Annotated in this window: 50 protein-coding genes and 1 pseudogene (2 of these 51 running past the window's edge); 37 read left to right on the top strand and 14 right to left on the bottom strand. The window is 70.5% G+C overall.

The features are described from left to right. Both menE and H5965_RS03695 read right to left on the bottom strand, forming a co-directional pair. A protein-coding gene (gene menE / locus H5965_RS03700; protein ID WP_310968488.1) for an o-succinylbenzoate--CoA ligase crosses the window boundary here: on the bottom strand, positions 1–445 show its beginning. Its footprint begins 680 nt before the window's first position; the window shows 445 of its 1,125 coding nt (coding positions 1–445); the start codon lies at positions 443–445; its stop codon lies off the left edge, out of view. 1 nt (position 446) lies between these two features. Continuing rightward, the gene (locus H5965_RS03695; protein WP_310967885.1) at positions 447–1,370 is read right to left on the bottom strand and encodes a 1,4-dihydroxy-2-naphthoyl-CoA synthase; all 924 of its coding nucleotides are present in this window, start codon (positions 1,368–1,370) and stop codon (positions 447–449) included. A gap of 57 nt (positions 1,371–1,427) precedes the next feature. On the opposite strand from H5965_RS03695, the gene menD reads away from it, so the two are divergent. From menD to H5965_RS03680, 3 genes are all read left to right on the top strand, one after another. Further along, positions 1,428–3,104: a 2-succinyl-5-enolpyruvyl-6-hydroxy-3-cyclohexene-1-carboxylic-acid synthase gene (menD, locus tag H5965_RS03690; RefSeq protein ID WP_310967884.1), complete on the top strand. Its 1,677-nt coding sequence runs from the start codon at positions 1,428–1,430 to the stop codon at positions 3,102–3,104. 119 nt (positions 3,105–3,223) lie between these two features. Beyond that, a complete protein-coding gene (locus tag H5965_RS03685; RefSeq protein WP_310967883.1) occupies positions 3,224–4,735 on the top strand; it encodes a M1 family metallopeptidase in 1,512 nt (503 codons plus the stop codon). A 22-nt stretch (positions 4,736–4,757) separates the two neighbouring features. Continuing rightward, positions 4,758–5,195: a DUF3592 domain-containing protein gene (locus H5965_RS03680; RefSeq protein ID WP_310967882.1), complete on the top strand. Its 438-nt coding sequence runs from the start codon at positions 4,758–4,760 to the stop codon at positions 5,193–5,195. A gap of 343 nt (positions 5,196–5,538) precedes the next feature. Here the strand turns inward: H5965_RS03680 and H5965_RS03675 are convergent, their stop codons facing one another. After that, positions 5,539–6,096 carry a GNAT family N-acetyltransferase gene (locus H5965_RS03675; protein ID WP_310967881.1) on the bottom strand — a complete coding sequence of 186 codons (558 nt, stop codon included), beginning with the start codon at positions 6,094–6,096 and terminating at the stop codon, positions 5,539–5,541. Between the two features lie 29 nt (positions 6,097–6,125). After that, positions 6,126–6,956 (bottom strand): inositol monophosphatase, encoded by an 831-nt coding sequence (locus H5965_RS03670; RefSeq protein ID WP_206790910.1) that lies wholly within the window; start codon positions 6,954–6,956, stop codon positions 6,126–6,128. A gap of 177 nt (positions 6,957–7,133) precedes the next feature. Here H5965_RS03670 and H5965_RS03665 point away from each other — a divergent pair, with 177 nt between their 5' ends. The 18 genes from H5965_RS03665 (at position 7,134) to nuoN (ending at position 27,562) form a co-directional block, all read left to right on the top strand. Then, positions 7,134–8,204, top strand: a complete 1,071-nt coding sequence (locus H5965_RS03665) for a glycosyltransferase family 1 protein (RefSeq protein WP_310967880.1) — start codon at positions 7,134–7,136, stop codon at positions 8,202–8,204. Between the two features lies 1 nt (position 8,205). After that, complete coding sequence (locus H5965_RS03660) at positions 8,206–9,309, top strand: glycosyltransferase (protein ID WP_310967879.1); 1,104 nt, start codon at positions 8,206–8,208, stop codon at positions 9,307–9,309. Positions 9,310–9,332: 23 nt separating this feature from the next. Beyond that, positions 9,333–10,022 (top strand): class I SAM-dependent methyltransferase, encoded by a 690-nt coding sequence (locus tag H5965_RS03655; RefSeq protein WP_310967878.1) that lies wholly within the window; start codon positions 9,333–9,335, stop codon positions 10,020–10,022. A gap of 10 nt (positions 10,023–10,032) precedes the next feature. Beyond that, entirely contained in the window at positions 10,033–11,319 is a 1,287-nt protein-coding gene (locus H5965_RS03650; RefSeq protein ID WP_310967877.1) for a geranylgeranyl reductase family protein, read from the top strand. A 467-nt stretch (positions 11,320–11,786) separates the two neighbouring features. Next, positions 11,787–12,206: an NADH-quinone oxidoreductase subunit A gene (locus tag H5965_RS03645; protein WP_206790918.1), complete on the top strand. Its 420-nt coding sequence runs from the start codon at positions 11,787–11,789 to the stop codon at positions 12,204–12,206. 4 nt (positions 12,207–12,210) lie between these two features. Next, complete coding sequence (locus tag H5965_RS03640) at positions 12,211–12,759, top strand: NADH-quinone oxidoreductase subunit B family protein (protein WP_043783847.1); 549 nt, start codon at positions 12,211–12,213, stop codon at positions 12,757–12,759. A gap of 4 nt (positions 12,760–12,763) precedes the next feature. Then, on the top strand, positions 12,764–13,513 hold the full coding sequence (locus H5965_RS03635; RefSeq protein WP_310967876.1) for an NADH-quinone oxidoreductase subunit C: 750 nt from the start codon (positions 12,764–12,766) through the stop codon (positions 13,511–13,513). After that, positions 13,510–14,889 carry an NADH-quinone oxidoreductase subunit D gene (locus H5965_RS03630; RefSeq protein WP_310967875.1) on the top strand — a complete coding sequence of 460 codons (1,380 nt, stop codon included), beginning with the start codon at positions 13,510–13,512 and terminating at the stop codon, positions 14,887–14,889. Before H5965_RS03635 ends, H5965_RS03630 begins: the two co-directional genes overlap by 4 nt. Continuing rightward, positions 14,886–15,743, top strand: coding sequence for an NADH-quinone oxidoreductase subunit NuoE (gene nuoE, locus H5965_RS03625; protein WP_310967874.1), 858 nt, complete (start codon positions 14,886–14,888; stop codon positions 15,741–15,743). The genes H5965_RS03630 and nuoE overlap by 4 nt, the downstream gene beginning before the upstream one ends. Then, a complete protein-coding gene (gene nuoF / locus H5965_RS03620; protein WP_310967873.1) occupies positions 15,743–17,038 on the top strand; it encodes an NADH-quinone oxidoreductase subunit NuoF in 1,296 nt (431 codons plus the stop codon). The genes nuoE and nuoF overlap by 1 nt, the downstream gene beginning before the upstream one ends. Then, a complete protein-coding gene (locus tag H5965_RS03615; RefSeq protein ID WP_310967872.1) occupies positions 17,035–19,506 on the top strand; it encodes an NADH-quinone oxidoreductase subunit G in 2,472 nt (823 codons plus the stop codon). Before nuoF ends, H5965_RS03615 begins: the two co-directional genes overlap by 4 nt. Continuing rightward, entirely contained in the window at positions 19,503–20,852 is a 1,350-nt protein-coding gene (gene nuoH / locus H5965_RS03610) for an NADH-quinone oxidoreductase subunit NuoH (protein WP_310967871.1), read from the top strand. The genes H5965_RS03615 and nuoH overlap by 4 nt, the downstream gene beginning before the upstream one ends. Beyond that, a complete protein-coding gene (nuoI, locus tag H5965_RS03605; RefSeq protein ID WP_003081846.1) occupies positions 20,839–21,363 on the top strand; it encodes an NADH-quinone oxidoreductase subunit NuoI in 525 nt (174 codons plus the stop codon). Before nuoH ends, nuoI begins: the two co-directional genes overlap by 14 nt. Next, entirely contained in the window at positions 21,360–22,229 is an 870-nt protein-coding gene (locus tag H5965_RS03600; RefSeq protein WP_310967870.1) for an NADH-quinone oxidoreductase subunit J, read from the top strand. The genes nuoI and H5965_RS03600 overlap by 4 nt, the downstream gene beginning before the upstream one ends. After that, positions 22,226–22,525, top strand: a complete 300-nt coding sequence (gene nuoK / locus H5965_RS03595) for an NADH-quinone oxidoreductase subunit NuoK (RefSeq protein ID WP_003081840.1) — start codon at positions 22,226–22,228, stop codon at positions 22,523–22,525. The genes H5965_RS03600 and nuoK overlap by 4 nt, the downstream gene beginning before the upstream one ends. Before the next feature lie 11 nt (positions 22,526–22,536). Next, positions 22,537–24,441 carry an NADH-quinone oxidoreductase subunit L gene (gene nuoL / locus H5965_RS03590; protein WP_310967869.1) on the top strand — a complete coding sequence of 635 codons (1,905 nt, stop codon included), beginning with the start codon at positions 22,537–22,539 and terminating at the stop codon, positions 24,439–24,441. Beyond that, on the top strand, positions 24,441–25,991 hold the full coding sequence (locus tag H5965_RS03585) for an NADH-quinone oxidoreductase subunit M (protein WP_310967868.1): 1,551 nt from the start codon (positions 24,441–24,443) through the stop codon (positions 25,989–25,991). Before nuoL ends, H5965_RS03585 begins: the two co-directional genes overlap by 1 nt. Positions 25,992–25,993: 2 nt before the next feature. Then, on the top strand, positions 25,994–27,562 hold the full coding sequence (gene nuoN, locus H5965_RS03580) for an NADH-quinone oxidoreductase subunit NuoN (protein WP_310967867.1): 1,569 nt from the start codon (positions 25,994–25,996) through the stop codon (positions 27,560–27,562). A gap of 29 nt (positions 27,563–27,591) precedes the next feature. Here nuoN and H5965_RS03575 read toward each other — a convergent pair whose 3' ends face one another. The 5 genes from H5965_RS03575 to H5965_RS03555 form a co-directional block, all read right to left on the bottom strand. Next, a complete protein-coding gene (locus H5965_RS03575) occupies positions 27,592–28,263 on the bottom strand; it encodes an ESX secretion-associated protein EspG (protein WP_310967866.1) in 672 nt (223 codons plus the stop codon). Continuing rightward, complete coding sequence (locus tag H5965_RS03570; protein WP_310967865.1) at positions 28,260–29,534, bottom strand: PPE domain-containing protein; 1,275 nt, start codon at positions 29,532–29,534, stop codon at positions 28,260–28,262. Before H5965_RS03570 ends, H5965_RS03575 begins: the two co-directional genes overlap by 4 nt. Beyond that, complete coding sequence (locus H5965_RS03565; RefSeq protein ID WP_310967864.1) at positions 29,534–30,160, bottom strand: DUF3558 domain-containing protein; 627 nt, start codon at positions 30,158–30,160, stop codon at positions 29,534–29,536. Before H5965_RS03565 ends, H5965_RS03570 begins: the two co-directional genes overlap by 1 nt. Then, positions 30,160–30,573, bottom strand: coding sequence for a hypothetical protein (locus H5965_RS03560; protein WP_310967863.1), 414 nt, complete (start codon positions 30,571–30,573; stop codon positions 30,160–30,162). The genes H5965_RS03565 and H5965_RS03560 overlap by 1 nt, the downstream gene beginning before the upstream one ends. Before the next feature lie 169 nt (positions 30,574–30,742). Then, on the bottom strand, positions 30,743–31,357 hold the full coding sequence (locus tag H5965_RS03555; protein WP_310967862.1) for a hypothetical protein: 615 nt from the start codon (positions 31,355–31,357) through the stop codon (positions 30,743–30,745). A 245-nt stretch (positions 31,358–31,602) separates the two neighbouring features. On the opposite strand from H5965_RS03555, the gene H5965_RS03550 reads away from it, so the two are divergent. After that, complete coding sequence (locus H5965_RS03550) at positions 31,603–32,655, top strand: polyprenyl synthetase family protein (RefSeq protein ID WP_310968487.1); 1,053 nt, start codon at positions 31,603–31,605, stop codon at positions 32,653–32,655. Positions 32,656–32,678: 23 nt separating this feature from the next. Further along, the gene (locus tag H5965_RS03545) at positions 32,679–33,905 is read left to right on the top strand and encodes a hypothetical protein (RefSeq protein WP_310967861.1); all 1,227 of its coding nucleotides are present in this window, start codon (positions 32,679–32,681) and stop codon (positions 33,903–33,905) included. Here the strand turns inward: H5965_RS03545 and H5965_RS03540 are convergent. From H5965_RS03540 to H5965_RS03525, 4 genes and pseudogenes are all read right to left on the bottom strand, one after another. Next, positions 33,898–34,248: a VOC family protein gene (locus H5965_RS03540; RefSeq protein ID WP_310967860.1), complete on the bottom strand. Its 351-nt coding sequence runs from the start codon at positions 34,246–34,248 to the stop codon at positions 33,898–33,900. The two genes, H5965_RS03545 and H5965_RS03540, sit on opposite strands and share 8 nt — an antisense overlap. A 95-nt stretch (positions 34,249–34,343) precedes the next feature. After that, complete coding sequence (locus H5965_RS03535; protein WP_310967859.1) at positions 34,344–35,408, bottom strand: 2-oxoacid:ferredoxin oxidoreductase subunit beta; 1,065 nt, start codon at positions 35,406–35,408, stop codon at positions 34,344–34,346. Beyond that, positions 35,405–37,330, bottom strand: a pseudogene (locus H5965_RS03530) (2-oxoacid:acceptor oxidoreductase subunit alpha). The gene H5965_RS03535 and the pseudogene H5965_RS03530 overlap by 4 nt, the downstream one beginning before the upstream one ends. A gap of 238 nt (positions 37,331–37,568) precedes the next feature. Beyond that, positions 37,569–38,333 (bottom strand): enoyl-CoA hydratase, encoded by a 765-nt coding sequence (locus H5965_RS03525; protein WP_310967858.1) that lies wholly within the window; start codon positions 38,331–38,333, stop codon positions 37,569–37,571. 22 nt (positions 38,334–38,355) lie between these two features. Between H5965_RS03525 and H5965_RS03520 the strand changes: the two genes are divergently transcribed. Next, on the top strand, positions 38,356–38,724 hold the full coding sequence (locus H5965_RS03520) for a hypothetical protein (protein ID WP_310967857.1): 369 nt from the start codon (positions 38,356–38,358) through the stop codon (positions 38,722–38,724). Between the two features lie 71 nt (positions 38,725–38,795). On the opposite strand, the gene H5965_RS03515 is transcribed toward H5965_RS03520, so the two are convergent. Next, entirely contained in the window at positions 38,796–39,242 is a 447-nt protein-coding gene (locus H5965_RS03515) for an Lrp/AsnC family transcriptional regulator (RefSeq protein ID WP_033261465.1), read from the bottom strand. Positions 39,243–39,325: 83 nt separating this feature from the next. Here H5965_RS03515 and ddaH point away from each other — a divergent pair, with 83 nt between their 5' ends. From ddaH to H5965_RS03450, 13 genes are all read left to right on the top strand, one after another. After that, positions 39,326–40,153 (top strand): dimethylargininase, encoded by an 828-nt coding sequence (ddaH, locus tag H5965_RS03510; RefSeq protein ID WP_396136855.1) that lies wholly within the window; start codon positions 39,326–39,328, stop codon positions 40,151–40,153. 81 nt (positions 40,154–40,234) lie between these two features. Continuing rightward, a complete protein-coding gene (locus H5965_RS03505; RefSeq protein WP_310967855.1) occupies positions 40,235–40,894 on the top strand; it encodes a polysaccharide deacetylase family protein in 660 nt (219 codons plus the stop codon). A gap of 633 nt (positions 40,895–41,527) precedes the next feature. Then, positions 41,528–42,223: a glycoside hydrolase family 75 protein gene (locus tag H5965_RS03500; protein WP_310967854.1), complete on the top strand. Its 696-nt coding sequence runs from the start codon at positions 41,528–41,530 to the stop codon at positions 42,221–42,223. A 197-nt stretch (positions 42,224–42,420) separates the two neighbouring features. Next, positions 42,421–43,731, top strand: a complete 1,311-nt coding sequence (locus H5965_RS03495; protein ID WP_310967853.1) for a nucleotide sugar dehydrogenase — start codon at positions 42,421–42,423, stop codon at positions 43,729–43,731. Further along, positions 43,721–44,902, top strand: a complete 1,182-nt coding sequence (locus tag H5965_RS03490; RefSeq protein ID WP_310967852.1) for a glycosyltransferase family 4 protein — start codon at positions 43,721–43,723, stop codon at positions 44,900–44,902. The genes H5965_RS03495 and H5965_RS03490 overlap by 11 nt, the downstream gene beginning before the upstream one ends. A 110-nt stretch (positions 44,903–45,012) precedes the next feature. Further along, positions 45,013–46,371 (top strand): exopolysaccharide biosynthesis protein, encoded by a 1,359-nt coding sequence (locus H5965_RS03485; protein WP_310967851.1) that lies wholly within the window; start codon positions 45,013–45,015, stop codon positions 46,369–46,371. Next, the gene (locus H5965_RS03480; protein WP_310967850.1) at positions 46,368–48,191 is read left to right on the top strand and encodes a Wzz/FepE/Etk N-terminal domain-containing protein; all 1,824 of its coding nucleotides are present in this window, start codon (positions 46,368–46,370) and stop codon (positions 48,189–48,191) included. The genes H5965_RS03485 and H5965_RS03480 overlap by 4 nt, the downstream gene beginning before the upstream one ends. Before the next feature lie 40 nt (positions 48,192–48,231). Next, entirely contained in the window at positions 48,232–50,142 is a 1,911-nt protein-coding gene (gene asnB / locus H5965_RS03475) for an asparagine synthase (glutamine-hydrolyzing) (protein WP_310967849.1), read from the top strand. After that, the gene (locus H5965_RS03470) at positions 50,139–52,316 is read left to right on the top strand and encodes a bi-domain-containing oxidoreductase (RefSeq protein ID WP_310967848.1); all 2,178 of its coding nucleotides are present in this window, start codon (positions 50,139–50,141) and stop codon (positions 52,314–52,316) included. Before asnB ends, H5965_RS03470 begins: the two co-directional genes overlap by 4 nt. A gap of 28 nt (positions 52,317–52,344) precedes the next feature. Further along, on the top strand, positions 52,345–54,342 hold the full coding sequence (locus H5965_RS03465; RefSeq protein WP_310967847.1) for an alginate lyase family protein: 1,998 nt from the start codon (positions 52,345–52,347) through the stop codon (positions 54,340–54,342). A 9-nt stretch (positions 54,343–54,351) separates the two neighbouring features. Beyond that, the gene (locus tag H5965_RS03460; protein WP_310967846.1) at positions 54,352–55,878 is read left to right on the top strand and encodes a right-handed parallel beta-helix repeat-containing protein; all 1,527 of its coding nucleotides are present in this window, start codon (positions 54,352–54,354) and stop codon (positions 55,876–55,878) included. 1 nt (position 55,879) lies between these two features. Next, on the top strand, positions 55,880–57,148 hold the full coding sequence (locus H5965_RS03455; RefSeq protein ID WP_310967845.1) for an O-antigen ligase domain-containing protein: 1,269 nt from the start codon (positions 55,880–55,882) through the stop codon (positions 57,146–57,148). Beyond that, positions 57,145–57,671, top strand: the beginning of a protein-coding gene (locus tag H5965_RS03450) for a glycosyltransferase family 4 protein (RefSeq protein WP_310967844.1). 643 nt of this gene lie beyond the right edge of the window; only the first 527 of its 1,170 coding nucleotides appear in the window; its start codon is at positions 57,145–57,147; its stop codon lies beyond the right edge, outside the window. The genes H5965_RS03455 and H5965_RS03450 overlap by 4 nt, the downstream gene beginning before the upstream one ends.

Genomic DNA, 57,671 nt, shown 5'->3' with positions numbered 1-57,671 from the left:
TCGGCACCAAGGCCGTGTACCGCGGGCCGTCCCCGAGCCGGGCCGCCGCGGCGGCGAAGTCGTCCGGGCGGAAGCCGGCGCCGGTCAGCAGCGCCGGGGTCGTCCCGGCCAGCAGCGACCGGACCAGCACCTGGAGCCCGCCGATGTAGTGCGCCGGCGTCGCCAGCAGCCAGTGCCCCGGCCCGCCGAGCCGGGTGTGCGTGGCCCCGGCGGACGCGGTCAGCGCGCGGGCCGACAGCAGGACGCCCTTCGGCGCGCCGGTCGAGCCCGACGTGGCGATGACCACGGCCGTGCCCGGCTCGGCGGGCTCGTCCGGGGCCATCGCGTCGCGCAGCGCGGGGTCGGTGAACGGCAGCACCGCCGGGCCGCCGCCCAGCGCGTCCGCGACGGCCCGCTTCAGGGTTTCGAGGGCCTCGGGCGAGCCGTCGAGGTGGACCGGGAGCAGCTCAGTAGTAATAGGGGACGTCCTGGAAGTCGGGGTCGCGCTTCTGGAGGAAGGCGTCACGGCCTTCGACGGCCTCGTCCTGCATGTAGGCCAACCGGGTGGTCTCGCCGGCGAACAGCTGCTGGCCGACCAGGCCGTCGTCGGTCAGGTTGAACGCGTACTTCAGCATCCGCTGCGCCGTCGGCGACTTGCGCGTGATCTCCCACGCCCAGGCCAGCGCCTCTTTTTCCAGGTCGGCGTGCGGGACGACGGCGTTCACCGCGCCCATGTGGTGCATCTGCTCGGCGGAGTACTCGCGGCCGAGGAAGAAGATCTCGCGGGCGAACTTCTGCCCGACCATCTTCGCCAGGTACGCCGAGCCGTAGCCGCCGTCGAACGAGCCGACGTCGGCGTCGGTCTGCTTGAACTTCGCGTGCTCGGCCGAGGCGAGGGTGAGATCGCACACGACGTGCAGGGAGTGCCCGCCGCCCGCGGCCCAGCCCGGCACCACCGCGATCACCGGTTTCGGCATGAAGCGGATGAGCCGCTGGCACTCGAGGATGTGCAGCCGGCCGGCCCGCGCGGGGTCCACCGTGTCGGAGGTCTCCCCGCTCGCGTACTGATACCCGGACCGTCCGCGAATACGCTGGTCACCACCGGAGCAGAACGCCCACCCGCCGTCCTTGGGCGACGGGCCGTTCCCGGTGAGCAGGACACAACCGACATCGGCGCTCATCCGGGCGTGGTCGAGGGCCCGGTAGAGCTCGTCGACGGTGTGCGGCCGGAAGGCGTTGCGGACCTCCGGGCGGTCGAACGCGATGCGCACCACGCGTTTGCCGCCGCGGTCCTCAGCGGAGCGGTGGTAGGTGATGTCGGTGAAGGCGAAACCTTCGACCTCGGTCCACGCGGCGGGGTCGAACAGCTCGGAAACTCGGGCGTCATCCACGTTTGCGAGGATAGGACCTGTGGACCCAACCGATCTCGATGGATGCGAGGCCTGCCGGTGAACCCTTCCACCGCGCAGGCCAGGGTCATCGTCGACGAACTCGTCCGCAACACCGTTTCGCACGTCGTCCTCTGCCCGGGCTCCCGCAACGCGCCGCTGTCGATCGCGCTGTATGACGCCGCGGCGGCCGGGAAGCTCCGGCTCCACGTCCGCATCGACGAGCGCGGGGCCGCGTTCCTCGCCCTCGGCATCGCCGCGCGCACCGGCCGCCCGGTGGCCGTGCTCTGCACGTCCGGCACCGCGGCCGCCAACTTCCACCCGGCCGTCCTCGAAGCCGACCGGGCGGGTGTCCCGCTGATCGTGTTGACCGCGGACCGGCCGCCCGAGCTGCGGGCCGCGGGCGCGTCGCAGGTCATCGACCAGCACCAGCTCTACGGCGACGCCGTCCGCTACTTCGACGAGCTGGCCGTCGCCGAGCGGCGGGCCGGCCAGAACTCGTACTGGCGCAGCCAGATCTGCCGGGCCTGGAACGCCGCCTACGGCGAGTGGCGCTGCGGGCCGGTGCACCTGAACATCCCGTTCCGCGAGCCGCTCGTGCCCGATCTCGACGATGACGGCGAGTGGTACGAGTCGCTCGACGGTCGCGCCGACGGGTCCCGCTGGACCGAGCTGCCGGACTTCGGCGCGCTGCCGTCGTTCGTCGTGCCGTCGGCCCGCCACGGCCTGGTCATCGCCTGCGACACCGGCGTCCAGGCGGCCAGCGAGTGGGCCGAGCAGCACGGCTGGCCGGTGATCTCCGAAACCGGCGGGATCGGCCTGTCCGGCGGCACGGCGATCTCGTCCGGTGCGTGGCTGCTGGGCGTCGAGGAGTTCATCTCGCGGCACAAGCCGGAGCAGGTGCTCTGCCTCGGCCGGCCGACCGTGTTCCGGCAGATCCAGAAGGTGATTTCCGACCCTGACGTCGAGGTCCTGCTGGTCCGGCCGGACTCGGACTGGCCGGCGCCCGCGCACAACGTCCGGCAGGTCGGGCAGTGGTTCGACGAGCCGACCAAGCCCGCCGACCCGGAGTGGCTGGCCGGCTGGCGCCGGGCCGACGCCGCAGCCGCGTCCGCCGTGGCGTCGACACTGGCCGAGGAACCGTGGCCGTCCGGGCTGCGGGTGGCGACCGAGCTGGTGGACGCGCTGCCGCCGGACTCGCTGCTGGTCGTCGGCTCGTCCAACCCGACCCGGGACGTCGCGCTGGCCGGCCGGCTGCGCCCGGACGTCCTCGTGCACCGCAACCGCGGCGTCGCGGGCATCGACGGCACGGTGTCGACGGCCATCGGAGCCGCGTACGTGCACCGCGGTCCGTCATACGCGCTGCTGGGCGACCTGACGTTCCTGCACGACGCGTCGGGGTTGCTGACCGGGCCCGCCGAGCAGCGGCCCGACCTGACGATCGTGGTCCTCAACGACGACGGCGGCGGCATCTTCTCCCTGCTGGAGCAGGGGGCGCCGGAGCACTCGGCGAGCTTCGAGCGCGTGTTCGGCACCCCGCACGGCGCCGACCTGGGCGCGCTGTGCGCCGGCTACCGCGTCCCGCACGTCGTCGCGGAGACGCTGACGGAGTTCCGGGCCGCGCTGGCGCCGGCGCCGGGCCTGCGGGTCGTCGAGGTCCGGGTGGACCGGTCGCGGCACCGCGACCTGCACGCCCGCCTGCGGGCGGCGGTGTCGGCAGCCGTGTCCGCGGGCTGACGTCAACCGCTTTCCGGGTGGAATCCCAGTAGGCAAGAAACCTCCCTTCGGCTGTTCCTGCCTCCGGCTGCCCTGGCTACGTTCGAGCGCGCTGATCCTCACCTCTTGGAGGAATTCGAATGCGTGCAAGAACGCGCACCGGGCTCGGTGCGCTCGCGGCCGGCGTCGTTTCGGTGCTGCTCGCCGGCACCGCCGGCGCGGCACCCGCGCCCGGCGCCCCCGGTGCCGGCGACCCGTACTACCCGAACGCCGGCAACGGCGGCACGGACGTGCTGCACTACGACATCCGGCTCACCTACCAGCCCGCGACCGACCTCCTGTCGGGCACGACGACGCTGCTGCTCACCGCGACCCAGGACCTCTCGCGGTTCGACCTGGACTTCGCGCTGAAGGCGTCGAGCGTGCGGGTGAACAACCGCCCGGCGCAGTTCACGAACCAGACGGGCAACGGCGAGCTCGTCGTCACGCCGGCCCAGCCGCTGCTCAAGGGCCAGACCGCGACGGTCGTCGTCGCCTACGCGGACACGCCGTCGACCGAGAAGGTGGACGGCCTCAACGCGTGGAAGAAGGGCGCGTTCGGCGCGCTGGGCATCGACGAGCCGCAGAGCTCGGCGTGGTGGTTCCCGGCCAACGACCACCCGACCGACAAGGCGACCTACGACGTCTCGATCGAGGCGCCGGACGGCAACGTGGCCATCTCCAACGGCTCGCTGGTCCGGACGCAGAAGAGCCGCGCGGGCTGGACCCGCTGGCAGTGGCGCAGCACGAAGCCGCAGGCCACGTACCTGACGTCGTTCATCGTCGGCAACTACGAGCTGGTCCAGTCGACCACCCCGGACGGCAAGCCGTTCGTCACCGCCTACGGCGCCGACCTGGGCGACTCGCTGTACGCGGCGAAGGCCAGCGTGGAGCGGACGCCGGAGATCAACGAGTTCCTCGCGACCCAGTTCGGCCCGTACCCGTTCGAGGCGGAGGGCGGCGTCGTGACCAGCGGCATCACGTTCTCCCTGGAGAACCAGACGCGCCCGACGTACGGCGCGCGCAACTTCCGCGCGGGCTCGAACACGACGTTGATCGCGCACGAGAACGCCCACCAGTGGTTCGGCGACAACGTGTCGCTGGGCCGCTGGAGCGACATCTGGCTGAACGAGGGCTTCGCGTCGTACGCGGAGTGGCTGTGGTCGGAGCACGAGGGCGAGGGAACGGTCGCGGAGCTGGCCCAGTACACGTACGACTCGAACGCGGCCGACGCGGACCTGTGGAAGGTCGTCCCGGCCGACCCGGGAGCGGACAACCAGTTCGACAACGCGGTCTACGACCGGGGTGCGTTGACTCTCCAGGCGCTGCGGACGGCCGTCGGTGACCAGGCGTTCTTCAAGATCCTGCAGACCTGGCAGGCCACGAAGGGCGGCAAGGACGGGCGGATCCTCGAGTTCATCGCGCTGGCGGAGAAGATCTCCGGCAAGCCGCTGCACGACCTGTTCCAGACGTGGCTGTACACGGCGGGCAAGCCTTCGGTGGGCCCGAACGGGGCTGCCGCTTTCACCTCGCGCGTCGCGTCCGTGAAGCCGCGTTCGTACGACCAGATCCAGCAGAATCACCGGTTCCTCGCCGCCGAACACGCGGGCTGAGCGGGACCGCTACGCTCGCGGCGTGAGCACGAGAGGTGAGCGGGCGAGGCGCGTCGGGTGGTGGACCACCCTCGGCGTCGCCTCGCTCCTCACCGTGATGTGCGTGTGCCTGCTGTTCGCGGCTCTTCGGAACGACAGCGCGATCTCGGCCCAGCTCGGGACGGCCACGGCGACGGTGGATTCCGTGGCGTTCGACCGGACGATCATCCACTTCGAGACGCCTGATGGGATCGTGCACAGCCCGGCCAACGGGGTGCTGTACCCGGACGGGCTGGCGGCCGGTCAGCTGGTGCGGATCGAGTACGACGCGTCCGATCCGGAGCTGGCCCGGGTGGCGGGGCGGTCGGCTGCCTTGACGCTGCTGCCGCTGGGGAGCTTTGTGTTCTTCACGTGGCTGGTGGCCGGGCCGGCGCTTTGGTGGATCCGGCGGCAGAAGAAGCGGGCTCTGGCTGCGGTTTGAGTGGTTCCCCCGCTCCTCGTCCTTTGATTGTTCAACACCGGGGATCCGGCCTCAAGGGCGCCTTCGGCGTCGCTTCGCGATGGGCTTCGCCCACCCTTGACCCCGGCTCCCCGGTGCTGACTGCGGCTGGGACGAGGGGCGGGGGAGGTGTAGGGCGGGTGGTGCGGCTTCTCGGGCTCCGGCAAGTCGGGCGGCTCGCACGTACTGGCGGGGCCTGCGGTGTCGCGAATGACTCATTCGGGACGTCCGAGGTCCCCAATGAGTCATTCGCGACACTCGAAGAGCGCCGGCACCCGCACCGGGGGTGCGCCGGAGCGTCGGTGCGCCTTGGGTGACAGCCAGCTCAGCTCGCCGTCTTCAGCCAGGTGCTTCGGGTGATCTCGTACTCCACCTCGCCCTGCTCCGCCCCCTCTACCGGGTCCTCGTACTCCCCGGCCGAGATGAATGCCCGCTTGAACGTCATCCCCGCCGAGGCCATCGTCGCCCGGGATGGCTTGTTCACCGCCATCGTCTGGGCGAAGATCCGGTCCAGCCCCAGGTCCTCGAAGCCGTACCGGAGCACCTCCAGCGACCCCTCGCGGGCGTACCCCTTCCGCCACTGGCGGCGCAGCAAGCGGTACCCCAGCTCCGCCTCGCCTTCGGCGTAGGGCTGGTCCGGGCCGTTCGGCGGCCGCAGCAGCCACCAGCCGACGAAGTCCGAAGCCGCGAAGCCCATCCAAAACCCGAACCCGGGCGCCACCGCCATCCGGCGTGCGTGAGCCGCCGAAACCTCGTCCCGCGTCGCGGCGCGGCCGGTCAGGTACCTCATCACCTCCGGATCCGAGTCCAGCTCGTACTCCAGCTCCAGGTGCTCGTCGGCCAGCGGCACGAGCGAGAGACGCGGTGTGTGCAGGGTCGGCATGCCTCGATCTTCACCCCGCCCGCAACCGATTAGCCCGCCGTCTCCTGCCACCAGCCGAGGACCTCGTCCGCCACCCCGGGGGCCGCCACGAGCAGGCCGTCCGTGGGGAGGGCCGTGTCCTCGCCGTGCTTGTCCAGGACCACCGCGCCCGCCTCGATCGCCATCGCCACCGAGCCCGCCACGTCCCACTCGTGGTAGCTGTGCAGCACCGCCGCCGCCGCGTGGCCCAACGCCACCTGGGCGATCGACAACGCCGCCGAGCCCAGCACGCGCACCCCCGCATGGGCCGCCGCCGCTCGCTCGATGAAGCCGCCCATCCCCGGCCACGGGCCCGTCCGGGCCAGCTCGGTGCAGACCAGGGCTCCCGCCGTCACGCAGCGGTCCGCCAGCTGGATCGGCTTGCCGTTCGCGCGGGCTCCCCGGCCGCGCGCCGCGGCGTAGATCTGGGCCCGGTACGGGTCCGCCACCACGCCCACCACCGGGCCGGCCGCGTCCACCAGGGCCAGGCTGTACGCGCACCACGGCACGCCGGCCACGTAGTTCGCCGTTCCGTCCACCGAGTCGACCACCCAGCGGTACTCCGCGACGTCCGCGCCGTGGTCCGCGCCGAACTCGTGGCCGACCACCGGGATGCCCGGGAACTCCGCCGTCAGGACGCGCCGGGTGTGGCGCTCCAGGATCCGGTCGGTGTCGGTGACCCAGTCGAACGGCGAGTCCAGCGTGGAAGGGTGGGCGCCGCGGCCGGCGGTCGCGGTGATCACGTCGGTGGCGTCGTTGGCCAGCCGCCCGGCCACTTCGAGCGCCCTCGACAGCAGGCCGGGCTCGACGGGCCGCGGCGGCCGTGAGGACAAGAGGGTCATGCCTGCTTAGTCTGGGCCACCCTGGTTTCCGGCACGCGACCTTGAGATGACATGTCGTAGCCGATCTGTTCCGGCAGCGTTGGCCGCCGTGTCACGCGGTCGCCAGGATCGGGTGCGATCGTCCAAGACGTGCGAGTCGCCATAGTCACCGAAAGTTTCCTGCCCCAGGTGAACGGCGTGACCAACTCCGTCCTGCGGGTCGTCGAGCACCTGCGCGAACGCGCCCACGACGTGCTGATCATCGCCCCCGGCCCGGGCCCGGACTCCTACCGCGGCGCCCCGGTGATCCGGATCCCCGCGCTCGACGTCCCCGGCGTGAGCTCCCTGCCGATCGGCCTGCCGACGCGCACCGTGCTCAACGCGCTGGCCGCGTTCGGGCCGGACGTCGTGCACCTGGCGTCGCCGTTCGTCGTCGGCGCACGCGGGCTGGCCGCCGCGAGACGGCTGCGCGTCCCGTCGATCGCCGTCTACCAGACCGACATCGCCGGGTTCGCCGCCGCGTACGGCTTCGGCATCGCCGCCCGCGCCGCGTGGCGGTGGGTGCGGCGGCTGCACTCGCGGGCCGACCGGACCCTCGCGCCGTCCAGCGACTCCGTCGAGCAGCTGCGGCTCCACGGCGTCCCGCGCGTGCACCGCTGGGCGCGCGGCGTCGACATCGAGCGCTTCTCCCCGGACCACGCCGACGCCGCGCTGCGGGCCGAGCTGGCGCCGAACGGCGAGCTGCTCGTCGGGTTCGTCGGCCGGCTGGCGCCCGAGAAGGAGGTCGACCGGCTCGCCGCCCTGGCCGGGATGCCGGGGATCCGCGTGGTCGTCGTCGGCGACGGGCCCGAACTGCCCGCGCTGAAGGACCAGCTGCCGGGTGCGGCCTTCCTCGGCGCGAAGTACGGCGACGACCTCTCGAAGGCGTACGCGAGCCTCGACGTCTTCGTCCACACCGGACCGCACGAGACGTTCTGCCAGGCGGTGCAGGAGGCGATGGCCTCCGGGCTGCCCGTCCTCGCCCCGGACGCCGGCGGCCCGAAGGACCTCGTCCTGCCCGGCCGCACCGGCTACCTGCTGCCCGCGGACCGCGAGCAGTTCGGCCCGGCGCTCGTCGAGAAGGTCGACGCCCTCCGCGACGCCGCGTTGCGCGCGAGGCTCGGCGAGAAGGCGCGCAAGGTGGTGCTGGGCCGGACCTGGCCCGCGGTCTGCCACGAGCTGGTCGGGCACTACGAAGCCGTGCGCGGCCGGGCCGCCCGCGCGGCCTGACATGCACATCGTCCAGCTCGCGAACTTCTACGGGCCGCGCTCGGGCGGGCTGCGCACCGCGCTGCACCACCTCGGCGCCGGCTACGTCGCGAGCGGCCACGAGGTGACGCTCGTGGTGCCCGGGCGCCGGTACGCCGACGAGGTCCTGCCGACCGGCGTCCGCCGGTTTTCCCTGCCCGCGCCGCGGATCCCGGGCACCGGCGGTTACCGCGCCGTCGACCCGCACCGGGTCCGCGCGGTCCTGCGCAGACTCGAACCGGACCGCCTGGAGGTGTCCGACCGGCTGACGCTGCGGGGGATGGGCGGCTGGGCGAGCCGCCACGGCGTGCCCAGCACGGTCATCTCCCACGAACGCCTCGACCGCCTGCTGGAGCAGTTCCTGCTGCCCGCGCCGATGGCCCGCCGGGTCGCCGACGCCGCCAACCGGCGGATGGCGGCCGGCTACGACACGGTGGTCTGCACGACGGCGTTCGCGCGCGCGGAGTTCGACCGGATCGCCGCGCCGAACGTCCGCCGCGTCCCGCTCGGCGTCGACCTCACGACGTTCCGGCCCGCCCGGCGCGACGACGGCTGGCGCACGGACCTGGCCTCCGGCGCGGACGCCCTGCTGGTCCACTGTGGACGGCTGTCGCCGGAGAAGCACGTTGAGCGCAGCGTGGACACAGTCGCGGCGCTGACCGAGGCCGGGGCGAAGGTGCGGCTGGTGGTGGCGGGTGACGGGCCGCGGCGGCGGGCCCTGGAACGCCGGGCGCGCGGCCTGCCGGTGACGTTCCTGGGGTTCCTGCCGGGCCGCGGCGACGTCGCCCGGCTGCTGGCCAGCGCGGACGTCTCCCTCGCGCCCGGCCCGCACGAGACGTTCGGCCTCGCCGCGCTGGAGGCACTGGCGTCCGGGACGCCGGTGGTGGTGTCGGCGTCGTCGGCGCTGCGGGAGATCGTGCGGCCCGGGTGCGGCGCGGCGGTGGACGACCACGCGCCCGCGTTCGCGGAAGCGGTGACCGGGCTCCTGGACAGCCCGGAGGACATGCGCAGGGCCGCGGCCCGGGCGAGGGCGGAGGAGTTCACCTGGCCCGCGGCGGTGGCCGGGATGCTGGCGACGTTCCGCTGAAGTACCCGGACTAATCTCGACCCATGTCACGCGCAAGCCTGGACAAGGACCCGCACGAAGTCGCCGCGATGTTCGACGGCGTCGCGTCCGGGTACGACCGGGCGAACTCGTTCATGACCTTCGGCTTCGACCGGCGCTGGCGGACCACCACCGCCCGCGTCCTCGACGCCCGCCGCGGCGAGAGGGTCCTGGACCTCGCCGCCGGCACCGGGGTGTCGACCGTCGAGTACGCCCGCGGGGGCGCGTGGTGCCTGGCCGCGGACTTCTCCTTCGGCATGCTCCGCGCCGGCCTGCACCGCAAGGTCCCGATGGTCGCCGCGGACGCGCTGAACCTGCCGTTCGCCGACGAGAGCTTCGACGCCGTGACCATCTCTCTCGCGCTGCGCAACTTCGTCGACCCGAAGGCCGCGCTCACCGAGATCGCCCGGGTGGTCAAGCCGGGCGGCCGGCTGGTGATCTGCGAGGTCTCGACCCCGCCGTTCGCCCCGATCCGGTTCATCCACCGCCGGTTCGTCCTCAAGCTCCTGACCTGGGTCGGCAGCAGGACGTCGTCCAACCCCGAGGCGTACAAGTACCTGGCCGAATCCATGCTGACCTGGCCCGACCAGCGGACCCTCGGCGAGATCATCGCGAGCGCCGGCTGGACCGACGTCGAGTGGTTGAACCTCACATTCGGGGTCGTGGCGATCCACCGCGCCCGAAAGCCTGCCTAAACTCGCGTGCATGAGCCGTCGTAGCCCAGATCAAGACGCCGAGGTCATCGTCGTCGGCGCCGGACCCGCAGGGTCCACCGTGGCCACCTACCTGGCCCGCGCGGGCGTCGACGTCCTGCTGCTGGAGAAGACCGAGTTCCCCCGCGAGAAGGTCTGCGGCGACGGCCTGACCCCGCGCGGCGTCAAGCAGCTGATCGACCTTGGAATAGATACAGCCACCGACGCGGGCTGGGTGCACAGCCGCGGCTTGCGGATCCTCACCGGCGACCTGACGCTGGAACTCGACTGGCCCGACCTGACGAGCTACCCGCCGTACGGCGTGTCCCGCACCCGTCACGACTTCGACGACCTCCTCGCGAAGCTCGCCGTGAAGGCGGGCGCGCGCCTGTACGAGCGCACCACCGTCACCAGCGCGATCACCAACCCCAGCGGGCGCGTGGTCGGCGTCGAGGCGAAGGTCGGCCCGGAGAAGACGCCGGTGCACTACCGCGCGCCCCTGGTCCTGGCCTGCGACGGCGTGTCCGCGCGGCTCGCGCTGAGCGTCGGCATCCAGAAGAACGAGAAGCGCCCGATGGGCGTGGCCGTGCGCCAGTACTACAAGAGCTCGCGGCACGACGACCCGTTCATCGAGGGTCACCTCGAGCTGTGGGACAAGTCCGACCCGCGGAACCCGAAGCTGCTGCCGGGCTACGGCTGGGCGTTCCCGCTCGGCGACGGCACGGTCAACGTCGGCCTCGGCATGCTTTCGACGTCGGCGTCGTTCCGGAACACCGACTACCGCGCGCTGCTGCGGCAATGGCTCGACGGGACGCCGGAGGAGTGGGGCTACCGCGAGGAGAACGCGATCGGCAAGGTCGGCGGCGCCGGCCTCCCGATGGGCTTCAACCGCACCCCGCACTACCGCGACGGCCTGCTGCTGCTCGGCGACGCGGGCGGCATGGTCAGCCCGTTCAACGGCGAGGGCATCTCGGCCGCGATGGAGTCGGCGCAGATCGCCGCGGAGGTCGTCGTGCAGGCGCTTGCGCGGCGCGAAGGGCCTTCGCGGGAGCGGGCTCTGGAGGCGTACCCGCGGGCGGTCGGTGAGCTGATGGGCGGCTACTACGCGCTGGGCAACGTGTTCGCGAAGATCATCGGCAAGCCGAAGATCATGCACGCGTGCACCAAGTACGGCCTGCGCATCAACAAGCTGCTGCCGCTGGTCTACAAGGGCCTTTCGGGCTGCTACGACGCCAAGGGCGGCGACGGCGTCGACCGCCTGATCGCGGCGCTGGCGAAGGTGACCCCGAGCCCGCGCTGACCGGATTTCCGAGGGCCCGGCACGGCTTCCGTGCCGGGCTTTCTCGCGCGCGGACACACGAGTGGCCTAACAAGTTGGCCGTGCGGTCAGTGGGATAGATCACAGGTCAGCGCCCGTTTTGTCCGCCCGGACCGCGATCTTGAAACCCCTTCGCGCAGGTCGCGCGCGCGGTGTTGCCGACCCGTGACAACGATGGCGAGGGAACTTAGGCGACCCTTATAACACGGGGTACTAGGGACAAGAGTGTGAGTCGCGTCCTAGACTCCCCCCATGCTTTGTGAATCCCTTCACATCCGCGACGAGTGGCTTGTGAACTATTTCACAAGCTGCTCACGGTCCAGCCACGGGCCGTAAGGAGACCCTGACCCTCGGCGGTGTGACCCAGGTCCCTTAGGGTGCCGACGAGGCCCAGCGGTTCCCCACCACAAGCACAACCGCAGCGGCGCGGAAAGGATGGCGAAGACCCCGTGCTGACGTTGCTGACCCGGACCGACACGGTGCAGCTGGCCCAAGAGGCCCCGAGCCTGAAGCCCTACCTGCCCCTGGTCCTGTTGTTCGTGCTGGCCTTGGCGTTCGCCGTGCTGTCGGTCCTGCTCGGGCCGCTCGTCGGACCCAGCCGGTACAACAAGGCCAAGCTCTCCGCCTACGAGTGCGGCATCGAGCCGTCCCCGCAGCCGCTCGTCGGCGCCGGGCGGATGCCGGTCGCGTACTACATCACCGCGATGCTGTTCATCCTGTTCGACATCGAGATGGTCTTCCTCTACCCGTTCGCCGTGCAGGCGGACGCGCTGGGCACCTTCGGCCTGGTGGAGATCCTGCTGTTCATCGCGACGGTCGGCTTCGCGTACGCCTACGTGTGGCGGCGCGGCGGCCTGGATTGGAACTAGACCCATGGGCCTGGAAGAAAAACTCCCCAACGGCGTCCTGCTGGCCAGCCTGGAAGGCCTCGTCAACTGGGCGCGCAAGAACTCGCTGTGGCCCGCCACCTTCGGCCTCGCCTGCTGCGCGATCGAGATGATGACGGTCGGCGGTTCCCGCTACGACATCGCCCGCTTCGGCATGGAGCGCTTCAGCGCGACGCCGCGCCAGGCCGACCTGATGATCGTCGCCGGGCGCGTCACGCAGAAGATGGCCCCGGTCCTGCGCCAGATCTACGACCAGATGGCCGAGCCGCGCTGGGTGCTCGCCATGGGCGTCTGCGCCTCCTCCGGCGGCATGTTCAACAACTACGCCGTGGTCCAGGGCGTCGACCACATCGTGCCGGTCGACATGTACCTGCCCGGCTGCCCGCCGCGGCCCGAGATGCTGCTGGACGCGATCCTCAAGCTGCACGCCAAGATCCAGGACGAGCCGATCAACGCCCGCCGCGCCGCCATCCGAGCCGCGAGCGGGGAGCGCACCGAGCTCGTCGCGTCGTCGATCAAGTACGCGAAGAAGTAGAGCGATGACTGAGAACCCCCAACCCGGCGAAGAGCAGTCCAGCGCCGAGCGAGCCGAAACCGGCCTGACGGCGAAGGGTCCGGGTGCGGCCGAGCCGGTCGTCACCGGGCGCGAACGCCAGGGCATGTTCGGCGTCCACGGCACCGGCGACACCTCCGGCTACGGCGGCGTCCGGCTCCCGGCGTACAGCCCGGCGCCGGCCGAGCGGCCGTACGGCGGCTGGTTCGACCAGTTCGCCGACGAGTTCTACGCCGCGCTGGCCGAACGCAAGATCCCCGCCGAGGCGATCCTGCAGACGACGGTCGACCGCGGCGAGATCACCTTCTACGTCGCCCGCGAGCACCTGCCCGCGATCGCGAAGACCCTGCGCGACGACGGCGGCCTCCGCTTCGAGCTGCTGTCCTCGGTGTCCGGGGTGGACTACGGCGTCGACGTCCCGCAGCGGCTGCACGCGGTCTACCACTTCACGTCGCTGACCTACCGGCGCCGCATCCGCCTCGAGGTCACCCTCGACGTCGAGGACGCGCACGTGCCGTCGCTGGTCGAGACCTACCCGACCGCCGACTGGCAGGAGCGGGAGACCTGGGACATGTTCGGGATCGTCTTCGACGGCCACCCGGCGCTGACCCGGATCCTGATGCCGGACGACTGGGACGGCCACCCCCAGCGCAAGGACTACCCGCTCGGCGGGATCCCGGTCGAATACAAGGGCGCGGAGATCCCGCCGCCGGACCAGCGGAGGTCGTACTCGTGAGCACCGAGAACCTTTCCGACGTCACCACGGGCACGTCGACCACCGCCGAAGGCAGCGACAGCACCGACGACGTCAGCTACGCCGATTCCCGCGACACCACCGAAGGCCGCGTCTACACGGTCTCGGGCGGCGACTGGGACGACGTCATCGCCGACGCCCAGCACGACGAGCGCATGGTCATCAACATGGGCCCGCAGCACCCGTCGACGCACGGCGTGCTCCGGCTCGTGCTGGAGATGGAGGGCGAGACCGTCACGCAGCTGCGGTCGGTCATCGGCTACCTGCACACCGGCATCGAGAAGAACTGCGAGTACCGGACCTGGACCCAGGGCGTCACCTTCGTGACGCGCATGGACTACCTGGCCCCGCTTTCGACGGAGATGGCGTACTGCCTCGGCGTCGAGAAGCTGCTGCAGATCGAAGCCCCGCGCCGCGCGCAGCTGCTGCGCGTGATGCTGCTGGAGATCAACCGGATCGGCTCGCACCTGGTCTACATCGCCACCGGCGGCATGGAGCTCGGCGCCACCACCGCGATGACGCTCGGCTTCCGCGAGCGCGAAGAGGTGCTGCACCTGCTGGAGCACCTGACCGGCCTGCGGATGAACCACGCGTTCATCCGCCCCGGCGGCCTCGCGCAGGACATGCCGGCCGACTACGTCGAGGTCGTCAAGGCGTTCATCAAGACGATGAAGGAACGCCTCCCGCTGTACGACAAGCTCTTCACCGGCCAGCCGATCTGGCGCAACCGGCTCAAGGGCGTCGGCTACCTGCCGGTGGACGCGTGCCTCGCGCTCGGCGTCACCGGTCCGGTGCTGCGGTCCGCGGGCCTGCCCTGGGACCTGCGCAAGACCGAGCCGTACTCCTGCTACGACGAGTTCGACTTCGACGTGCCCGTGGACAACGGTGCCGACTGCTGGTCGCGCTACCTGATCCGCGTCCACGAGATGCACGAGAGCCTCAAGATCATCGAGCAGTGCCTCGAGAAGCTCGAGCCGGGCCCGGTCATGGTCGAGGACAAGAAGATCGCCTGGCCCGCGCAGCTGTCCATCGGCAGCGACGGCATGGGCAACTCGCTCGAGCACGTCAAGAAGATCATGGGCCAGTCGATGGAGTCCCTGATCCACCACTTCAAGCTGGTCACCGAGGGCTTCAAGGTCCCGGCCGGGCAGGTCTACGCGGCGGTCGAGTCACCCCGCGGCGAGCTGGGCGCGCACCTGGTCTCCGACGGCGGCACCCGGCCGCTGCGGGTCCACGTGCGCGAACCGAGCTTCGTGAACCTGCAGTCGATGCCCGCCATGGCCGAGGGCGGCCTGGTCGCCGACGTGATCGCCGCCATCGCCTCGATCGACCCCGTCATGGGGGGAGTGGACCGATGACCACAGCAGTTCCCGAGCCGGGCTCGAAGGACGCCGCGACGACGTACGCCGCGGCGGGGCCCGACACCGACGTCGTCGCCATCGCGCCGGACCCCGATGTGGCCGCCGGCATCATCACCGAGACGCCCCTCGAGGACATCTTCGACGCGGACATCCACGCCAAGGCGCAGGACCTGATCGCGCGCTACCCGATGTCCCGCTCGGCGCTCCTGCCGATGCTGCACCTCGTGCAGTCGGTGCAGGGGTACGTCAGCCAGGAGGGCATCGCGTTCTGCGCGCGGCAGCTCGACCTGTCCGACGCCGAGGTCAGCGCGGTCGCGACGTTCTACACGATGTACAAGCGCAAGCCGTGCGGCGAGCACCTCGTCAGCGTCTGCACCAACACGCTGTGCGCGGCCATGGGCGGCGACGCGATCTACAAGCGCCTCCAGACGCACCTCGGGTCCGAAGAGGAACCGCTGGGGCACAACGAGACCGCGGGCACGCCGAACGAACCGGGCTCGATCACCCTCGAGCACGCCGAGTGCCTCGCGGCCTGCGACCTCGCGCCGGTCATCCAGGTCAACTACGAGTACTTCGACAACCAGACCGAGGACAAGGCCGTCGCGCTGGTCGACGCGCTGCAGGCGGGCAAGAAGCCGGCCCCGACGCGCGGCGCGCCGCTGACGAACTTCAAGGGCGCCGAGCTGCAGCTCGCCGGGTTCTTCCCGGAGGACGAAGCGGCCTACCGCCGGGACGTCGACGGCCCGTCGCAGGCCGTCGAGACGCTGCGGGGCGCGAAGCTCGCGCAGGACCGCGGCTGGGTCGCCCCGGTGGCTTCCGATGTGCCGTTGCCAGAAGTGGAGAAGAAGTAATGGCCGATCCCATTACCCCCGTCCTCACGAAGCGCTGGCTGTCGCCGAACTCCTGGCAGATCGGGACGTACGAGGCCCTCGAGGGCTACACCGCCGTCCGCAAGGCCCTGGCCGGGACGCCGGAGCAGCTCGTCCAGCTGGTCAAGGACTCCGGCCTGCGCGGCCGCGGCGGCGCGGGCTTCCCGGCCGGCATCAAGTGGTCGTTCATGCCGCCGAACTTCGACAAGCCGCACTACCTGGTGATCAACGCCGACGAGGGCGAACCGGGGACGTGCAAGGACATCCCGCTGATGATGGCGGACCCGCACTCGCTCATCGAGGGCTGCATCATCGCCTCGTACGCGATGCGGTCCAACCACTGCTTCATCTACGTCCGCGGCGAGGCGCTGCACTGCATCCGCCGCCTCAACGCGGCCGTGCGCGAAGCCGAAGCGGCGGGCTACCTCGGCGAGAACATCCTCGGCTCGGGCTTCGACCTCAAGATCACCGTCCACGCGGGCGCGGGCGCGTACATCTGCGGCGAAGAGACGGCGCTGCTCGACTCGCTGGAAGGCCGTCGTGGCCAGCCGCGGCTCAAGCCGCCGTTCCCGGCCGCCGCGGGCCTCTACGCCGCGCCGACCACGGTCAACAACGTCGAGACCATCGCGAGCGCGCCTTTCATCGTCAACGGCGGGTCGAGCTGGTTCCGCGAGATGGGCCGCGAGAAGTCGCCCGGCCCGAAGATCTACTCGATCTCCGGCCACGTCGAGAAGCCCGGCCAGTACGAGTGCCCGCTCGGCACCACGCTGCGCGAGCTCCTCGAAATGGCGGGCGGCATGAAGGACGGCATCCCGCTCAAGTTCTGGACCCCGGGCGGCTCGTCCACCCCGATGTTCACCGCCGAGCACCTCGACGTTCCCCTGGACTTCGAAGGCGCGGCGGAAGCCGGGTCGATGCTGGGCACCACCGCCGTCCAGGTCTTCAACGAGACCGTGTCGGTGCCGTGGGCCGTGATGAAGTGGACCCAGTTCTACGAGCACGAGTCCTGCGGCAAGTGCACGCCGTGCCGCGAAGGCACGTACTGGCTGGCGCAGATCCTCGAGCGGATGGTCGAGGGCCACGGCACCGAGGAGGACATCGACACCCTCCTCGACGTCTGCGACAACATCCTCGGCCGGTCGTTCTGCGCCCTCGGCGACGGCGCGGTGTCGCCGATCCAGAGCGGCATCAAGTACTTCCGCGAGGAATTCCTCGCGCTGTGCGAAGCGAACCGGCACGAACAGACCAAGCCCGAACTCGTGGGAGCGCAGGCATGACGATCGCGCCCGACAAGCCCGAAACCACCGAGACGCCGGTCCCCGAGGGCCACGTCAAGCTGGTCATCGACGGCGAAGAGGTGATCGCCCCCAAGGGCGAGCTCCTCATCCGCACGGCCGAACGCCTCGGCACGGTCATCCCGCGGTTCTGCGACCACCCCCTCCTCGACCCGGCCGGCGCCTGCCGCCAGTGCCTGGTCGAGGTCGAGATGGGCGGCCGCCCGATGCCGAAGCCGCAGGCGTCCTGCACGATGACCGTCGCCGACGGCATGGTCGTCAAGACGCAGCTGACCTCGCCGGTCGCGGACAAGGCCCAGCAGGGCGTGATGGAGCTGCTGCTCATCAACCACCCCCTGGACTGCCCGATCTGCGACAAGGGCGGCGAGTGCCCGCTGCAGAACCAGGCGCTGGCCCACGGCCGCACGGACTCCCGGTTCGTCGACACCAAGCGGACGTTCCCGAAGCCGCTGCCGATCTCGACGCAGGTGCTGCTGGACCGCGAACGCTGCGTGCTCTGCCAGCGCTGCACCCGGTTCTCCCGCGAGATCGCCGGCGACCCGTTCATCGAGCTCCTCGAACGCGGCGCCCACCAGCAGATCGGCACCGCGGAGACGGCGGACGTCCTGGACCTGGCGTCGCGGACGACCAGCGGCCAGCCGTTCCAGTCCTACTTCTCCGGCAACGTCATCCAGATCTGCCCGGTCGGGGCCCTGACGAGCGCGGCCTACCGGTTCCGCTCCCGCCCGTTCGACCTGGTGTCCGCGCCGAGCGTCTGCGAGCACTGCTCGTCCGGCTGCGCCGAGCGCACCGACTTCCGCCGCGGCAAGGTCCAGCGCAAGCTGGCCGGCGACGACCCGGAAGTCAACGAAGAGTGGATCTGCGACAAGGGCCGGTTCGCCTTCCGCTACACCGGCGCCGAGGACCGCATCCGGCGCCCGCTGGTCCGCAACCGCGAAACCGGTGAGCTGGAAGAGGCGTCCTGGACCGACGCGCTGCGCGCCGCCGCGGAGGGTCTCACCGCGGCCCGGTCGAACGGTGGGGTCGGCGTCCTGCCGGGTGGCCGGCTGACCGTCGAAGACGCCTACGCGTACTCGAAGTTCGCCCGCGTCGCCCTGCAGACCAACGACGTCGACTTCCGCGCCCGCCCGCACTCGGCCGAGGAGCTCGCGTTCCTCACCTCGCACGTCGTGGGCGTGACGCCGGAATCGGGCGTCACCTTCGGCGAGATCGAGCGGGCCCGCACGGTCCTGTGCGTCGCGTTCGAGCCCGAGGACGAAGCCCCGATCGTGTTCCTGCGGCTGCGCAAGGCGGCCCGCAAGAACCGCACCCGGGTCGTCCACTTGGGACAGTGGACGACGTCGTCGGTGCGCAAGACGTTCGGTGAGCTGCTCGCCTGCGTCCCGGGCCAGGAGGCCGCGGCCGTCGAAGGCATCGCCAAGCACGCGCCGGACCTCGACGAGGCTCTGCGCGGCGAAGGCGCGGTCGTCCTGGTCGGTGAGCGCGCGGCCGCGATCCCCGGCCTCTTCGCCGCCCTGCACGACCTGGTCGAGCGCACCGGTGTCCGGCTCGCGTGGATCCCGCGCCGCGCCGGCGACCGGGGTGCCCTGGAGACCGGCTGCGTGCCGTCGCTGCTGCCCGGCGGCCGCCGGGTCGGCGACGACGCCGCCCGCGTCGCCGTCGAAAACGCCTGGGGCGTCCCGCTCCCGGCCACGCCGGGCCGCGACGCGACCGACATCCTGCTGGCCGCTTCGGCCGGCGAGCTCGGCGGCCTGGTCGTCGGCGGGGTCGACCCGTACGACCTGCCGGACCCGGACCTCGCGCTGCGCGCGCTGGACACCGCCGGGTTCGTGGTCAGCCTCGAACTGCGGCACAGCGCGGTGACCGAGCGCGCGGACGTCGTGCTCCCGGTGGCGGCGTCGGACGAGAAGTCCGGCAGCTACCTGAACTGGGAGGGCCGCACCCGCCCGTTCGACACGACGATCGAAGGCACCGGCGCCCTGCCGGACTGCCGGGTGCTCGACACGCTCGCCGTCGAGATGGACGCGGACCTGTTCACGCAGACGCCGGCCGCGGCGCGCGGTGACTTCGAGAAGCTCGGCCCGGCTTCGGCGCTGCGCTGGAGCCACGTCGCCGCCGAGGTTGCGCCGCCCGCCACGCCGGGGGCCGGCCAGGCGGTCCTCTCGACCTGGCGCCAGCTGATCGACAACGGTTCCCTGCAGGACGGCGAGCCGCACCTCAAGGGCACCCAGCGCACGCCGGTCGCGCGGCTGTCCGCGAAGACCGCCGAAGGGCTGGGCGTCACCGTGCGCGTCAGCACCGAACGCGGTGCGATCACGCTGCCGGTGGAGATCGCCGACCTGCCCGACGGTGTCGTGTGGCTGCCGGGCAACTCGGACGGCTCGGCCGTGTTCAAGACGCTCGGTGCCGGGCACGGCGCCGTCGTGAACCTCGCTGGAGGTGGGCAATGACCCCGCTGCTGACCGAAGCCGCTGTGGGCAGCGTGCCCGACGCGGCTACCCGGGCGGCGCTGCTGGCCGACGACCCGTTGTGGCTGATCCTGCTCAAGTGCGTGGTCATCCTGCTGATCGGGCCGATCATGACGATCTTCCTGATCGTCTGGGAGCGCAAGGCGGTCGGCCGGATGCAGAACCGGCCCGGCCCCAACCGGGTCGGCCCGGGCGGCTACCTGCAGTCCCTGGCGGACGCGATCAAGCTGCCGTTCAAGGAACAGATCATCCCGGACACCGCCGACCGCAAGGTGTACTTCCTCGCGCCGGTCATGTGCGTGGTGCCGTCGCTGATCGCGCTGTCGGCCATCCCGTTCGGGCCGGTCGTGTCGATCTTCGGCGAGCGGACCGTGCTGCAGCTGCTCGACCTGCCGGTCAGCGCGCTGGTGATCCTGGCCTGCTCCTCGATCGGCGTCTACGGCATCGTGCTCGCCGGCTGGTCGTCCGGCTCGCCGTACCCGCTGCTCGGCGGCATGCGCTCCGCGGCGCAGGTGATCTCCTACGAGATCGCGATGGGGCTCTCGATCGTCGCGGTGATCCTGCAGGCCGGGTCGCTGAACCTGGCCGACATCGTCGGCGCGCAGCACAAGGTGTGGTTCCTCTACCTGGTCCCGAGCTTCGTGATCTACCTGATCTCGATGGTCGGTGAGACCAACCGGGCCCCGTTCGACCTCCCCGAGGCCGAGTCGGAGCTGGTCGGCGGCTTCCACACCGAGTACAGCTCGATGAAGTTCGCGATGTTCTTCCTCGCCGAGTACGTCAACATGGTGATCGTCTCGGCGTTCGCGACGACGCTGTTCCTCGGCGGCTGGATGGCCCCGTGGCCGCTGTCGCTGATCGGGAACAACGTCCTCAATACCGGCTGGTGGCCGGTGCTGTGGTTCTTCGCGAAGATGTTCGTCCTGCTCTTCGGGTTCATCTGGCTGCGCGGCACGCTGCCCCGCCTGCGCTACGACCAGTTCATGCGCCTGGGCTGGAAGGTCCTGGTCCCGCTGAACCTGGTCTGGATCGTCATGGTGACGTTCGCGAAGGTCATCGCCTGGAACACCGCGACCATCATCATCGCCGCGGTTGCGATCTTCATCGTCGTCGCGCTGTTCTTCTACGTCCGGGCCGCGAGCCGGGAAGAGGAGAGCGAGAGCATCCCGGTCACCGGCGGTGGCTTCCCGGTCCCGCCGCTGGACCTCAAGGTGCCGCAGACCACCCCGCGTCAGAAGGCTTTGGCCAAGGCCGAGGCGAAGGCGGCCCGCCGCAAGCCGGCGGCCGTCGGTACCGCAAAGGAAGGGGCACAAGATGGGGTTTCTTGATCCCGTCAAGGGCTTCGGCGTCACCTTCGGGATGATGTTCAAGAAGGTCGCCACCGAGGAGTACCCGGAGGCCGGCGCGCCCGCCGCCCCGCGTTACCACGGCCGGCACCAGCTGAACCGCCACCCGGACGGCCTCGAGAAGTGCGTCGGCTGCGAGCTGTGCGCGTGGGCGTGCCCGGCGGACGCGATCTTCGTCGAGGGCGGTGACAACACCGAGGAAGCCCGGTACTCGCCGGGCGAGCGGTACGGCGCGGACTACCAGATCAACTACCTGCGCTGCATCGGCTGCGGCCTCTGCATCGAGGCGTGCCCGACCCGGTCGCTGACGATGATCAACTTCTACGAGCTGGCCGACGACGACCGCCAGCGGCTGATCTACACGAAGGAAGACCTGCTCGCCCCGCTGCTGCCCGGCATGGAGCAGCCGCCGCACCCGATGCGGCTCGGCGAGAACGAGCAGGACTACTACGTGAACGGCCCCGAGCTGGCACGCGGGGAGGGCGTCAAGTGATCTCCGCAGTTCTGGCCGCCGCACCGGACGCCTCCGCGGGTGTCTCGACCGGGGAAGCCATCGCGTTCTGGATCCTCGGCCCGCTCTCGCTGCTCGGCGCGCTCGGCATGATCTTCTCCCGCAACGCCGTCCACTCGGCGCTGTGGCTGGTGCTGACCATGCTGAGCCTGGGCGCGCTGTACATGATCCAGTCGGCGCCGTTCCTGGGCTTCACCCAGATCATCGTCTACACCGGCGCGATCATGATGCTGTTCCTCTTCGTGCTGATGCTGGTCGGCCGGGAGAGCTCGGACTCGGTCGTCGAAGTCCTGCGCGGGCAGCGGCTGGCCGCGACGGTGCTCGGCATCGGGCTGGCCGCGCTGCTGGCCACCGGCATCTACCGGGCGCTGGCGAACGTCACCCCGGCCGTCCCGCTCGACTCCGCCACCCCCGCGGGCGGCGGGCCGAAGGGCCTCGGCCGGCTGATCTTCACCGACTACCTGTTCCCGTTCGAGCTGACGTCGGCGCTGCTCATCACCGCCGCGATCGGCGCGATGGTGCTGGCCTTCACCGACCGGCACGCCAAGGGCGGGAAGCTCACGCAGAAGGAACTGGTGCTCCTGCGGTTCCGCGGCGAACACGACCGGCCGTCGCCGCTGCCCGGCCCGGGTGTCTTCGCCACCGCCAACTCGGTGGCCACCCCGGCGCTGCTGCCGGACGGCACGGTCGCCCCGGAGTCGCTGTCGGCGATCATCGAGTCCACTTCGGCGATCGAGCTGGCGAAGGAACGCAAGCTCGTCGCGGACGAGGGCCCGCACCCGGACGCGCGCGCCCTGGTCGGTACGGAACCCTCTGCCGGGGGAGCTTCGGAAGGGGAGAAGGAATGACCCCCACGTACTACCTGCTGCTGTCGGCGCTGCTGTTCGCGCTCGGCGCGGTCGGCGTGCTGGTGCGGCGCAACGCGATCGTCGTGTTCATGTGCATCGAGCTGATGCTCAACGCGGTCAACCTGTCGCTGGTCACCTTCGCCCGGATCAACGGCGGGCTCGACGGCCAGATCATGGCGTTCTTCGTCATGGTCGTCGCGGCCGCCGAGGTCGTGGTCGGCCTGGCGATCATCATGGCCATCTTCCGCACCCGGCGCTCGGCCTCGGTCGACGACACCAACCTGCTGAAGTACTAGGAGACCCCCGAGTGACCGCATCATCGTGGCTGCTGGTGGCCCTTCCCGGTCTCGGCGCCTTGATCCTCCTGCTGGCGGGGAAGCGCGCGAAGGCCTGGGGGCATCTGCTCGGCTGTGCCACCGTCACGCTGGCTTTCGTCTACGGCGTCATCCTGTTCTTCAGCGCCGACACGGGCACGACGACCGACACCAAGGTCTACTCGTGGATCCCGGTCGGGGCGCTGCAGATCGACTTCGGGCTGCGGATCGACGCGCTGTCGCTGACGTTCGTGCTGCTCATCACCGGCGTCGGCATGCTGATCCACTACTACTCGATCGGCTACATGGCCGACGACGAGGGCCGGTACCGCTTCTTCGCGTACCTCAACCTCTTCGTCGCCTCGATGCTGGTCCTGGTGCTGGGCAACAGCTTCGTGACGCTCTACCTGGGCTGGGAGGGCGTGGGTCTCGCGTCCTACCTGCTCATCGGCTGGTACCAGGGCCGCCCGTCCGCCGCCACCGCGGCGAAGAAGGCGTTCCTGATGAACCGCGTCGGGGACGTCGGGCTCGCGCTGGCGATCTTCATCATGTTCAAGTACGCGGGCTCGACCGGCTACGCCGAGGTCTTCAAGGCGGTCGGCGACGGCAAGTTCTCGACGGGCGCGATCACCGCGATGGCGATCCTGCTCCTGCTGGGCGCCTGCGGTAAGTCCGGCCAGTTCCCGCTCCAGGCGTGGCTCCCGGACGCGATGGAGGGCCCGACCCCGGTGTCGGCCCTGATCCACGCGGCGACGATGGTGACCGCGGGTGTCTACCTGGTGGCCCGCTCCAACCCGATCTTCAACGCGACCCCGGACGGCCGCTTGGTCGTCACCCTGGTCGGCGCGGTGACCCTGCTCCTGGGGTGCGTCATCGGCTGCGCCTACGACGACATAAAGAAGGTCTTGGCGTACTCGACGGTCAGCCAGATCGGCTACATGATGCTGGCCGTCGGCCTCGGCCCGGGCGTGTACGCACTGGGCATCATGCACCTGGTCGCGCACGGTTTCTTCAAGGCCGGGCTGTTCCTCGGAGCCGGTTCGGTCATGCACGCGATGAACGACGAAGTCGACATGCGCAAGTTCGGCGGCCTCTGGCGCAAGATGCCGATCACCTTCGTCACCTTCGGCCTCGGCTACCTCGCGCTGATCGGCTTCCCGCTCCTGTCGGGCTTCTACACGAAGGACGCCATCATCGAGGCGGCCTTCGGCCAGGAGGCCTGGCGGGGCTGGGTGTTCGGTCTCGCCACGCTCATCGGCGCCGGCCTCACCGCGTTCTACATGACCCGGCTGATGATGATGACCTTCTTCGGCAAGGCTCGGTGGGAGAACCTCAAGTCCGCCGACGGGCACGACTTCCACCCGCACGAGGCGAAGCCGATCATGTGGATCCCGATGGCGATCCTGGCGGTCGGCTCGGTCGGCGCCGGTGCCTTCTTCGCGATCGGCAACCGGTTCGCGACCTGGCTCACACCCACCGTCGGCGAGTTGGCGGAGCACCACGAGCACGGTGCCCTTCCGGCGGCCCTGATCCCGTGGCTCACCGTCGCGCTATCCGCGGTCGGCGCCCTGATCGCCTGGCTGATCTTCCGTCGTGACGTCCCGGTCGAGCAGCCCCAGCGGGTCTCGTTCGTCACCCGGGCCGCGCGCAAGGACCTGTACGGCAACACGCTCAACGAGACGCTGGTGGCCCGCCCGGGCACCTGGCTCTCGCGGGCGCTGGTGTTCGTCGACAACCGCGGCGTCGACGGCGCGGTCAACGGCCTGGCCGCCGGTCTCGGCGGCGGGTCCGGCCGGCTCAGGCGGCTCCAGACCGGGTTCGTCCGGTCCTACGCGCTGTCGATGCTGGGCGGCACGTTCCTGCTTCTGGCGGCTCTCCTGCTGGTGAGGTTCTCCTGATGACCTGGTTGCTCATCCTCATCCTGGTGCCGCTCGCCGGCTCCCTGGTGCTGGCGTTCCTCAAGGGGAACGACCGCGCCGCGGTGCTGACGGCGTTCGGGTTCTCGCTGCTCGAGCTGGTGCTGATCATCCCGTTCTGGCTCAGCTACTCGCCTTCGGGCGCGCGGCTGCAGATGACGTCCAGCTTCGACTGGATCCCCAGCTTCGGCGTGCACATCGCGTTCGGCACCGACGGCATCTCGCTGATCATGATCGCGGTGATCGCGCTGCTGGTGCCGATCGTCGTCGGCGGGCTCGGCACGCTGGACAAGCTCCCGGAGGGGCGCAGCGCGGGCGGGTTCCTGTCGCTGATCCTGCTGCAGGAGGCGCTCACGATCGGCGTGTTCGCCGCGACCGACGTCTTCCTGTTCTACGTGCTGTTCGAGATCATGCTGATCCCGATGTACTTCCTCATCGGCGGCTACGGCGGCGCGAACCGGCAGTACGCGGCGGTGAAGTTCTTCCTGTACTCGTTCCTCGGCGGCCTGATCATGCTGGCGTCGGCGATCGGGGCGTACTCGCTGGCCTCGGACAAGCTCGGCAAGGGCACGTTCGACTGGGCCACGCTGGTGACGGTGGTGCGCGAAGCGCCGCTGTCCACGCAGATCTGGCTGTTCCTCGGGTTCTTCCTGGCCTTCGCGATCAAGGCGCCGCTGGTGCCGTTCCACACCTGGCTGCCGGACGCGGCGGGGGAGGCGCCGATCGGCGTCGCCGTCCTGCTGGTCGGCGTGCTGGACAAGGTCGGCACGTTCGGGTTCCTGCGCTACTGCCTGCCGATGTTCCCGGAGGCGAGCAAGACCCTGGCGCCGCTGGTGCTGGTGCTCTCGGTGGTCGGTGTCCTCTACGGCTCGATCCTCGCCGCGGGGCAGCGGGACATGAAGCGGTTCATCGCCTACGTCTCCATCGCGCACTTCGGCTTCATCTCGCTGGGCATCTTCGCGTTCAACGAGCAGGCGATGGTCGGCTCGGCGACGTACATGCTCAACCACAGCCTGGCGACCGGCATGCTGATCGTGGTGATCGGCCTGGTCATCGCGCGCGGCGGGTCGTCGCGCATCTCCGACTACGGCGGCATGGCCAAGGTGACCCCGTTGCTGGCCGGGCTGTTCCTGCTCGCCGGTCTGTCCACGTTGTCCCTGCCGGGCACCAACTCGTTCGTCTCGGAGTTCCTGGTGCTCATCGGGTCCTTCGTGGACCAGCCGGTGTACACGATCCTCGCCACGGTCGGCATGGTCCTGGCCGCGGCGTACGTCTTGTGGCTCTACCAGCGGGTCTTCCAGGGCCCGGTCCGCGGTGACGCCCTGGTGGGCGTCGGCGGGGGCCCGGGCACGGCGATCGCGCCGGAGCTGGGCGCGAAGAAGGCCATCACGGACCTGAACGGCCGGGAGATCGCGATCCTCGCGCCGCTGGTCGTGCTGATCATCGTTCTCGGCTTCTACCCGAAGCCGGTGCTCGACACAGTCACCCCGACGGTGCAGCAGACGCTGTCCGCGGTCCAGGGAGGCAAGTAAAAGTGCTCGACATCCTCCTGACCCAGGCGCCGACGCCGATCACGACGCCGTCGATCGACTACCCGGCGGTGCTGCCGGTGCTGATCGTCCTCGGCGCGGCGTGCGTCAGCGTGCTGGTCGAGGCGTTCGCGGCGAAGCGCTCGCGGTTCGGCATCCAGGTGGGCCTGAGCCTGGCGTCGATCGTCGCGGCCGGCGTCAGCCTGATCATCTACGCGACGGGCAGCGCCCCGGCGGGCGGCGTCACGACGTTCAGCGGCGCGATCTCGATCGACCGGCCGGCGCTGTTCCTCTGGGGCACGCTCCTGGCGCTGGCGGTCGGCGCGGTGCTGCTGATCTCGGACCGCGTGGTCGAGCCGGGCGGCGCACTGGTCGCCCAGGCCGGCATCCGCCCGGGCACGGTCCAGGACCGCGCCCAGACGGCGACGGTGATGCAGACCGAGGTGTTCCCGCTGACGCTGTTCGCCCTCGGCGGCATGATGGCGTTCACGGCGGCGAACGACCTGCTGACGATGTTCATCGCGCTCGAGGTGCTGTCCCTCCCGCTGTACCTGATGTGCGGCCTCGCGCGGCGCCGCCGGTTGCTCTCGCAGGAAGCGGCGGTGAAGTACTTCCTGCTGGGCGCGTTCTCGTCGGCGTTCTTCCTGTACGGCCTGGCGCTGCTGTACGGCTACGCGAACTCGGTGAAGCTGGGCGACATCGCGGCCGCGGCGGCGGGTTCGGACCGGTCGGACACGCTGCTGTTCGCGGGCCTGGGTCTGCTGGTGGTCGGCCTGCTGTTCAAGGGCTCGGTCGGCCCGTTCCACACGTGGACTCCGGACGTGTACCAGGGAGCCCCGACGCCGGTGACGGCGTTCATGGCGGCGTGCACGAAGGTGGCGGCGTTCGGCGGCATCCTGCGGGTGCTGTCGGTGGCGTTCTCGTCGACGTCGTGGGAGTGGCGCGGCGTCCTGTGGGGCGTGGCGATCATTTCGATGGTGATCGGTGCGGTGCTGGGCCTGACCCAGACGGACGTCAAGCGCATGGTGGCGTACTCGTCGATCGCCCACGCGGGCTTCCTGCTGGTCGGGGCGATCGCGATGACGCGCGATGGGCTCTCGAGCACGCTGTTCTACCTGCTGGCGTACGGCTTCACGACGCTGGCGGCGTTCGGCGTGATCAGCCTGGTCCGCGATTCGTCGGGCGAGGCAACGCACCTGTCGGCGTGGGCCGGGCTGGCGAAGCGCTCGCCGTTGCTGGCCGGCGTGTTCACGTTCCTGTTGCTGGCGCTGGCGGGTATCCCGTTGACGTCCGGTTTCATCGGCAAGTTCGTCGTGTTCTCGGCGGCGTTGTCGGACGGAATGGCCCCGCTGGTGGTGGTGGCCCTGGTGTTCAGCGCGGTGGCGGCGTTCTTCTACCTGCGAGTGATCGTCCTGATGTACTTCTCCGAGCCGGCGGCGGACGGCCCCTCGGTCTCGGTCCCGGGCTTCGGCACGGGGACGGCGATCTTCCTGGGCACGGCGGTGACGCTGGTGCTGGGCCTGGTCCCGGCGTTCGCCCTGGGCTGGGCGGGTTCCGGCGGCTTCGCTTTCTGAGTTCTGCTTTTCCTGGGCCGCCGCTCTCGTTATTCGAGGGCGGCGGCCTTCAGCATTTGGCTGAGATTTTCTTGTTCCCCGGGTGCGACGTTGATGTAGCCGTTTTCGAGGGCAATCCCGACCCGTCCGGCTTTCAGGTCGAGATAGCTGACGGTCCGGTCAGCGGCGTGGAGTTGCCCGACGCCGAAGTGGGGCTGCTGCAAGAGGGCGTCGAGCTCCTGCGCGGCCCGGCTGCGCTCTTCGTCGAAGATGTCGCTGTCCGGTGGCGTCCGGAAGTCGTCTTGGGGGAGCGAGAAGGGCTTGAGATCGGCGGGCCGGCAGTGCGGCAGGCGCGCGACGAGGGCGTCGGCGGGGTGGACGTCGACCTCGGTGAGTTCGACCTGATCGCCGCGGCAGACCACGCAGACGGCGGTTTCGTCATCGGCCGTGGCGAGGATGCTGGTTTGCCCGGTGGCGTCCCGGGTGTAGGCGAAGTACCCCTGGGCGGGTTGGCCGATGAGGTGCAGGAGGTCTTCGAATTCGGGCGTGAAGCCGTCGCCTTGGGTGACGCCGTATGGGCTGAGTTCGTCGAAGGCATCGCTGGTGATTTGTTGCTTGAGGGAGGGCGGAATGTAGCGGAGGCCGTTCGCGAAAACGGGGTGCGGATCACCGCAGCCGACGCCGCGCAGGGCGGTGAGCAAGGTGCCGAGCGAGAAGATCATCGTTTCTTGTGCTCACCGATGACGGGCGGCATGGGCTTTTCGGTGAAGCCGCCGAAGGTCTCGTCGGGATCGGGGTTCTGGAGGTAGGGGGCTTTTTTCTTTTCGCGGTCTTCTTCTTTCCCGCCACGCCCGGCGAGCGGAGTGCCCATGGGGAGGCCGTTGGCACCCCGCGGGCCGGCGGAGCCACGGAGGGGGTTGGCGCCGGGGAGCCGTTCCTCGGGGAGGCGGGCGCCGGTGCTGCTGCCGGGGGCGCGGGGGCCGGGCTGGTTGGCTTTGTTTCCGGCGCCTGGTCCCGTTCCAGTGCTGGTGCCCGGCATTCCGGGGCTCGGCTGATACCCACCGCCGCTGTACGGCCCGCTTCCTGGCCCGAACCCGCCGGGCCAGTTCGTCCCGGTCAGGTTGCTGACGGGCTGCCCGGTAGGCCCGAACTCATACCCACCCTGAGCGGCGGGCAGGACGGGCTTGGGGACGTAGCTGTTGGCGTGGGTGGCGTCGCTGGGCGTGTTCCCGCTGTGCGTGGTTCCGCTGATCGTGGTTCCGGTGTTCGTGTTCCCGGCCTGAACCTGGTTCGGCCTGGGCTGTCGATCCTGCTGAGTTTGCCGTTGGTTTCCGTCGGTCACCCGGTTCTGCCCGGGCCGAACGGTCTGCCGATCCTGACTCGGAACCTGCGTATCCCGGGGGTTTCGAGCCCACTCTCCGGTATCAGTAGGACCGGTTTTGTTTCCGGAGGTCTGCATGGAGATGGAAGCCCCGGAGTCGGCAAGCTGCGCGTATTGGGCGGGCATCTGCCCACCATTGGAGGTGCTGGCGGAGTGATAGGCACTGAAGGCATCGATGTTGGCTTGGCTGTCAGCCTGCCACCGCGCAACTTTGGCGTGGTAGGAACCCCACCCGTGGTCCGAAATGGCACGAACAACATCCTCAGCCCCGAGTTCAGGCGGCTGAGAGGAAACAGGCTTGACGGAATACTTGGCGGTCCCGAAGGCATCCATCTGAGCCCCAACAGCACTTTGAGCATTCTGAAGATGAACAGCATCATCAGCGGCGGCTTGAACAAGAGGAAGAGTCGCATCCGCAGCGGCTTCCCCAGCATCCCCACGCCAGCCGGACATGGTCTTGGCTCGTAGGGTATTGATCCGCTGAGCCCGTTCAACCATCCGAGTGGTCAACTGCCGGGCACCATCCTGAGCATCGGCCAGCGAGCCGACACCCTCGCCTCCGGTGATCTGCTCATAAATCTGCGCTGCCGTCAGCGGTCCTTCGGTCGCCATCAGTTCCCCCCGCGGAGATTGCCCAGTACCTGTGCAGCGATGTCATGAGCCGCCGCGCAAGGATCCTTCTTACCGATGTTATTTTCGGATTGTGCGACGTGGATGTCGACGGCCTGGGTGTCGCTCACGCCGAGCGCGACCGCGCACCGGCCACGGGATGCTCGCTCGTCGCTCACGCCATAGGCAACGATCGGGAAGCCATCGAGCGATTCCATCGGCTGGAAGAATTTATACTGTTTGTCCTTGGCTTCGTAGACGCTCGTCAGCCCGAGCTGGTCGGCGTTCATGAAGATTACTCCGATCCCTGCCTGGGAAACGTCGGCTGCGTCCCATGAGCAAGTCGGCCCAGCGGGTGCCTGCAGGTCTGGCTTGCCTGACACGCCAGAGCCGAGAAGCTCGGCTACTTGAGAGTCGGTCAGTGCGCCGCACGGCTGCCGTTTGAAGTGCGTCACGTCGACTGGATGCAGGACTTTGGGAACTCCAGGTCCCGGCAGTGCACTGTGGCTTTCAGGTGAGGAGTTCGTTCCCGGGGCAGCGCTGGAAGCCGATGGAATTCCCGGGTTGGTGGTCGAACACGCCGCCGCTGCGAGCAGCAATGCGCTGAACATGAGAACGGCGCGGCGCATCAGAGACTGCCTCCGGTCTGCTTGATCTCCGTGGTGTGGTCGTCCTCGGTGCGCGCGTACTTACCCAAGGCGGTCTGGAACTTGGCAGCCATGTTGCGGCAATACTCTTCCCGAGCCGCCAGCGTCGACAGCAGTGCCTCCCCGGATTGATGAATCTTCTCCGCGTTGCCGCCACTCGCATACTCGAGGCCTGGACCTTTGACGCGAGTGAGGGTGGTCGCCTGCTCTTGGTCGTGCTTGAACTCGTCGGCCAGGTCGTTCCACTCCCGCATCAACTCGCGCAGCGTCTCCTCGTCATAAGCGAACCCCGCCCCACCAGAAGCACCACCCGCCGGCCCATAAGACCCAGCGCGCGGCACCCCATTCGGCCCCGGCAGTTCCCAATCCCCACTCGGGTCGTAAACCTCAGGCACAGCACACCGTCGTCATCAGCTCTCCCCTAGCTTGCAGTGTGCTCCACCCCGAGCACCCTGCGTATCCGACGCACCGCACCCTACCAGGGTTCCCGCGACCCAAAAGCCAAGGTCACGAGGGCCGCGGCGGTCCTCTCGGCGCTCTCCCAAGCCGCGGCCCTCGTGACGTCTACGGGGTTGGCGCGCAGCTCGTGCGCCCCAGCGTCACCACTCCGCTCAGACCCGATGGCGGGAGGAAATCGATCCGCAGCATCGTCAAGCCGACGCTTCCGTCGCCCGGGAGTTCCTGGATGTTGAACACCGCGTTCGCCAGGACCGTTCCGTCCGATTTCCGGAGCGGGGACACGTATCCCACCGGCACCGGGCTCGGCGGGTTCGCGATCCCCGACAGCCCGCCGTACGTCCAGTTCGCGTTCGTCTGCGTCTGCGTCCCCACGCACGTCACCGTGTAGCTCGACAGCTTCACCCGGGGCCCGCCCGCGGCCACCAGCGCCGACAGCTCGAAGTTCTTGCCCGTAGCGGTGGAGGTCGTCGAGTCCCCGGAGGGCGACGTCGTGCACGAGGACGTTCCGCCGCCGAAGGTGATGCCCGGCTTCGAGACCTTCTGGGCCGTTGCGCTCGTCGGGCCGCCGATCGAACAGGGTGCCTGGGGCGCGATCACGACCGATGCGAACGCAGCCGCGCCGATGTCCGCCACGCCTGGCTGCGGGACCGCCGCGAACGCCGAAGCGCTGGAAGCCGCCAGGCCGGTCACCACCAAGGCCGTGACGATCGTGCTGCGCATCCGCTGTCCTCCTCGCCGCCGGAGAGGGGCCTGGGCGGCCGCTCTTCCAGGACTGAATATCCGCCCGCCGGAGACCCGCGTTGCGCCTGGGAACGGCGATCACCCTTTCGAGGATCACCAACCACCCGGGCGGTGTCATGTTCATCACCGTTTCCGCAGGACAGCGGGTAAACGACCGCGCGGCGGAGCCACTACGCTCAAGGGGCAACCGACCGGTGCACGAGTAGAGCGGAGCCGACGTGTCTGTGCCTTCCCCAGCCCCCGGGGCGGGATCCCTCCCCGCTGCGCCGGGCGGCGCCCTCGACGACCTGCGGGCGTCGGTCGGGCTGCAGATCGCCGACGAAACCCTGCTGCGGTCGATCGCCGGCGGGCTGACCGAGGTCGAGAAGCTGCTGCGCGAGGTCGTCCGCAGTGACGTCCAGGCCGTCAACGACGCCGCGTTGCACCTGGTCGAGGCCGGGGGCAAACGCTTCCGTCCGCTGTTCACGCTGCTCGCCGCGCAGTTCGGCCCCAAGCAGGACGACCACGTGGTGATCGCCGCCGCCGCGGTGGAGCTGGTGCACCTGGCCACGCTCTACCACGACGACGTCATGGACGAGGCCACCATGCGGCGCGGCGCCGAGAGCGTCAACGCCCGCTGGGACAACACCATCGCCATCCTCACCGGCGACTTCCTCTTCGCGCACGCCTCGCGCCTGGTCGCCGACCTCGGCACGGACGCCGCGCGGATCATCGCCGAGACCTTCGGCGAGCTGGTCACCGGCCAGATGCGGGAGACCGTCGGCCCCGGCCCGGGTGACGACGCCGTCGCGCACTACCTCACCGTCATCGCGCAGAAGACCGGCTCGCTGATCGCCACCTCCGGCCGGTTCGGCGGCATGATGTCCGGCGCCGCCGAGGGGCACATCGAGGCGCTGCGCCGGTTCGGCGACATCATCGGCACCGCCTTCCAGATCTCCGACGACATCATCGACATCGCGTCGCCGTCCGACGAGCTCGGCAAGGCGCAGGGCACCGACCTGCGCGAAGGCGTCCGGACGTTGCCGATGCTGTACGCGCTGGCCGACCCGGAGACCGACCCGCGGCTGGTCGAGCTGCTGTCCGGCCCGATCGCCGACGACGCGCTCGTTCAGGAGGCGCTGGAGCTCCTCCGGGTCAGTAGCGGACTCGATCGAGCACGCGTCACCCTTTCCGACTACGCTCAGCGCGCGCGAGCCGAGCTCACCGCGCTGCCCGCGTCACCCGCCCGGGACGCGTGCGAGTCGGTCGCCGACTACCTGGTCGCGCGTACGCGCTGAGCACTTAACAGGGGCAGGAAAAGATGTCCATATTCGGACAGGTCTGGCTGTGGAGCCTCGCCGCGTTCTTCGTCGGGGTCCTCCTCACCTGGCTGGTGCTGGTGCTGCCGCTCCGCAAGAGCGTCCGCCGGCTGGAGAGCTCGCTGGCGCAGGCCCACGCCGACGCCGCGCGCACCCCCGCGAACGCCGCGACGGTCGGCAGCGGCACCGACGCCTTCCGGCGGCGCGAACCGGAGCCGTCCCGCCAGGAGACCTCCTACCCCGGCACGCTGGTCGCCGCGCCGCCGATCCACCGCGACGACGTCCACGACGACATCGACGAGGACTTCGCCGAGCTGGACGCGCAGGTGCCGTCCCGGATCCCGCCGGAGCCGGAGCCCGTCCGCGCGCCCGAGCCGGAGCTCGAGGAGGACGACCCGTACCGAAGCGCGGCCACCCAGTTCCTGACGTCGGACGAGGAGCCGGAGCAGGCCTCCGCGACCCAGTACCTGGCCCCGGTCGGCGATTCGTTCGACGACGAGCCGGAGCCCGAGTCGCCGGCGTTGTCGCGGCTCGAGCAGCTCGACACCGACTCCGCGGGCTCGCTGTTCCAGCCCCCGGCCGGCGAGGCGGCGGACACGCCGGACTGGTTCGACGACGAGGCCCCGTCCCAGCGGTCGGCGTTCGAAGAGCCGGTGGAGCGCACCCGCTTCATCACCGAACACCCCGGCTCGGTGCGCCAGGACGATCCGGAAGACGCCGAGCCGCCGCAGTACGCGTTCGGCGGTGACATCGCCGAAAGCGAACTGGACGTGCCGCCGGAGACCCCCGCTGAAGCGACGCAGGTGCTGCCGAAGCGACAGCCGCGGGAGGCGGTGCGCGGGGGGTTCGACGCGCCGCAGCCGATCCAGCCGTCGATGCGCACGGTCGAGCGCCGCGAACCGGACCTGTCCGGTGCACACAGCGGCTCGCTGTTCGAGCCGTCGGTCCAGCCGAACCAGGCGGCGGCCGCCGCGAGTGTCGCGGCCCCGGAGCCGCCCCCGGCCCGGCAGGTGGCGGGCGACTCGGTCCCGCCGGGCCCGTTCGGCCCCGGTTCGGCGATGCCGCGCCCGGGCGGCGGTGCCCCCAGCGACAGCTTCGCCGTGAAGGCCAGCGTCACGGCTTTGCGGTACTGCACCGAGGAATCGGCGCAGTTCCCGAAGATGGTCGCCGAGGTCTGGTTCCGGACGGCCGAAGACGCCGAGCGCGTCGGGTTCCGCCCGCTCAGCTGACGCCCGGCGCGGCCTGGAACAGCACGAGCGCCGCGCCGCCGGGATCGGTGACCACCACCAGGGAGCCGAACGGCAGATCGGTGCGCTCGCGCACCAAGGTTCCGCCCAGCGCCAGTGCTTTCGCCGCAGCAGCGTCCACATCGGACACCGGCGCGTAGGGCAGCCACTGCGGTGCCCGGTCGTCGCCGGGCGCCAGCTCGGTGAGGCCGCCCCAGGGCGCGCCGCCGGTCTTCAGCAGCGTGTCGTCGGCCTCCCAGCCCAGCAACTCGGCGAAGAACCGCTTGCTGCCCGCCGCGTCGGCGGTGCGGACGTCGAAGAACACGAAAGGTGAGTTGGGTCGCATGGCCTAAAACTTAGGACACGTGTCCCAATCGGGGCAACCCCGAATACGCCGAAGGCCGCCATGCACCGGGCATGGCGGCCTCCGGGAAGCAGTGGTTACGCGACCGTCCAGGTGTCCTTGCCGCGCAGCAGCCCCTGCAGGTCCGGCTTGCGGGCCGCGCGGGCCTCCTCGACCTGGGCACGGGCGCCGTCGTCGTACGTCGGGCGCTCGACCTGGCGGAGGATGCCCGTCGGGACGTGGTTGAGGTTCTGGTCGCCCAGGCGCGACAGCGCGAACGCGTACGACGTGTCCGCGATCGATGGGTCGTGCACGACGAGGTTGTCCTCGCCGATGTCCGCGACCTTGGCGACATCCAGGCCGCCCCAGTCGCCGCGCTTGACGCCGAACTCCTGGTTCGGGCCGAACCGGATCGGCTCGCCGGCGCGCAGCGGGATCAGGCGGGTGGCGGCCTCGTCGGCGTCCTTGAGGACGTCGAACGCACCGTCGTTGAAGATCGGGCAGTTCTGGTAGATCTCGACCAGCGCCGAGCCGCGGTGCTGCGCCGCCGCCTGGAGGACCTCGGTCAGGCCCTTGCGGTCGGAGTCCAGCGCGCGGCCCACGAACGACGCCTCCGCGCCGATCGCCAGCGAGAGCGGGTTGAACGGCGTGTCCACCGAACCCATCGGCGTCGACTTCGTGACCATGCCCTGCCCGGACGTCGGGGAGTACTGGCCCTTGGTCAGCCCGTAGATCCGGTTGTTGAACAGCAGGATCTTGATGTTCACGTTGCGCCGCAACGCGTGGATCAGGTGGTTGCCGCCGATGGACAGCGCGTCGCCGTCACCGGTGACGACCCACACCGACAGGTCCGGGCGGGTGGTCGCCAGGCCGGTCGCGATCGACGGCGCGCGGCCGTGGATCGAGTGCATGCCGTAGGTGTTGAGGTAGTACGGGAACCGCGACGAGCACCCGATGCCCGAGATGAAGACGATGTTCTCGCGCTTGAGGCCCAGCGTCGGCAGGAACGACTGGACGGCGTTGAGGACGACGTAGTCGCCGCAGCCCGGGCACCAGCGGACTTCCTGGTCGGACTTGTAGTCCTTGGCCTTCTGCGGCTCGTCGGTGGTGGGCACGAGGTCCAGGCCACCGATGGTGGGAAGCCCGATGTCGATTGCGGTCATTTCGCCGCCTCCGTAGTAACGCCGGTGATGATCTCCGAGAACAGGTTCTGCAGCTCTTCGGCCTTGAACGGCAGCCCGGCGACCTTGGTGTGCGAGTGGACGTCGACCAGGTACTTCGCCCGCAGCAGCAGCGCGAGCTGGCCCAGGTTCATCTCCGGCACCACGACCTTGTCGTAGCTGCGCAGGATGTCGCCGAGGTTGGCGGGCAGCGGGTTGAGGTGACGCAGGTGCGCCTGCGCGATCGGCAGGCCGAGCTTGCGCACGCGCCGGCAGGCCGCGCCGATCGGGCCGAACGAGCTGCCCCAGCCGAGCGCGAGCACGCGGGCTTTGCCGCCGCTGGGGTCGTCGACGACGAGGTCGGGGACGTCGATGCCGTCCACCTTCGCCTGCCGCAGCCGGACCATCTTGTCGTGGTTGTCGGGGTCGTAGGAGATGTGGCCGGTCTTGTCGGCCTTCTCCAGCCCGCCGATGCGGTGCTGCAGCCCCGGGGTGCCCGGGACCGCCCAGGCGCGGGCGAGGGTCTCGGGGTCGCGGACGTACGGCCAGAACTCGCCGGAGTCGTTGTCCGCGTTGGGTTCGCTGGCGAACTCGACCCGCAGGTCGGGCAGCTCGTCGACGTCCGGGATCAGCCACGGCTCGGAGCCGTTCGCGATCGCGCCGTCCGAGAGCAGCAGCACCGGCGTGCGGTACTTCAGCGCGATCCGGGTCGCCTCGACCGCCGCGTCGAAGCAGTCCGCCGGCGATAGCGGGGCGATGATCGGGACCGGCGACTCCCCGTTGCGGCCGTACATCGCCTGCAGCAGGTCGGCCTGCTCGGTCTTGGTCGGCAGGCCGGTGGACGGGCCGCCGCGCTGGACGTCGATGACGACCAGCGGCAGCTCCACCATCACGCCGAGGCCGACGGCTTCGGACTACAGCGCGACACCGGGCCCGGACGTCGAGGTGACGCCGAGCGCGCCGCCGTAGGACGCGCCGAGCGCGGCGCCGATGCCGGCGATCTCGTCCTCGGCCTGGAAGGTGATGATGCCGAAGTTCTTGTGCTTGGACAGCTCGTGGAGGATGTCCGAGGCCGGCGTGATCGGGTACGTGCCGAGCAGGATCTGCAGGCCCGAGCGCTGCCCGGCGGCCACGATCCCGTAGGCGAGCGCGGTGTTGCCGGTGATCTGCCGGTAGGTGCCCTGGGTCAGCTTCGCCGGGGCGACCTGGAACGTCGTCGCGAACGACTCGGTGGTCTCGCCGTAGTTCCAGCCCGCGCGGAAGGCGAGGATGTTCGCCTCGGCGATGTCCGGCTTCTTCGCGAACTTCTCGCGCAGGAACCGCTCGGTGCCCTCGGTCGGCCGGTGGTACATCCACGACAGCAGGCCGAGCGCGAACATGTTCTTGCAGCGCTCGGCGTCCTTCTTGCCGAGGCCGGTTTCGGCGAGCGCGCCCTGGGTCAGGGTCGACATGGCGACCCGGTGCACCTGGTAGGGCGTGAGCGTGTCGTCGTCCAGCGGGTCCGTCGCGTAGCCGACCTTGGTCAGGTTGCGCTTGATGAACTCGTCGGTGTTGAGGATGATCGTGCCGCCGTGCGGGACGTCGCCGAGGTTCGCCTTGAGCGCGGCCGGGTTCATCGCCACCAGCACGTCCGGCCGGTCGCCGGGGGTGAGGATGTCGTAGTCGGCGAAGTGCACCTGGAAGCTGGAGACGCCGGGGATGGTGCCCTGTGGCGCGCGGATCTCGGCGGGGAAGTTCGGCATCGTCGACAGGTCGTTGCCGAACGCGGCGGCTTCGGAGGTGAAGCGGTCGCCGGTCAGCTGCATGCCGTCACCGGAGTCGCCCGCGAACCGGATGACCACCCGGTCCAGCTTGCTGACCTCGGTCGGCCTGGTTGCGGCGAGCGAGCCGTGACCAGCGCCGTTGCCGTTCGCACTCGTGCTCATGGGTCAGGGATTCCCTCTCTCCCGACGGTACGGCTTCCGTTCGCCTGCCGGTGCCGCGGCTGCGTTCACCAGGTCTACTCCCGAGGTTAGCTCGCCCTCAACACCGATGTTGGTAGTGTCCCGGGTGTTGGACGACCTCTTCGGTGCTCTTCAATGTCCCCTTCGCAGGTCCGCCAGATACCTGTAACTCATGGTAACGGGTAGTCGCCGCGACGTGTTGTGATGCGCGTCTCCCGCGTCACGGCCGGGACCGGATCCGTTCCCGCATCAGGGAAAGCCGCTCGGCGAACTCCGGTGACGCCAGGGAGGCGAGCTGCGGCCGGATCTCGACGTCGACGGCGGCGCTGTGCTCGGCCAGGCCCGCGGTGGCGCGCAGGCTGCGCTTGGTGGCGAGCAGCGCTTCGCGCGGCGCGGTGACGGCGGGGTGAGCGAGCTCACGCGCGGCGGTCAGCAGTTCGTCATGGCCCCCGTCGACGACGCGCAGAGCCAGCCCGGCCCGCACGGCGGCTTCGGCGTCGAGCGGCTGCCCGAACAGGGTCATGGCGGCGGCCTGCTGGGGGCCGGCGATCCGCTGCGTCATCCAGGTCATCCCGCCCCCGGGGTGCAGCCCGAGTTCGAGGAACCGGGCGACGAACTTCGCCCGCGGCCCGGCCAGCCGGACATCGGCGGCGAGCGCGAGGTTCAGCCCGGCCCCGACGGCGGCACCCCCGACGGCGGCAATGGTCGGCAGGGTGCACTGCGCGACGGCGAGGAAGCCCGCGTAGATGGCCCGCAGGCCGGTTTCGTCGGCTTCGGCCAAGGCGGACAGATCGGCGCCGGCGCAGAAGGCGGGCGGAGTACCGGTGACGACGACGGCGTGCACGGCCTCATCCCGTTCGGCGGCGGCCACGGCGTCGGCGAGCTGCCCGGAGAGGTCGAGCGTCAGCGCGTTCCGGCTCCCGGGAGCGTCGACGGTGAGGAGGGCGACGCCGCCGGCGTGCTCGCTGACGATGCTGTCGGTCATCGGATCAGGGTATTGGTGGTGTGTGGCGGAACTGCTGGTGGTGCTGGTCGGCAACCTGCTGACGATGATCGACATGTCGGAGCTGTTCGGCGGACGGCGCCGCCGCTCCCGCGCCGCGGCCTCCGCGCGCGGCGAGCGGGTGGAGTACCCGTGTGTGCTGCGGTCCGAAGAGGTGACCGACGGCCGCGAACGGCGGGGCTGGATCGCGGTGGGCGAGGGGACGGCGACGTGGCGGACGCCGGGCGCGGAGCCGGTGCCGTTCGAGCTGGGCGAGCTGACGATGCAGGCGGTGGACCGCCAGGCGGTGACGTTCCAGTCACCGGGCGGCCGGACGGAGCTGCGCCTGCACCCGGACGAGGCACCACCGGTGCTGCGCGCGCTGGGCGGCTGAGCGCTTTCGGCCCTGCCCGGGTCGCGGCCGGGATAAGTCACCCTTCCGGTCTGAACCGGGGGCCGGAGGCCTCACTGCTCCGGAGTGGGCGGCCGCTCCAGCAGCCGCGAGAGCACCACCGTCGACACCGTCCGGTCCACGATCTCCAGCCCCCGCAGCCGCTCGAGCGCCGTCTCCAGGTGGTGGATGTCCGCCGCCCTCAGGTGGACGATCGCGTCCGCCGCGCCCGACACCGTGTACGCCGCCACCACCTCCGGCAACGGCTCCAAGCGGGCGCGGATGCGGGCCGGCGTGATGTTGCCCTGGCACGTGACCTCGACGAACGCCTCCGTTCCCCAGCCCAGCGCCTCCGGGTCGACCACCGCCGTGAAGCCGCGCAGGATGCCCGTTTCGAGGAGCCGGTCCACCCGCCTCTTCACCGCCGGCGCCGACAGGCCGACCACCTTGCCGATCTCCGCGTAGCTTGATCGCGCGTTCGCCACGAGGCACGAAACGATTCGCTGGTCGATGGTGTTCACACGCAACATCTAGCACAGATGCGCGCAGCGAACAGCGATTGATTGCGAGTTTAGGCGCGCCTTACCCTGCAACCATGCAGGCGATGCGCGTACCGACCACCCGTCGATACCTGATGTGTCCCCCGCGTCACTTCGCGGTGGACTACGTGATCAACCCCTGGATGGACCCGACCCAGCCGGTCAGCGCGGACGTCGCCGTCGCGCAGTGGACCGAGCTGCGCGACACCTATCGCCGCCTCGGCCACACCGTCGAGGAGATCGAGCCCCAGCCCGGCCTGCCCGACATGGTCTTCGCCGCCAACTCCGGCACCGTCGTCGACGGCCGCGTGCTCGGCTCGCGGTTCCGCGCCCCGCAGCGCGCCGCGGAAGCCGAGCACTTCCGCCGCTGGTTCGTCGAGCACGGCTACCGCGACATCACCATGCCGGAGAAGATCAACGAGGCCGAAGGCGACTTCGCCTGGACCGGCTCCCTGCTGCTCGCCGGCACCGGCTTCCGCACCGACCCGGCCGCGCACGCCGAGGCCCAGGAAGTCCTCGGCGTCCCGGTCGTCTCGCTGCAGCTGGTCGACCCGCGCTACTACCACCTCGACACCGCCCTGTTCGTGCTCGCCGAAGCGACCGACACGACCCGCGCGCAGATCGTCTACTACCCGGACGCCTTCTCGGCCGGCTCGCGCCGGGTGCTGGAGCGGCTGTTCCCGGACGCGGTCCTCGCGACCAGGGAAGACGCCGAGTGTTTCGGCCTCAACGGCGTGTCCGACGGCCGCAACGTCGTCCTGCCCGTCGAGGCCACCCGATTGGGTGAACTTCTCGCCGCGCGGGGGTACGAGCCTGTCTACGTCGACATCTCTGAGCTGCGGAAAGCCGGCGGCGGCCCGAAGTGCTGCACGCTGGAAATCCGCAAAGGCTAAATAACGGCAAAAATGTGTAACTCACCCGTTTGCCAGTGCGATTAATCGAAGTAACAAATCGACTACTCGCGGTGGCAGGCGGTGGGAGTGGTGACGGTGATCCTCGCCGTGCACGGGGTGGGCCGGCCGGCGCGCCAGCTCGACCCCGGTGAAGACGAGCGCTGGCTGACCGTCGAGCAGTTCGAGCGCGTCCTCGACGCCGCCGCGGACCGCGAAGACGTCCGGCTCACCTTCGACGACGGCAACGACTCCGACGTCGAGATCGTGCTGCCGCGGCTGGCCGAACGCGGGCTGACGGCGGAGTTCTTCCCGCTCGCCGGCCGGCTCGGGCAGCGCGGCTACCTCGACCGCGACGGCCTGCGCGAGCTCGTGCACGCCGGCATGGAGATCGGCTCGCACGGCTGGGAACCGCGCGACTGGCGGCGCCTCGACGACCGCCACGCCGACCGCGAGCTGAAGGACGCGCCGAAGCTGCTCGGCGACCTGTGCGGCCGGCCGGTCCGGCGGTACTCGCTGCCGTTCGGCGCCTACGACCGGCGCGTGCTCGCGCGGCTCCGCCAGGCGGGCGCGACCCGCGTGTATTCGAGCGACGGCGGCGCGGTCCACCCCGACGGCTGGCTCCAGCCCCGCACGGAGCTCCCGCACGACCTCGACGGAGATTGGCTCGACGGCGTCCTCGCCGGCTCCCGCCGACACGCGACCCGCTGGGCGAACCGCCTGTTCCGCCGCACTGCCCGGTAGGCGCGGGCCGCTCGCGCGCTGGGAGCCGGTCGCTTGTTGCCGGGTGGCGCGGGTGGGCGCGGGCCGCTCGCGGGCTGGGGGGCTGTTTGTGCCGCGTCGCCCGGTGGGCGCGGGCCGCTCGTGGGCTGGGGGCCGGTCGCTGGTTGCCGTGTCGCCCGGTGGCAGCGGGCCGCCCGCGGTCTGGGACGGGCTGCCTGTGCCGCGTCGCCCGGTGGGCGCGGGGCACACCAGGTGGGTTGCGTGCGGGCGCCGGCCGCTTGCGCCGGGTGGTGGTCTGCCCTGTTGCCGCGCCGCCCGCGTGGGCGCAGACCGGCTCACGCGTTGGGTAGCGAGCTACCCGCTACCGCGTTGGCCGCGCGAGCGGCAGCCGGGCCGCGCCAACCGGCGAGGCCCAACCGCCCTGTCCGTTAGGCGAACTTCGCCGGATCCCGGCCGGCCCGCCGCGTCCCGGCGAACGGGACACCCGCCGAACCGGTCGCCGCCGGGCCGAACCGGTGAGCAGGCTTTTCGTCAACTCCCGCCACCTGATGGGAAATTCCCGCCCCCGAAGGCCTTGAACGCGCCCGCCTCCGCGGTGCATCCTGGTGCCCCGCCGCCGTAAGGAAAGTTTCCTAACTAAAGGGAGCACCAGGAATGCGGAAACTGATCCTGCTCGCGACGCTCGCGCTGGCGTCGGCCGTGGTGCCGTCGGCCGTCGCGTCCGCGTCGCCCGCCCCGGCCGCGGCACCGGCCACCGTGGCCGCCGCCCCCACCGCCGCGCAGCTGCTCGCCAAGACCAACAGCTGCAAGCAGATTTCGAACGGCAAGTACAAGACCGACGAAGACGTCTCGAGCAAAACCGTCGCCGTCTGCGATGCCAACGGGGCCGTCTTCTGGAAAGCCGACATGGACATCGACTGCGACGGGCAGCGCACCTCGCAGTGCAACGAGGACACCGACTGCTGCTTCCAGGACGACACCGCGTTCCACCAGTCCGACGGCAAGCCGCTCAACGCCGCGAAGCTGCCCTACATCGTCGTGCCGAGCTCCAGCAGCATCTGGAAGTACTCTTCCTCCGGCCTCAAGGGCGGCGGCTCCTGCGCGGTGATCTACAACGGCAAGGTCGAGTACACCGTCATCGGCGACACCGGCCCGTCGCAGATCATCGGCGAAGCCTCCTACGCCACGGCGAAGGACCTCGGCATCAACCCCGACCCGTCCAACGGCGGCACCGACTCCGGCGTCACCTACATCTGCTTCAAGAACTCGACCGTCTCGCCGATCGAGAACCACAGCAACGCGGTGAGCAAGGGACAAAGCCTCGCCACCACGTTCGTGAACAACAACTGACGCGACCAATTCACGATCCGGCGGCGAACCGTGGGCGTAGTCCACCGTTCGCCGCCGGATCGAGACGCAATTCTCACCCGGATCCCTTGCGTCTCACCGCCAACTCACGCCGTCCCCCGTTCGCCGCGTCCGCGGTAACGATCCAGGGGCGCCCGCCGACCAACTTGAGGGTCGCGCGGAATAGCGGAGGTTTTGGCGTGAAGATCAGTGTCTTCGGGCTCGGTTACGTCGGCTGTGTCTCCGCCGCGTGCCTGGCGGGGCAGGGACACCGGGTGGTCGGCGTGGACGTCAACCCGGTGAAGATCGACCTGATCACCCAGGGCAACGCCCCGGTGGTCGAGGAGCGGATCGGCGAGCTGACCGCCGAGGTGGTCGCGAGCGGTGCGCTGAGAGCCACCACCGACGTCGCGGAAGCCGTCGCCGACAGCGAGATCTCGCTGGTCTGCGTCGGGACGCCGTCGGCGTCGAACGGCAGCCTCTCCACCGTCTACCTCGAGCGCGTCGCCGAGGAAATCGGGGAAGCCCTCGCCCGGAAGAACACGCGGCACACCGTCGTCTTCCGCAGCACCATGCTGCCGGGCACCTGCCTCGACCTGCTGGTCCCGATCCTGGAGAAGGCCTCGGGCCGCACCGCCGGGGTCGATTTCGGCGTCGCCGTGAACCCGGAGTTCCTGCGCGAAGGCACCAGCGTCCGCGACTTCTTCGACCCGCCGAAGACGGTCATCGGCGAGATCGACGAAGCCAGCGGCGACGCCGTCGCGGCGTTGTACGAGGGCCTGCCCGGCCCGGTTTTCCGGGTGCCGATCCCGGTCGCGGAAATGACGAAGTACGCCGACAACTCCTTCCACGGCCTGAAGATCGGGTTCGCGAACGAGCTCGGCGCGATCTGCCGGGCGCTGGGCCTCGACTCGCACCAGGTGATCGACGTCTTCCTCGCCGACACCAAGCTCAACATCAGCCCCGCCTACCTCAAGCCCGGGTTCGCCTTCGGCGGCTCGTGCCTGCCGAAGGACCTGCGCGGGCTCGTCTACGCCGCGCACCGGGCCGACGTCAGCGTGCCGATCCTGTCGCACGTGCTCGCGTCGAACGACGAACACCTGCAGCGGGCCTTCGACCTGGTCGCGCGCACCGGCAAGCGCAAGGTCGGGCTGTTCGGCCTGTCGTTCAAGCCGGGCACCGACGACCTGCGCGAGTCGCCGCTGGTCGAGCTGGCCGAGAAGCTGCTCGGCAAGGGCTACGACCTGAAGATCTACGACGCCAACGTCAGCCTCTCCCGGCTGATGGGGGCCAACCGCGAGTACATCGAGAGCCGGCTGCCGCACCTCGGCCAGCTGCTCGCCGGGACCGTCGACGAAGTCGTGAACCACGCCGACGTCCTGCTCGTGGGCACCAAGGACCCCGACGTGCTGGCGGCCCTGCCGCACGGCCGGGAGATCGTCGACCTCGTCCGCCTGCCCGACGCCGCCGAGCGTCGCCTTGAAGAGGGATACGCCGGCCTTGCCTGGTAAAGCGCTCATCCTCGTCGAAAACCTCTCCGTCCCCTTCGACCGGCGGGTCTGGCAGGAGTCCACGACCCTGCGCGACGCCGGGTGGGAAGTCCACGTGATCTGCCCGCAGGGCACGAAACGCGACACCGAGGCCGAAGCCGTCGTCGACGGCGTCCACATCCACCGCTACCCGCTCAAGGCGGCGACCGGCGGCCCCGCCGGCTACCTGCAGGAGTACGGCACCGCGCTGTGGCACACGCTGCGGCTGGCCCGCAAGGTCGGGCCGGTCGACGTCGTGCACGCCTGCAATCCGCCGGACCTGCTCTACCTGGTCGCGAAGGTGCTGAAGCGGCAGGGCGCGAGGTTCGTCTTCGACCAGCACGACCTGTGCCCCGAGCTGTACCTGTCGCGGTTCGACCGCGGGCAGGACCTGCTCTACCGCGGGGTCTGCGCGCTCGAACGCGCCACCTACCGCGCCGCCGACGTCGTCATCTCGACGAACGAGAGCTACAAGCAGGTCGCCCGGATCCGCGGCGGCAAGAAGCCCGAGGACGTCTTCGTGGTGCGCAGCGCCCCGGTCGTCGAGCGGTTCCACGAGGTGCCGGCCGAGCCCGAGCTGAAGAAGGGCAAGCCGCACCTGCTCGCCTACCTCGGCGTGATGGGCCCGCAGGACGGCGTCGACTACGCCCTGCGCGCGCTCGCGAAGCTGCGTGACGAGGTCGGCCGCACCGACTGGCACGCCGTGTTCGTCGGCTCCGGCGACGCGTTCGACGACATGGTCGCGCTGTCGGCGAAGCTCGGGCTGGCCAACCAGGTCGAGTTCACCGGCCGGATCTCGGACGAGGACCTGGTCCGCTACCTGTCCACCGCCGACGTCTGCCTGTCGCCGGACCCGCTGAACCCGCTCAACGACGTCTCCACGATGAACAAGGTCATGGAGTACATGGCGATGAGCAAGCCGATCGTCTCGTTCGAGCTGCGGGAAGCCCGGGTGTCCGCCGGCGACGCGGCCGTCTACGCCCCGGCGAACGACGAGTCGGCCTTCGCGAAGCTCGTCGCCCAGCTGCTCGACGACCCCGAGGAGCGGGCCCGGATGGGTAAGCTCGGCCAGGCCAGGGTGGCGGGTCCGCTCTCCTGGGAGAACTCCGCGAAGGCTCTGCTTGCCGCGTATGAGCACGCTGTGAAGTCCTGATCGCCATTCGGTCAAGAAGTCACCCGCACGTGTAACCAATGCTCCCGGTCTTACGACGGTTCGGGTAACCGGCCGATCAACTGAATCCGTTCGGCGTACCCGGCTCAGGAATGGAGACCCCGCCGTTGACTGACGACACGGTGCGCCTGGCCCTGGTCGGGCAGGTCCTGCGACGGCGATGGCGGCTGCTGGCCGTCCTCGCCGTCTTGGGCGCGCTGGTCGGCGCGGGAGCGTCGATCCTCTTCTCGCCCGGCTACAAGACCACCTCCGGCGTGCTGCTCCAGGGCCCGCGCCAAGCGGACGAGCTGCTGACCCAGGCCGACATCGCGAAGGCTTCGGTCGTGCTCGACCGCACGGCGGCCATGCTGCCGTGGCACCCCAGCGGCGCCGACCTGAAGGACCAGGTCAGCACGTCGGTGGCGCAGAGCAACGTCGTGACGATCACCGTCTCCGCCGACACCGCCGAGCACGCCCAGCAGCTCGCCGACCAGGTCGCCCAGCAGTACGTCAAGTTCTCCACGCAGCTGGCGACCAACTCCGCCGACGCCTCGGTGCAGCTCGCCCAGGAGCAACGCGAGTCGCTGCGCCAGCAGGTGAAGCTGACGACCGAGCGGATCAGCGACCTCGCCAAGAACGTCGGCGGCGACCTGACCGTGGAGAGCGTGCAGGTCCGCACGCAGCTCGAGGGCCTGAAGACGTCGCTGGAGCAGGCGATCAACGATCTCAACCAGGCCGACCTGGCCACCGGCGTCGGCAACACCGTGGTGCTCGGGCCGTCCCAGCGCCCGACGTCGCCGGCGGCCCCCACGATGACGCAGCTCGTCGCCGGGGGCGCGGTGCTGTTCTTCCTCTTCGGGGTGTTCGGCCACCTGTTCACCGCCCGCACCGACCGGCGGCTGCGGGGCGAGCCGCAGATCGCGTCCGCGCTCGGCGCGCCGATCCTGGCCGGCGTCGACGTCACCACCCCGGAGGGCGACCGCGCTCCGGCCACCGGCTTCCTCGGCAAGGTGCGGCACCTGCTCGGCGGGGACCGGCCGTGGGTGCTGCCCCCGGTCGCGACCTCGGCCGACGAGGTCAACCGCGACATCCGCTACCGCCGGGTGCTGGCCCGGCTGGCCACCGGCCCCGCCGACATCCTGCTGCTGGTGGCCGACGACGACGAGACCGGCCGCCTGGCCGCCGCCCAGCTCGCCGAGCTGGCCGACCGGCAGTCCCTGCCGCTGCGGGTCTTCGAGTTCTCGCCCGACCGGCCCACCGTGCCGGACGCCACGGCGAGTTCCGGGGTCCTGGTCGTGCTCGGCGCCGGCACGCGCACCGCGTGGCAGCTCGTCCGGCTCGCCGAGGCCTGCGCCGACGGGGGCCAGGAGATCGTCGGGGCCGTCCTCACCCACCCCGTCCGGCCGAGCGCGCCGGAGAAACCCGGACCCGCGGCGGAAGCCCCCGAGAAAGCCCTGGCAGGTTCGGCGTGACGACTCCTCCCGAAACCCCCGCCGCGCCGTTGGTCGACCTCCAGCGGCTGTTCATCGCGATCCGCCGCCGCAAGCGGATCTGGCTGGCCACGGCGCTGCTCGGGCTCATCGCCGGGGCGGCGCTCGCGGTCGTGCTGCCCGCGCCGCCGACCGCGGTCGCCAAGGTGATCGTGGTCCACCAGGACGACTCGCCGACCGACAGCGGCACGCTGATGCGCACCGACGTCGCCGTGCTGCAGACGGCCCCGATCGCCACGGGCGCGCTGAAGAAGGTCGGCAGCACCGACTCGCCCGAAGACTTCATGAAGAACTACGCGGGTCTGGGCCTGACGAACAACATCCTGCAGATCACCGTCAAGGCCAAGAGCAACGAAGAGGCCGTCGCGAAGGCCCAGGCGCTGGCCGAGACGTTCATCGCCGACCACGTCAAGCGCAGCCAGGCGGCCGCGGCCGCCCAGTCGCAGGCCATCCTCGACCAGCGGAAGAACGCCCAGGACGAGCTGGGCAAGGTCGAGCAGCAGATCGTCGAGGAGGAGGGCAAGGGCCGCCAGGCCAGCCAGCCCACTCTCGAGAACCTCTACAGCCGCCGCGCCGCGCTGACCGCGCAGATCTCGGACTTCACCTCGCGCGCCCAGCAGGCCGGCATCGGCAGCCCGCAGGTCGCCGCGGGCACCCAGGTCGTCGACGCGGCCCGCGCGCTGCCCAAGGCGTTCCTCAAGACCACCGCGACCAACGCCGGCATCGGGTTCGCGCTCGGCCTGGCCCTCGGGCTCGCGCTGGTCGCCATCGGTGCCGTCTCGCGGGACAAGCCGGTGCTGCGCCGCGAAATTTCGACGCACCTGGGTGCGTCCGTGATCGCGCAGCTGCCGTCGAAGCTGCGCGGGCCGGCCCGGCTGTGGCGGCGCTCGCGCGCGGTTTCCGAACGCCGGCGCGTCGCGACCACGCTGGCCAGGCTCATCAAGAAGGACCCGCGCGCGGTGTCGCTGCTGGAGCTCGGCGCGCCGAAGGTCGCGGCCGCGCTCAGCCTGGACGTCGCCGCCGAGCTCGCCGAGGACGGTGCCGCGAGTGTCGTCGACGACCTCCCGCGCGAGGACGTCCGCAAGCTCGCGCAGGAGACCAAGAGCGACATCTCGGTGCTCGGGGCCGGCGACCCGCCCGGGCAGCCGGAGGAGCGCCGCGTCGGCGTCGGCACGGTGTCGCCGGGCACGGCGTGGACCGATCTGGAGCACCTCGGCAAGGAGACCGTGCTGGTCGTGAAGGCCGGGCACGCGAACACGCTATGGCTGCACACGGTGGCGCGGCAGCTGGCCGACCAGGAGATCCCGATCCTCGGCGTCGTGCTGGTCGACCCGGACCCGCGCGACAAGTCCGACGGCACGCTGTGGGACGGCCTGCACACGGCCCTGCGCGGCCGCGGCCGCCCGGCAGCGGCGCCCGCCGCGGCTTCGGCCACGGCTTCGGCCGAGCACGAGGACCGCCTCGACGAGCTGGTCGCCCGCGTCGCCGAGCGCGTCGCCACTGAGCAGCCGACGCGCCGGTTCACCCCGGTCCGGCCGGTGCTCCAGCCGCCGCACACCCCCTCGCGGCCACCGGCGTCGCCGCTGCCGCCGCCGGGCGGGGTGAGCGTCCCGGACCACCTGAACGCGCCGACGAAGAAGTTCGCCCCGGTCAAGCCCCCGAAGCGGCCGACGCCGTTCAAGCGCGATCACGGCGAACCGAGCCACAAGGGCGATCTCGAACCCGAAAAGAACACTGTGACAACCGGGGCCTCGCCCCAGGCCGGGGGCTCCGCCACCCAGACCCCCGAAAAGAGTGCGTGAGTCTCCCGACCCGCGCCGCGACCGAAGGGGAACGCACCCGATGTGCGGCATCGCAGGCACCTACCTCTGGCCGGACGGCGGGCCGCTCACCGACCGGCTGACCAAGACGCTGGCCCACCGCGGCCCGGACGGCTCCGGCCGCTACGAGCACCGGGCCGGTCCCGGCCAAGTCCACTTGGGACACCGGCGGCTCTCGATCATCGACCTGTCCGAGACCGGCGCGCAGCCGATGGTCCTCGACGGGCTCGCGCTGAGCTACAACGGCGAGCTGTACAACGCGCCCGAGCTGCGGGCCGAGCTGGCCGCGGCCGGCGTGCGCTTCCGCGGGACGTCGGACACCGAGGTGCTGCTGCAGGCGTGGCGGCGCTGGGGCACCGACTGCCTGCCGAAGCTGCGCGGCATGTTCGCCTTCGCGCTGTTCGAGGAGGGCACCGGCGAGCTGTTCCTGGTCCGCGACCAGCTCGGCATCAAGCCGCTGTTCTTCGTCCAGCGCAACGGCGGGGTCGCCTTCGCCTCGGAGCTCAAAGCGCTCGCGGGTGAGCTCGGCGGGTCGCTGCAGGTCGACAACGCGGCCCTGATCGCGTCGCTGCTGTACTACTGGGTGCCGGACAGCCGGTGCGCGTACCAGGGCGCGGAAAAGCTGCAGCCGGGCACGTGGCTGCGCTGCCGCCCCGACGGCCAGGTCGACCGCGGCCGGTTCTGGTCACTGCGGGAGGTCGCCGAGGAGGGCGCGGCCTTCGACGGCGAAGTCGACCTGCACGAGGTGATCGCCGAGTCGACGGCCAAGCACCTGCTCTCGGACGTCCCGGTGGCGACCTTCCTGTCGGGCGGGCTGGACTCCAGCTACCTGACGGCGCTGGCCGCGCGGTCGCAGCCCGGGATATCGGCCTACACCATCGGGTTCCGGGCCGAGGACGCCAAGTTCGAGGCCATGCCCGACGACCTGAAGTACGCCCGGATCGTGGCGGAGCAGTTCGGCGTCGACCTGCACGAGATCGAGATCGCGCCGCAGGTGCTCGACCTGCTGCCGAAGATGACCTATCACCTCGACGAGCCGATCGGCGACCCGGCGGCGATCAACTCGTTCCTGATCTGCTCGGCCGCGCGCGAAGCCGGCGTCAAGGTGATGCTGTCCGGGATGGGCGCCGACGAGCTGTTCGCCGGCTACCGCAAGCACCTCGCGAACCTGATCGCGCTGCGCTACCACAAGGTGCCGAGCGCGGTCCGGCGCCCGGTCGAGTCCCTTGTGGACCGGTTGCCGGTGGCGTCGGCCAAGCGCGGCTACCGGTCGGTGCGGTTCGCCAAGCGGTTCCTGTCCTTCGCGGGCCTGCCCGAGGAAACGGCGTTCCGGCGCAGCTACACGATGTACGACCGCGCCGAGCTGCTCGGGCTGGTCAACCCGGACCTCGCGGCTTCTGTCGACGACGTCCTGACCGAGCACGCGGACACGTACAACGACCAGGCTTTGGACGACTTCGTCAACCGGATGTGCCTGGCCGACTCGCGGATGTTCCTGCCCGGGCTGAACCTGACCTACACCGACCGTTCGACGATGGCGGCGTCCACCGAGGTGCGGACCCCGTTCGTCGACGTCGAGGTCGTGCGGGCGGCGTTCAAGATCCCGGGGAACCGGAAGATCGTCGGCCGCGCCGGGAAGATGGCGCTGAAGAAGGCCGCCGAGAACATCCTGCCCGGCGAGATCGTGCACCGGCCGAAGGGCCTGTTCAGCGCGCCGCTGCGGGCCTGGATGAGCCGCGACCTGGCGCCGCTGGTGCGCGAAGTCGTCAACGAAGGCGTCCTCGTTTCGTCGGGCTTCCTGCAGCGCGAGGCGTTGCAGCGCATGGTGGCCGAGGACGCCGCCGGTCAGGAAGACCGCGGCAAGCACCTCTGGCACGTCTTGACCCTCGAGTATTGGTACCGGAACGCGATGTCTGGAGCGGGAGCGAAGTGAAGCAGGTAGTCCAGAACTACAAGAGCGGGGAACTGGCGCTCCTCGACGTGCCCGAGCCGGCCTGCAAGCCGGGCGGCGTGCTGGTGCGGACGGTGTACTCGCTGATCTCGACCGGCACCGAGATGATGAAGGTGTCCGAGGCCAGCATGTCCTTGGTGGGCAAGGCGAAGGCCCGCCCCGACCAGGTCGCGAAGGTCATGCAGAGCGTGGCCACCAACGGCCTCTCGGCGACCTACCGCAAGGTGACGTCCAAACTGGACTCCTACACCCCGCTCGGCTACTCGCTGTGCGGTGTCGTCGAGCAGGTCGGCGACGGCATCACCGACGTGAAGGTCGGCGACCTGGTGGCCTGCGCGGGCAACGAGCACGCCCTGCACGCCGAGCTGAACTGGGTGCCCAAGAACCTCTACTCGCCGGTGCCCGCCGGCGTCGACCCGCGGCACGCGGCGTTCGGCACCGTCGGGTCGATCGCCATGCAGGGCGTCCGCCGCGGCGAGCCGCAGATCGGTGACGTCGCCCTGGTCATCGGCCTCGGCCTGATCGGCCAGCTCGTGGTGCAGCTGCTGGCGTCGTCCGGCGTGCGCGTGGTCGGCGTGGACCCGGACCCGGAGCGCTGCAAGCTCGCCGAGAGCCTCGGCGCGCTGACCTGCGCGCACCCGGCGTCCGGCATCGTGGACACGGCGGTGGACGAGCTGACGCACGGCGCGGGCGTCGACCAGACGTACCTCGCGGCGGGCGGCAACACGAACGACCCGGTGGAGCTGGCCGCGAAGCTGTCGCGCGACCGCGGCCGCGTGATCGACATCGGCAAGTGCAAGCTCGACCTGCCGTGGAACGCCTACTACGAAAAGGAACTCGACGTCCGGTTCTCGCGGTCGTACGGACCGGGCCGCTACGACCCGTCGTACGAGCTGGAGGGGCGGGACTACCCGATCGGCCAGGTCCGCTGGACCGAGCGTCGCAACCTCGAGTGCGTCCTCGACCTGATCGCGCGCGACCGCCTGGACGTCGAGCCGCTGATCACGCACGTCGCGGACTTCTCCGACGCCGTCTCGACGTACCAGTCGCTGAACGAGGGCGCGCTGAAGGCGGTGGCGGTGCTGTTCCGCTATCCGGACGGGGTCGCCCGGACGGAGCCGGTCGTGACGTCGGCGCGCGTCGGCGTGGCAGCGGCTCCGGCGGCCGCCCTGCCGGCCGGTCAGCCGGTGCGCCTGGGCTTCATCGGGGCGGGCAACTACGCGTCGTCGATGCTGCTGCCGCACCTGGTCGAGCGCCCGGACGTGCAGCTCAAGCACGTCGCGACGACGTCCGCGCTGTCGGGCGCCAACGCCCGCCGCAAGTTCGGCTTCGCGGCGGCGTCGACGAACATCGACGACGTCCTCGGCGACTCGTCGATCGACGCGGTGTTCGTCGTGACCCGGCACAGCTCGCACGCGGAGCTGACCCGCCAGGCGCTGCTGGCGGGCAAGACGGTGTTCGTCGAGAAGCCGCTGGCGCTGTCTTCCGAAGAGTTGCAGAAGGTCCTCGACGCGATCGAGGAGTCCGGCAACGACCGCCTCCAGGTGGGCTTCAACCGCCGGTTCGCCCCGCTGCTGCACGAGGCCCGCGACCAGTTCGGCCCGCGCGTCGGCCCGGCGAGCGTCCGTTACCTGGTGAACGCGGGCCGACTCGACCACGGCAGCTGGTACAACCAGACGGATTCGGAAGGGTCCCGCTTCGCCGGCGAGGGCGGCCACTTCATCGACACGGTGAGCTGGCTCCTCGACGCCGACCCGGTCTCGGTGTACGCGACGGGAGACCTCCAGGTGACCCTCGGCTACGCGGACGGGTCGACGGCGGTGATCACGTACGCCGAGACGGGCTCATCGGGCTTCCCGAAGGAGACCCTGGACCTGGTCGCGGACGGCAAGGTCCTGAAGTTCGACGACTTCGTGCGAGCGTCGGTGTACTCGCGCAAGAAGTGGGCCAGTTCCCGCATCCCGAAGGGCCGCGACAAGGGCCAGGCCGCAGAGGTCGAGGCGTTCCTGACGGCGGTCCGGACGGGCGCGCCGATGCCGATCTCGATCGCTTCCCTGGCGGCAACGACCCTGGCGACGTTGGCCGCCCAGACGAGCGCGGCGAACGCGGCGCCGGTGCGGATCGAGTTGCCGCAGAAGACGGGCGCCCCGGCATGACGAGCGGGCTGGAGCCGGGGGGCCCGAAATGATGGGTCCCGGCTGGTACCTGCGCCGGCTCTCGCGGATGGGGCCGGCGGAGGTGGTCGGCCGTGCGCGGCATGCCGTCGTTCAGCGGCAGTGGCGGTCCGCGCTGCCCACTCCGCCGGACTGGCCGCCGCACCCGCGTTTCACCGCGACGCTGCCCGCCGGGGTGCTCGGCAAGGTGTCCGGCGAAGCCGTCGCGCGGCTGGTGGCCACCGCCGACGAGCTGATGGCGGGCCGCGCGGAGTACTTCGGCGTCGAACGGACGGATTTCGCGGCGCCCGACTGGTTCCTCGACCCCAAGACCGGGCGTCGCGCGCCCTCGGACGTGTACGCGTTCGACGTGCCGTACCGGTCGGAAGACACGGTCGGCGACATCAAGCAGATCTGGGAACCGTCGCGGCACCAGCACCTCACCGTGCTGGCCACGGCGTACGCTCTGACCGGGTCCTCCGCCTACGCCGAGCGCGCGGCGGAGCACCTGCGTTCGTGGTGGGCCGCCAATCCGCCGTTGCGGGGGCCGCACTGGGTGAGCGGCATCGAGCTGGGCATCCGGCTGCTGTCGTGGGTCTGGACGCGCCGGCTGCTCGACGGCTGGCCGGGCGCGACGGAGCTGTTCGAGCAGAACCCGGACTTCCAGCTCCAGCTGTGGCACCACCAGAACTGGCTCGCGACCCTGCGCAGCCACGGTTCGTCGGCGAACAACCACGTCATCGCCGAGGACGCCGGGCTGCTGGCCGCCGCCTGCGCGTTCGGCTGGTTCCCGGAGTCGGCGAGCTGGCGAACCGCGGCGATGCGCTCGCTGGACGTCCAACTGGGGCGCAACACCTTCGCGTCCGGGCTCAACGCGGAACTGGCCTCCGAGTACCACGGCCTGGTGCTGGAACTCGGCCTGGCGGCGGCGGTCGAGGCCGACGCCGCCGGCACCCCGGTGCCGGATTCGACCTGGGACGTCCTGCTCTGGATGACCGACGCCTTGGCGTCTATTGTGGACAACAGGCTGCGCCCGCCCCGCCAGGGCGACGCCGACGACGGCTTCGGCCTGATCGTCGACGGCACGGCGACCGACCGCTGGGCGTCGCTGCTGGCTTCGGGGGAGGCGTTGTTCGGCCGTCTCGACTGGTGGCCGGCGGTCCCCGGCGACGACGTCCGCACGGCGCTGTTCGCGTCTCTCGCCTCGCGGACTCCGCGCGCTTCGGGTGTCCGCCCGGGCAAGCGTCCGGCGCACCTGCGGGACGCGGGGATGACGATCCTGCGCTCGGGCCCGGTGTGGGTCCGCTGCGACGGAGGCCCCCACGGGTTCCTGTCGATCGCGGCGCACGCCCACGCCGACGCGCTTTCGCTGGAGGTCCGCCACGACGGTGTCGACGTGCTCGCCGACCCGGGCACGTTCTGCTACCACGGCGAGCCGCAGTGGCGGTCGTACTTCCGGTCGACGCTCGGCCACAACACGCTCGAGCTGGCCGGCCGCGACCAGTCGGTGTCGGGCGGGCCGTTCCTGTGGACCCGCCACGCGGTGACGAAGGTCCTGGACGTCCAGACCCCGGACGACGGGCCCTCCCGCTGGTCGGCCGCCCACGACGGCTACGCCCCGGCACTCCACCGCCGCACGGTCGAGCTGGCCGGTGACGTGCTCAAGATCGACGACGAGGTGCTGGGCGATGGCGCCCCCGGACCCGCGCGGCTGGCGTTCCACTTCGGGCCGTCGGTGACGGTCATGCTCGACGGCACCACCGCCCGCCTCCGCTGGACGGCGGAGGAAGCGAGGGCGTCCGATGCCGCCGCCGATCCGCTCGTCGGGCGGGTCTCCGGTTCGCTCGGCGGTGCCGTGCGCACCGCCGTGATGGAGTTGCCGTCCGAACTTGCGTGGACCGTGCACCGGGGTGATGCTGAGCCGCCGCTGGGGTGGTACTCCGCGGGGTTCGGACGCAAGGAACCCGCCACCACCCTCGTCGGCTCCGGGTCGCCCGGACACCTCACCACCCTGCTCCGCTTCAGTTAGGACCCGCCCGTGACAGCCCGCCGCTTCCGACTCCGCCGTGCCGCTCCGCTGCTCGGTGTCCTGCTCACGGTCGCGGCGTGCTCGGGCGGGCCGGACACCGACGGCGGCCCGGCCCAGGCCACCGCGGCTCCCAGCGGGTCGGTCGCCGCGGTGTGCGACAAGCAGCCGGCCGGCCCCGCGGCCGCGCCGGCCGGGGCCGTCGTCGTCGACCCCGCCGTGCCGGGGGACCTGGCGGCGAAGACCCGCTCGGCCGGCTCCGGAACGACGTTCTGGCTCAAGCCCGGCAAGCACATCCTCGGCGACGACAAGTACGACCAGGTGTCGCCCAAGGACGGGGACGTCTACCTCGGCGCCCCCGGCGCGGTGCTCGACGGCCGGAGGATCAACCAGTACGCCTTCACCGGGCACGCCACCAACGTCAAGATCAACTACCTGACCGTGCAGGGCTTCGTCGCTCCGCACGACGAAGGCGTCGTCAACCACGACTCCGGCGACGGCTGGGTGATCGAGCACTCGACCATCCAGGACAACGACGGCGCCGGCCTCATGGCGGGCGCGCGCCAGCAGGTGCGCGGCAACTGCCTGCGCCGCAACGGCCAGTACGGCATGAACGCCTACTCCGGCGGCACGCCGCTCACCGCGCTGGTCGTCGAGGGCAACGAGATCGCCGGCAACAACACCGGCGACTGGGAAGCGAAGATCGAAGGCTGCGGCTGCAGTGGCGGGGTCAAGTTCTGGGACGTGAACGGCGCCGACGTGCGCGGCAACTGGGTGCACGACAACCACGGCACCGGGCTGTGGGCCGACACGAACAACAACGACTTCCTCATCGAGGGCAACCTCATCGAGAACAACGACAGCGCCGCGCTGATCTACGAGATCAGCTACAACGCCGTCATCCGGGACAACACGATCCGCAAGAACAACTGGGCCGACGGCCGCCGGTACGCCGACAAGAGCGACAACTTCCCGACGTCGGCGATCTACATCTCCGAGTCCGGCGGCGAGCCGCGGATCAAGGCGCGCACCGCGAAGATCGAGATCTCCCGCAACTACCTGGAGAACAACTGGTCCGGGATCACGCTGTGGGAGAACGCCGACCGGTTCTGCAACAGCCCGGCCAACACCTCCTCGGGTGACTGCACCAAGCTGGTGCCGGCGGTCAAGCAGTGCGCGGCCCCGGCGATCACCAGCGGTGCGCTGCTGGCCGACTGCCGCTGGAAGACCCAGCACGTCGACATCCACGACAACAAGTTCGTCCTCGACCAGGCGGTCGTGGGCTGCCAGGCCTCGTGCGGCCGGATGGGCCTGCTGTCGAACTTCGGCAGCTACCCGGACTGGTCGCCGTACCGCGGCGACGACGTCCAGGAAGCGATCACGTTCAAGCAGGACAACCGCTGGCACGACAACAGCTACGCCGGTCCGTGGACGTTCATCGCCTACTCGGCCGACCGTGTCCTGGAAATCGGCGAGTGGGAGGGTGCGCCGTACTCGCAGGACAGCGGGAGCACCTTCACCGCGCAGGGCGGAGGCTGACATGACCGCGCACCCCGGACTGTCCGGCCTCCGCGGCGACGCCGCGCCCGAGCCCGCGTCCTCGACGCCGAAGTGGGCGGGCCTGGCGTGGGCGCTGCTGATCCTCAACACGCTCGGCTCGACCGGCGCGAAGACGGTCCTTCCGCTGCCGCGGTCGGTCAGCCAGCTGGTCACCATGGGCTCGCTGATGACGGCCTTCGTGATCGCACTGGCCCTGAACAAGCACCTGCGGATCCGCCCGAGCGCGTACTTGACGCTGCTGACGGCCCTCCTGGGCGCCAGCATCCTCTCCAGCGCCGACCTGCAGGAAGGCTTCGGCGCGCTGTTCCGGTGCTTCCGGCTCACCGTGTTCGTCTCCACGCTTTGGTTGCTGACCCGCTGGTGGGACGGCGGGTTCAGCTTCGTCCGGTACCACATCCGCACGTACGCGGTCGTGCTCGCGTCGGTGGCGATCGGCCTGGTGATCTCGCCCGGCAACGCGATGCCGGAGGAGTACGGCGGCCGGCTTTCGGGCGCGGTCTGGCCGCTGACCCCGCCGCAGATCGGCCAGTACGCGGCGGTCATTTCCGGGCTCACGCTCCTCCTCTGGTTCGGGCGCCGCACAACTTGGCGCAGCGCGCTGATGATCGTGGTGCCGGTGCTGGGATTGCTGCTGCTCACCCACACCCGCACGGCGACGCTCGGTCTCGTCGCCGGTCTGGCGGTGGCCTTCCTGTCGATGGTGCTGACCAGTGCCCGCGCGAGGAAGGTGTTCGCGTGGACGGTCGGCGTCGGCGGGGTGGCCGGCGTGGTGCTCGCGGGCGCGCTGCAGACGTGGTTCCTCCGTGGACAGAGCGCGGACAACTTCTCCAGCCTGACCGGCCGCGCGAAGGTGTGGGACGCGCTGCTGGAGGCCCCGCGGACGACGGCCGAGTACATCTTCGGGGTCGGCCTGACCGACAAGTCCTACGACGGCCTCCCGATCGACAACAGCTGGCTCGCGATCTACCACGAGCAGGGTTTCGTCGGGATCGCCCTGGTGGCGGGCTTCCTCCTCACCTTGGTCGTGGTGGCCGTGCTGCGGCCACCGTCACTGGCTCGCGCGTGCGCGATCTTCCTGATCACCTATTGCATTTCGGCCTCCTACACCGAAGCGGGACTCGGCGACGCGTCGCCGTACCTGCTGCACTTGGCGGTCGCCGCGTCACTGCTGGTCCGCGGGGTGCCGCAGTCCGACGAACAAGCATTCATCCCGGCGAAGGGGGCAGACGTGCGAGGTGCAGGCGCGTGAAGGTGCTCGTGGTGCACAACCGGTACCGCTCCGAGCAGCCGAGCGGCGAGAACAACGTCGTCGACGCCGAGGTGACGCTGCTCGCCGAGGGCGGGCACCAGGTGTCGCTGTTCGAACGCCGCAGCGACGACATCGCGGCGATGCCGTTGCCCCGCAAGGCCGCGGTGCCGCTGATGGTGCCGTGGAACCCGGCCGTGCGGAAGGAGCTCGCCGCCCGGCTGCGGACCTCGAGCCCGGACGTCGTGCACATCCACAACACGTTCCCGCTGCTGTCGCCGTCGGTGGTCGCCGCGTGCGCGGACGCGGGGGTGCCCGCGGTCGCGACGCTGCACAACTACACGATGGTCTGCCCACCCGGCACGCTCCACCGCGACGGCCGCATCTGCACCGAGTGCGTCGGCGGCTCACCCCTGCCGGCGGTCAAGCACGGCTGTTACCGCGGTTCGACCGCGGCCACGCTCCCGATGGCGGCGAGCATGGTCGCGAACCGGCGCCGGTGGTGGACGGGCATTTCCCGGTTCTT

Origin of the sequence: Amycolatopsis sp. 505 (assembly GCF_031625235.1) — a bacterium.
GTDB lineage: Bacteria > Actinomycetota > Actinomycetes > Mycobacteriales > Pseudonocardiaceae > Amycolatopsis.
The sequence above is the reverse complement of the archived record's forward strand: the minus strand, read 5'-3'. Positions and strand labels throughout refer to the sequence as shown.

Coding starts and splice junctions, on each gene's coding strand:
- H5965_RS03570 (WP_310967865.1), bottom strand. CDS start 29,534: ATGGCGACCGAAGGACCGCTGACGGCAGCGCAGATTTATGAGCAGATC.
- H5965_RS03455 (WP_310967845.1), top strand. CDS start 55,880: ATGACCGCGCACCCCGGACTGTCCGGCCTCCGCGGCGACGCCGCGCCC.
- H5965_RS03565 (WP_310967864.1), bottom strand. CDS start 30,160: ATGCGCCGCGCCGTTCTCATGTTCAGCGCATTGCTGCTCGCAGCGGCG.
- H5965_RS03545 (WP_310967861.1), top strand. CDS start 32,679: ATGTCCATATTCGGACAGGTCTGGCTGTGGAGCCTCGCCGCGTTCTTC.
- H5965_RS03555 (WP_310967862.1), bottom strand. CDS start 31,357: ATGCGCAGCACGATCGTCACGGCCTTGGTGGTGACCGGCCTGGCGGCT.
- H5965_RS03575 (WP_310967866.1), bottom strand. CDS start 28,263: ATGATCTTCTCGCTCGGCACCTTGCTCACCGCCCTGCGCGGCGTCGGC.
- asnB (WP_310967849.1), top strand. CDS start 48,232: ATGTGCGGCATCGCAGGCACCTACCTCTGGCCGGACGGCGGGCCGCTC.
- H5965_RS03485 (WP_310967851.1), top strand. CDS start 45,013: ATGGAGACCCCGCCGTTGACTGACGACACGGTGCGCCTGGCCCTGGTC.
- nuoH (WP_310967871.1), top strand. CDS start 19,503: ATGACCCCGCTGCTGACCGAAGCCGCTGTGGGCAGCGTGCCCGACGCG.
- H5965_RS03540 (WP_310967860.1), bottom strand. CDS start 34,248: ATGCGACCCAACTCACCTTTCGTGTTCTTCGACGTCCGCACCGCCGAC.
- nuoK (WP_003081840.1), top strand. CDS start 22,226: ATGACCCCCACGTACTACCTGCTGCTGTCGGCGCTGCTGTTCGCGCTC.
- H5965_RS03615 (WP_310967872.1), top strand. CDS start 17,035: ATGACGATCGCGCCCGACAAGCCCGAAACCACCGAGACGCCGGTCCCC.
- H5965_RS03685 (WP_310967883.1), top strand. CDS start 3,224: ATGCGTGCAAGAACGCGCACCGGGCTCGGTGCGCTCGCGGCCGGCGTC.
- H5965_RS03650 (WP_310967877.1), top strand. CDS start 10,033: ATGAGCCGTCGTAGCCCAGATCAAGACGCCGAGGTCATCGTCGTCGGC.
- H5965_RS03525 (WP_310967858.1), bottom strand. CDS start 38,333: ATGACCGACAGCATCGTCAGCGAGCACGCCGGCGGCGTCGCCCTCCTC.
- H5965_RS03670 (WP_206790910.1), bottom strand. CDS start 6,956: ATGACCCTCTTGTCCTCACGGCCGCCGCGGCCCGTCGAGCCCGGCCTG.
- H5965_RS03660 (WP_310967879.1), top strand. CDS start 8,206: ATGCACATCGTCCAGCTCGCGAACTTCTACGGGCCGCGCTCGGGCGGG.
- ddaH (WP_396136855.1), top strand. CDS start 39,326: ATGCGCGTACCGACCACCCGTCGATACCTGATGTGTCCCCCGCGTCAC.
- H5965_RS03675 (WP_310967881.1), bottom strand. CDS start 6,096: ATGCCGACCCTGCACACACCGCGTCTCTCGCTCGTGCCGCTGGCCGAC.
- H5965_RS03655 (WP_310967878.1), top strand. CDS start 9,333: ATGTCACGCGCAAGCCTGGACAAGGACCCGCACGAAGTCGCCGCGATG.
- nuoF (WP_310967873.1), top strand. CDS start 15,743: ATGGCCGATCCCATTACCCCCGTCCTCACGAAGCGCTGGCTGTCGCCG.
- H5965_RS03640 (WP_043783847.1), top strand. CDS start 12,211: ATGGGCCTGGAAGAAAAACTCCCCAACGGCGTCCTGCTGGCCAGCCTG.
- H5965_RS03635 (WP_310967876.1), top strand. CDS start 12,764: ATGACTGAGAACCCCCAACCCGGCGAAGAGCAGTCCAGCGCCGAGCGA.
- H5965_RS03585 (WP_310967868.1), top strand. CDS start 24,441: ATGACCTGGTTGCTCATCCTCATCCTGGTGCCGCTCGCCGGCTCCCTG.
- H5965_RS03500 (WP_310967854.1), top strand. CDS start 41,528: ATGCGGAAACTGATCCTGCTCGCGACGCTCGCGCTGGCGTCGGCCGTG.
- H5965_RS03535 (WP_310967859.1), bottom strand. CDS start 35,408: ATGACCGCAATCGACATCGGGCTTCCCACCATCGGTGGCCTGGACCTC.
- nuoE (WP_310967874.1), top strand. CDS start 14,886: ATGACCACAGCAGTTCCCGAGCCGGGCTCGAAGGACGCCGCGACGACG.
- H5965_RS03465 (WP_310967847.1), top strand. CDS start 52,345: ATGATGGGTCCCGGCTGGTACCTGCGCCGGCTCTCGCGGATGGGGCCG.
- nuoI (WP_003081846.1), top strand. CDS start 20,839: ATGGGGTTTCTTGATCCCGTCAAGGGCTTCGGCGTCACCTTCGGGATG.